The sequence below is a fragment of the Martinezella sp. CNPSo 3732 genome, from assembly GCF_057784515.1.
On sequence record NZ_JBXSOO010000027.1, the window covers coordinates 1 to 56,037 of the forward strand.

Below are 56,037 nucleotides of genomic sequence, written 5' to 3' on the forward strand. Positions count from 1 at the left end.
GCCTATTTTGAAAAAAATCAAAAAACACATAACTGATTGATTCTTATGTGAGTTTTATGAATACCCCTGTGAGCTTCGTAAAAATACCCCAAAACACCGGTAGATATCCATCAGATCAAGTGAGGCGGGGCAGCAAAATGGCGGAGCCGGCCCAAGAGCTGCATCTCGACATCAGATCTCCGTCCCATGACGCTTGGCATTTATGGGAAACAGCGCACGGAATGGCTCAAAAAGCGGCTGGTTGATTTGACACTCCTGTCATAAATATGCACATCTTCGCCCCCAGCCTGCGGGCTCGCATGAAGGAAGCGGATCACGATCGGCATGATGACGGACAAGATGATGCTCCGATCGCTCGGCAACGAGCCGCCAATCCTGGCGGATGGCCGGCGGGCACCGGATCGGCGCGAGGTTTCTCTCCGTTGGCTTTCCGGCACCTTTCTGACCGGCGTCACGTCAAGCATCCTGATGGGGGTGGCATTGTTTGCCGCGCTCGACGGCCGGCAGCAACTCGCCATCCCTGCGGAAGCCTATGCGACGGTCGATAGTCATAATGCTGCCGATGATCAGGTCACACGCGGTGGCCGGCTGATTTCCACGGCAATCGCCTCAAAACCTTCCGACCGCAATATTCTGGAAGTGTCGACCGTTGTGCGCGATGGCGACAAGGAGGTGGTGCGCCGCCAGCCTTTCGCCCATGTGAAGATTGCCCTCGCCACCAACCGCATCGCCAGCGAGAGCTACCCGCCCTTCGATCCTTTGGCAATCTTTTCGACGGACGACAACATACCGCAGCCGGCCAACAAGACCGGAGCCATCTACGGATCGGACGTCGAATCCGAAGTCAGCCTGAAAACGATTGCCTTTCCCACCAAGGATATTCCCTTCCAGCTCGCCGGCTCCATGTCGCTCGATGAGGTCGAGGAGAATGTCCGTTCCAACGGCTCGGTGCTGGCCGACGGGAACACCCAGCTTTCCGCGCTCTATTATGTCGACCCGCGCCGTTTCGCCAATGATGATTCCGATGTCGACCTGACGGCGGGCCTTGCTGCCCGCATCGTGGAAGAGAACATGTCCGTTTCCGCCCCAGAAGCCGTGACCGCGCAGACGGAAGAATTTGCCGACGACATCATTCCCGTCCGCGAAAACATGTCGATTGCCACAGCGCTGACCGGATCCGGTTACCTCAAGGCCGACGCGGACGATGTCGCAGCCAAGATCCAGCCGCTCTTCGGTTCGGCCGACGTCTCCGCCGGCGACGTGCTGCGCATCGGCATTCTGCAGAAGGGCGAGCAGGCAAAAATCATCCGCGCCAGCATCTATCGCGGCACGAAACACCTGCTGACAGTCGCGCAGAACGACCGAGGCGACTTCGTTGCCGGCAACGCACCGCCGATGCTCGATGCCATCTCGACGGCTTTCGACAACGACACGCCCGCCCTGGCGGCCGGCCGCGACCTGCCGAGTGTCTATGACGGCATCTATCGCGCCGCCCTTTCCTACGGCATGACCAAGGAGATGGTGGCGCAGATCGTCAAGCTGCTTGCGAGCAACGTCGATTTCCAGGCACAATTGAAGCCGACGGATTCACTGGAAGCCTTCTTCTCGGTCACAGACGACAAGGGACAGGCGACGGCCGATTCCGAACTGCTCTACGTCAACGCCCGGTTCGGCGATAACGTGACCCGCTTCTACCGCTTCGAGGATCCGACGGATCACTCGATCGATTACTTCGACGAAAACGGCAAGAGCATCCGGCAGTTCCTGCTGCGCAATCCCGTTCCCACCGGTGTCTTCAAATCCGGCTTCGGCATGCGCCGCCACCCCATCCTCGGCTTTGCCCGCATGCATACCGGTGTAGACTGGTCCGCACCGCGCGGTACGCCGATCATCGCTGCCGGCAACGGCATTGTCGAAAAGGCCGGCTGGGATTCCGGCGGCTTTGGCAATCAGACCTTGATCCGGCATGCGAACGGCTACGTCTCCTCCTACAATCACCAGAGTGCCATCGCCAAGGGCGTGGTCCCCGGCGCAAAGGTGGTGCAGGGACAGGTGATCGGCTTCATCGGCTCGACTGGTCTCGCGACGGGCCCCCACCTGCACTATGAGCTGATCGTCAACGGTACGAAGGTCGACCCGTTGCGCATCCGCCTTCCCGGCGGCAAATCGCTTGAAGGCGATCCGCTTGCCAAATTCCAGGAAGAGCGTAAGCGCATCGATACACTGCTGACCGACGAGAAGACGAAGCAGATCGCCAGCAAATAGCTGCAGCCGCTCGGCCACTTCATGCTGGGGCTGCGCTGCGGCCGATAGCAAAATGGCGGCCCGAGGACCGCCATCCGCATTTATTCAATCGCCGCAGCTTAGGCCGCTTCGTTTACCGCCTGGCGCGCACGGAACAACAGCCGGTCCGAACCGCTGGTGACCTTGACGAGCGAACCATCCGGAATTTGACCCGAAAGGATCTGTTCGGCGAGCGGATCCTGGACGTATTTCTGGATCACCCGCTTCAGCGGCCGTGCACCATAGACCGGATCGTAACCCTTGTTGGCGAGCCAGTTGCGGGCATCGTCATCGAGTTCGAGCGTGATCTTGCGCTCCGACAGCAGCTTCAGCAGTCGTTCCAGCTGGATATCGACGATCGCGCCCATCTCATCACGCTTCAGGCGGTGGAACAGGATGATCTCGTCGATACGGTTCAGGAATTCCGGCCGGAAATGCGACCGGACAACGTCCATCACCTGCTCGCGCACCAGATCGCTGTCATCGCCATCCTTCAGCTGGGTCAGATATTCGGCACCCAGATTGGAGGTCATGATGATCATCGTGTTGCGGAAGTCGACCGTGCGGCCCTGTCCGTCCGTCAAACGCCCGTCATCCAGAACCTGGAGCAGGATATTGAAGACATCTGGATGCGCCTTCTCGATCTCGTCGAACAGCACGACCTGATAGGGTCGGCGACGGACGGCTTCGGTGAGTGCCCCGCCTTCCTCATAGCCGACATAGCCCGGAGGAGCACCGATCAACCGAGCCACGGAATGCTTTTCCATGTACTCGGACATGTCGATACGCACCATCGCGGTGTCATCGTCGAAGAGGAAGCGGGCAAGCGCCTTCGTCAACTCCGTCTTGCCGACGCCGGTCGGGCCAAGGAAGATGAACGAGCCGATCGGCCGGTTCGGATCCTGCAGGCCGGCCCGCGAGCGGCGGACGGCACGGGAAACGGCCTGAACGGCGTCGCCCTGGCCGACGACCCACTTCGCCAGTTCGTCTTCCATCCGAAGCAGCTTGTCGCGCTCACCTTCCAGCATCTTGTCCACGGGAATCCCGGTCCAGCGGGAAACCACCTGGGCGATGTTGTCGGCAGTGACGACTTCCTGCACCATGGAATCGCGGGCACTATCCTGCTCTTCCGCGGTGTGAAGTTCCTTCTCAAGATTGGGGATCACGCCATAGGCGAGCTCGCCGGCACGCTGGAATTCCCCCTTGCGCTGGGCGATGGCGAGTTCGTTGCGGGCGTCGTCGAGCTGCTTCTTCAGATCGGCGGCAAGACCGAGCTTCTGCTTTTCGGCCTGCCAGCGCGCGGTCAGCGCATCGGCTTCCTCTTCCAGCGAAGCAAGATCCGTTTCCAGCCTCTTCAGCCGGTCGGCGGAAGACTGGTCGGTTTCCTTCTTCAGCGCCTCGCGCTCGATCTTCAGCTGGATGATGCGACGATCGAGTTCGTCGAGCTCTTCCGGCTTCGAATCCACCTGCATACGCAGACGCGCTGCAGCTTCGTCCATCAGGTCAATGGCCTTGTCCGGCAGAAAGCGGTCGGTGATGTAGCGGTTCGACAGGGTGGCAGCAGCCACCAGCGCGGCATCGGCGATGCGCACCTTGTGATGCTGTTCGTATTTTTCCTTCAAGCCGCGCAGGATCGAGATCGTGTCTTCGACCGTCGGTTCCTCGACCATGACGGGCTGGAAGCGGCGGGCAAGGGCCGGATCCTTCTCGACATGCTTGCGATATTCATCGAGCGTGGTCGCGCCGACGCAGTGAAGTTCGCCACGCGCAAGGGCGGGTTTCAGGAGGTTGGACGCATCCATCGCGCCATCCGCCTTGCCGGCACCGACCAGCGTGTGCATCTCGTCGATGAACAGGATGATCTCACCGTTTTCCGACTGCACTTCGTTGAGCACAGCCTTCAGCCGCTCTTCAAATTCACCGCGGAACTTCGCACCGGCTATCAGCGCGCCCATGTCGAGCGCCATAAGCTTCTTGTCCTTCAAGGATTCCGGCACGTCGCCATTGACAATACGCAACGCCAGGCCTTCAACGATCGCCGTCTTGCCGACGCCGGGCTCGCCGATCAGCACGGGATTGTTCTTCGTGCGGCGGGAAAGGACCTGGATCGTGCGGCGAATTTCGTCGTCACGGCCGATAACCGGGTCGAGCTTGGCTTCGCGGGCCTCGGCGGTGAGGTCGCGTGCATATTTCTTCAGGGAATCGAAGCCCTGCTCCGCATTGGCGGAGTCAGCCGTGCGCCCCTTACGGATATCGTTGATGACCTGATTGAGGGCAACAGGCGTTACGCCTGCATTTTTCAGCGTCGCCGAGGTTGAAGCCGTAGGTTCGATCGCCAGTGCCTGCAAAAGACGCTCAACGGTGACGAAACTGTCACCCGACTTCTTCGCGGCATCTTCGGCAGTGGCGAAGACCTTGGCGAGCGGCTGTGAGAGATAGACCTGGCCGTCGCCACCGGAAACCTTCGGCAGCTTGGCAAGCGCGGCATCATTGGCAATGCGGGCAGCCTTGGCATCACCGCCGGCCCGTTCGATCAACGAGGCAGCCATGCCCTGGTCGTCGTCCAAGAGAACCTTGAGAACGTGCTCGGGCGTGAACTGCTGATTACCCTGTGCAAGCGCATTAGTTTGGGCGGATTGCAGGAAACCGCGTACCCGCTCGGAGTATTTTTCAATATTCATATGAGACCTCCATGAATCGCTCTGCCCGGATCCGGCACAGACCGATGATTGAGATTGAGCCCCCTCTAGAGGCAGGCCCCGCCTTTCCGCCATTGAGATTTGCGGCAAGACAACTGGAGAGAATATGGGAGGGTATTTGAAGAGTTTAAAGGGTGCAAAACGCGAAAAAGGCGCGTGGCTTATTAGCCAGTTCACCCAGCTGAACCTTGGCTTCGACAGTTCGACGATAGCGACTCGTTCCCTCTCGCTACCTGATGATCACTTCGTCCTTTTCATACGCCCATAGCAAAACGGCAACGGCAGCGCATCTCGCGCTGCCGTTGCCGTTTCAATTTCTACCGTCCGCGCCCGAAAGCGCACGGGCCTTATTCCGAGGCAACATCCGCCAGAGCAGGAGTGTCGCCCGAGGCGGCTTCGCCCTGATCTTCGCCTTCGCCCGATGCAGCGCTGCGGCGCGGCTGGCGGCGCGGGCGATTGCCGCCTGCACTACGGCGACGCGGCTGACGCTCGGTTGCGGCCACTGCCGGGGTTTCCTCTTCGATCGCCACTTCGGCCGGGATGCCTTCGATTACCGGTTGCGGACCCGTACCGTTGATGGTTTCGGGCTCGCGAGCAGGCGCCGCAACAGCGGCTGGAGCAGCCTGCTGCTGGCGAACGTGAGGCTGAGCCATCTGCGGTTGATCGTCGATCTCCTGCGCATCCATATCGTCGATGTCGCGCTCGGCATTATCGCGGTCATTGTAGTTGTGATGATCGTCGCGCTGGTAGCGCTCCTGCATCTGCGCCTGCGCGCTGGCAATGATCCGATTGTAGTGCTCGGCATGCTGCAGGTAGTTTTCCGCCATAACGCGGTCGCCGGAGCTTTGAGCATCGCGAGCCAAGGCCGCGTACTTCTCGGCGATGTGCTGTGCGGTTCCGCGGATTTTCACATCGGGACCGGAGCTGTCGTAAGTCCTGGTCAGCGGGTTCGAGCCCTTGCGGTTGAAATTGTTGTTGTTATTTCCGCCGCCGCCGCCGTTGTTGTTATTACCACGCCCCCGACCGCGCTTGTTCTGCTGTCCTGGCCTCATAGATCCTTCACCTGAATTCTCTTCGTTGGGATAAAAATCATACACGACACCTGCTGCCGCGGTTCGGACATTCCCGAACCAGGGCCTGCGTGCCGCAAGCAAACTGCGCTTTAGCGCCGGTCTGCCGCTCGACTACGTCAGATTAAACTGATCACGCATTGGGTTATCTTCAACCTTTGACACTCTTACCAAAGAGCGGATCCCCGAGGCTGTCCAAGATAAGCGAATCGTCTCGCTCATTCCCAGCCGCCCAACGCGTGAGCGCAACCTATATTGCTTCCTCAGGAAATCCAAGCTTTTTCTTTGCGATAACAACAGGGTCCCACAAATCCGCTGCAAAACGTCGCGTTAATGTTGAAATTCAAACACAAGAACCCGGTCGTTCTGGCCGTAGTCACGAGCCGCCTCGACAAGGGAAAATCCTGCTCCTTCAAAAATCGAAGTCACCGTTTCACGCTGATCGTAGCCGATCTCCACACCAATCATACCATTCTGATATAGAAATCGAGCCGCATCCTTTGCGATCGCCCTGTATGCATCCAGCCCGTCAAAGCCCCCATCAAGGGCTGTGGGAGGATCGAAATCCTTTACTTCTGGAGCGAGAGTGGAAATGACACTAGACGCAATATAGGGCGGATTTGAGACAATCACATGAAAACGTTCGTGGATGGCTTCAAACCAGCTTCCCTGCGCAGTTCTGAACCGCGCCGCCAAGCCATTTCGCTCCGCGTTCCCGCGAGCGGTTTCCAGCGCTTCGCTGGAAATGTCGGAACCCACACCCGTCGCTTTGGGGCATTCATGAAGCAGAGCCAGACAAATGGCCCCAGTACCCGTTCCGATGTCAAGTATATGGATATTGCCGATCTGGGATTCAAGACGCCTGACATGCGGCAGCATCGTATCGACGAGAATTTCCGTATCGGGCCGCGGTTCGAGCGTCGCAGCCGAAAGCCGCAGCGACAGGCCATAGAATTCCCGCTCGCCGAGAATGCGATAGACCGGCTCGTGCTTGAGCCGGCGAGCGATCGCCGCGCGTACCATCACCGTATCATCCTCAGACACGGACTCGGAACCGTGCGTCACGAGCCCAGTCGCGGAAAGATGCAGAAGACCGCCGACAAGAATGCGTGCTTCCGTGGCGGGATCATCGAGATCGGCCTCGGCAAAACGCACGCGCACCTCCTGCAGGAGCCCGGATATGGTTGGCCCCTGCCCGCCGCTCATGCCTGTTCGCCGAGCTGGGCGAGCTGGCTCGCCTGGTAATCCGCCAGCAGTGCGTCGACCACCTCGTCGATCTCGCCCACCATCATCCGATCGAGCTTGTAGAGTGTCAGGTTAATGCGGTGATCGGTGACGCGCCCCTGCGGGAAATTATAGGTGCGGATGCGTTCGGAGCGGTCGCCGGAGCCGACCTGGCTCTTGCGGTCGGCGGAACGCTCGCTATCGGCGCGCTGACGCTCCATGTCAAAGAGGCGCGAACGCAGCACCTGCATGGCCTTGGCGCGGTTCTGATGCTGCGACTTTTCCGAGCTCGTGACGACGATGCCGGAGGGAAGATGCGTGATACGCACCGCAGAGTCGGTCGTATTGACGTGCTGGCCGCCGGCACCCGAAGAGCGCATGGTGTCGATGCGGATATCCTCGGGTCGAATCTCGATATCGATTTCTTCGGCTTCCGGCAACACGGCGACGGTCGCCGCCGAGGTGTGGATACGGCCACTGGCTTCGGTTTCCGGCACGCGCTGTACGCGATGGACGCCGGATTCGAACTTCAACCGGGAAAACACGCCCTTGCCGCTGATGGTGGCAATGATTTCCTTAAAGCCGCCCGCTTCGCCGTCGCTGGCGGAGAGAACCTCCACCTTCCAGCCATTGGCGGCCGCGAAACGTTCATACATACGGAAGAGATCGCCAGCGAAAAGGGCTGCCTCGGAACCGCCGGTGCCGGCGCGGATTTCCAGGATCGCGCTCTTCTCGTCGGCGGCATCCTTCGGCAGAAGCTCGATCTGGATGTCCTTTTCCAGCGTCTCGATGCGCTCCTTGACCTCAGGCAGTTCCATCTCGGCAAGATCGCGCATCTCGCGATCGACCGACTTGTCGGAGAGCATAGTTTCGAGATCGGCAGCCTCGGCAAGGGCGCGCTCATAGTCGCGGATCTTGATGACGACCGGCTGCAGTTCGGAATATTCGGAAGCAAGCTTCACATAGACATCCGCGGCCGGACCGGCGGACATGCGCGCCTCGATCTCGCCGAAGCGGCGTTCCAATTCGCGCATTTTTTCAACAGGGAGCTTCGCCACCCTCTACTCCAATTCTTCTTATTATCTCTGCTTTGATGTCGTGATGCGCATGATACTGCCTGCAAACCGCTTCGTGTTTTTCAGGATCACGCGCTAAAGCGGAATATTGTGGCTCTCGGCAAAGCGTACAAGGATATCCCGCATGGAACTCGTCGGCTGCTTGTCATCAAGTGCGGCCTCCATGACCTCGGACAGAGCTTTGAGATCAAGTCCAAGCAGCATTGCCTTGACCGGCCCGATCGAGGCCGGCGACATCGAAACCGAGCGGAAACCGATGCCGAGCAGGGCCATGGCCGAAATCGTCTTGCCCGCCAGTTCGCCGCAAAGCGTCACCGGCGTCTTGTTGCGTTCGCCAGCGCGCACAATATCGCGCAGGATGCGCAGGAACGGCCGCTCGAGCGGATCGAAGCGATCCGAAACGCGGGCATTGCCGCGATCGACAGCCATCGAGAACTGGAACAGGTCGTTGGAGCCCACGGAGACGAAATCGACTTCCGCCATCAGCTCATCCAGCTGCCACAAGAGCGCTGGCACCTCAAGCATGGCGCCGAACTGCAGCTTGCGCGGCAGGCCATGCCCGAAGCGCGAGAGGTGCTGCACTTCCTTCTGCAGGAGTTCGCGCACCGCTCTGATCTCGGAGACTTCCGTAACCATCGGCACCATCATCTTCAATTCGTTGTCGGCTGCAGCTTTCAGCATGGCCCTCAGCTGTGTGCGCAACAGGCCGGGACGATCGAGCGAGAGGCGGATGGCGCGCCAGCCGAGCGCGGGATTTTCTTCCTCATGCGCGCGGAAATAAGGAACGACCTTGTCGCCGCCGATGTCGAGCGTGCGGAAGGTGACGACGCGCCCGCCGGCCTGCTTCATGACATTGCGATAGAAGGCTTCCTGCTCATCCGCCTTCGGCATGGTCGAAGCGATCATGAACTGCAGCTCGGTGCGGAACAGGCCGATACCCTCCGCGCCTGATTCGGAAAGCTGCGGCAGGTCGACCAAGAGACCGGCATTCATCAGCAGAGAAATGCGCTGCCCGTCCTTGGTCACCGGCTCGACGGAACGCAGCGCACGGAACTGCTCCTGCCGACGGGCGCGGAACCGCACCTTTTCCTCATAGGAGCGTTGATGATCGGCCATCGGCCGCAGATGCACATGACCGCCATCGCCATCGATGATGACCGGATCGCCGTTTTCCGCCAGCGCGACAACGCCTACCGCCTGTCCAACGACCGGAATGCCCATGGCACGCGCCACGATGACGACATGACTCGTGACCGCGCCCTCTTCCAGCACAAGACCGCGGATATTGGCGCGCGGATAATCGAGAAGCTCTGCCGCACCCATGGCGCGTGCGAAGATGACCGCATCGTTGGGGAAGCCTTCGGCGCTGGTGCGGCCCGAATGGCCGATGAGCTGCCGAAGCAGCCGGTTCGCCAGATCTTCGAAATCGTGCATGCGTTCGCGCAGATAGGGATCGGTCAGGCGCATCATGCGCGCCTTTGTGTCACTCTGCACCTTTTCGACGGCAGCTTCGGCGGTCAGGCCGTTGCGGACAGCTTCCTCCAGCTTGCGTACCCAGCCCTGGTCGTGCGCGAACATGCGATAGGTCTCAAGCACCTCGCGATGCTCACCTTCCATGGACACGTCGCGGCGCGACAGCATGTCGTCGATCGAAATACGCAGCGAACCGAGTGCCTCGGCGAGACGGCCGATTTCCTTGTCGGCATCCTCGTTCAGCAGGTTGGTGACGACGATGCGCGGCTCGTGCAGCACGACATAGCCGAGGCCGATGCCTTCATTGTAGCTGTCGCCATCGATGGTGACGGAGCGGGTAAGATCGAGTTCCAGGCCGGGCTTGGTGATCTTCTTCAGCTCGCCGGTCGCGATCATCTCGGCCAGCACCATGGCCGTCGTTTCGAGCGCCTCCAGCTCTTCCTCGCGATAATTGCGGCTCGCCTTGTTCTGAACGACGAGAACGCCGAGCGACCGCCCGGTGCGCAGGATCGGCACGCCCAGGAAGGAATGATAAATCTCTTCGCCGGTTTCCGGCAGGTAGCGATAGGCGGGATGCGATTGCGCGTCCGAAAGATTGAGAGGCTGAGCGGAAGCCGCAATCGTACCGACGAGGCCTTGCCCCATCTTCAATTGCGAAAGGTGGACGGCCTCTTTATTCAGGCCCTCGGTGGCATAAAGTTCAAGGACACCGTCGGCGCGCAGCACATAGACCGAGCAAACCTCGGCAACCATGTTGCTGGCAATCTGGCGGACGATCCGGTCAAGGCGCTCCTGCGGCTCCAGCGGCTCCGCCATCAATTCGCGTAGCCGCTTGAGCAGAACGCGTGGACCGCCGGATAGGTCTCTCATTGCGCCACTAGCTCCCGAATCAAGATGTCATGCCCGTCTTGCCCACGTCAGGGCCGGCCGAAACTCGCCTCCGTCACGGTCCGTCGTCAGCAGTCGTGACTCAACTCTTATCCAGACCGTAGCAGGAATGCAAAGTCCTGACTGCGAGTTCTGCATAAGGACCGTCGATCAGGATGGAAATCTTGATTTCTGACGTCGTAATAGCCTTGATGTTGATGCCTTTTTCGGCAAGTGCCCTGAAAGCGGTCGCAGCCACGCCCGCATGCGAGCGCATGCCGATACCGATGACCGAAACCTTGACCAGACCTGATTCGCTCTGGACAACGTCGTAGCCGATCTTTTCCTTGTTTTCGCCGAGAACGCGCAGCGCCTTCTCGACGTCCCCCGAGGGGACCGTGAAGGTCATATCGGTCTTGGAGCCGTCTTCGGAAATGTTCTGGACGATCATGTCGACGTTGATGTGGTTTTCGGCCAGCGGCCCGAAGATCGCGGCGGAAACACCCGGCCGGTCGGCAAGACGACGCAGCGAGATCTGAGCCTCATCCTTGGCATAGGCAATGCCGGTGACTACTTCCTGTTCCACGATTTCTTCCTCGTCACAAATCAGCGTTCCGGGCGGATTAAGCAGATCGCCCATGCCCGGAGCATCGGGATCCTCGAAAGAAGAGCGCACGAAAGTGCGGACCTTGAACACCATGGCAAGCTCGACCGAGCGCACCTGCAGCACCTTCGCGCCGAGAGACGCCATTTCGAGCATTTCCTCGAAGGCGATCTTCTTGAGGCGGCGCGCCTTCGGCTCAATGCGCGGATCGGTCGTGTAAACGCCATCGACATCAGTATAGATATCACAGCGGTCGGCCTTGACGGCGGCGGCGATCGCAACGGCTGACGTGTCGGAGCCGCCGCGGCCGAGCGTCGAGAGGCGGTTGTCGGGGCCGAGCCCCTGGAAGCCGGCGACGACAGCAACCTGGCCCTCACCCATGCGGCGGATGATGTCCTCGCCCTCGATCTCGAGAATACGGGCGGCCCCATGGGCGTTGTCGGTGCGGATCGGGATCTGCCAGCCCTGCCAGGAGCGGGCGTTGATGCCCATCGCCTGCAGCGCAATCGCCAGAAGGCCAGACGTGACCTGCTCGCCCGAAGCCACGACGGCATCATATTCACGCGCATCATAGATCGAATGATTGGCGCCGGCGACCTTGGGCATGTTCTGGACCCATCCAACAAGCTCGTTGGTCTTGCCGGACATGGCGGAAACGACGACTGCCACTTCGTGACCGGCATCGACCTCGCGTTTCACATGGCGTGCGACGTTCTTGATACGGTCCAGATCCGCGACGGAGGTCCCGCCGAATTTCATCACGATGCGTGCCATGTGCCTCTACCAGTACCCTGCGCCGGGCGGCCGAATGCGGAAAGCCCGACATGCAAAATCGCCCTCCCGGTTCGGTAGCCGGAAAAGCGTGATCTCAATGGGGCCGTCTCTTAGCGAGTTTGTCGGGCAGGCGCAATAGCATCGGACGCCAGAGGCGATGAAAAGCTTACCCTAAAAATCCACTTTTAAGGTCGACCAGAGCTTGTCGAGAATGCCCCCTTCCTTGGGGATATTTTCTTTGTTGAGGAAGGTGGCGACAAGCACGCCGCCTTCCGGCCGGCCGGTCGCGACGATCTCATACTCCATGACGTCGTCGTCCGTGGTCGTCTCGGCCTTTACGCCCTTCAGCACGGTGCCGCTCGGCAATGTGCGCTGGGTCGCTCGCTTGCTGATTTTCGCGCCGCCATTGATGCTCTCCTGCACCATCTGCTGGAGTACGACATCGGTATAGCTGGAAGGGTTGAGACCTTTATAGACCTGCACGATGATGCCTGTGCCGATCGGCGTCATCAGCGCATATTGCTGCACGCCGTCGCCGAGATCCGTCTTTGCGACCGTGAACTTGCCGTCATGATCGAAGGAGAATTTGCCGCCGGTGAAGGTCACCGTCTCGCTGCGCTGCAGCTCCACCGGGACCTTGCGGCCATCCTTCATGGTGACTTCAAGCGTATCGCCGGGATTGATGCCGACGCTGACTCCATCGATCGTCAGGCGGAACCCCTTGCCGTCCCCGGCATTTGCATGGCTAGCCGCAAGCCAGCCCATGGCGACGATCGTCGCGAGACGGAATGGTCTCATGAGGAGCTCCTCTACAGGCCAGTCGATCGCAATCGATCCCGGTTCCGAAAGTCATTTCACAGCCCGGCGATTGATCGGCCATAAGATACCTCCATGTCAACCTCCGCATCGCAATTCGCATCTTGCGATCGAGATGCCCCACAGCCGATCGGTGGCCACAGGCCCTTGACATCGTGCATCGATCGTCCGACTTCACCCTTCGGGTAGAATTATTGCTTGCAGTCGTCCGAACCGCGGAACGACCCAAATGATGGAGTGAGCCATGAGCGAAACGGCAAAGAGCACGATCGACCAGAGCGAAGTGGACCGTTTCTCCGCCATGGCGGCCGAGTGGTGGAGCCCGACCGGCAAGTTCAAACCGCTTCACAAGTTCAATCCGGTGCGCCTCGCCTATATCCGCGACCGCGCCTGCGAGAATTTCGACCGCGATCCGAAGAGCAGCCGACCGCTTGAGGGCTTGCGCGTGCTCGACATCGGCTGCGGCGGCGGCCTGCTGTCCGAGCCGGTAGCGCGCATGGGCGCCACCGTCATCGGCGCCGACCCTTCCGAAAAGAACATCGGCATCGCCTCGACGCACGCGAAAGCCTCCGGCGTTCCGGTCGATTATCGCGCCGTCACCGCCGAACAATTAGCCGAGGCCGGCGAAACCTTCGATATCGTGCTGAACATGGAAGTGGTCGAGCATGTCGCCGACGTCGAATTCTTCCTGTCGACCTGCGCAAAAATGGTGCGACCCGGCGGCTTGATGTTCGTTGCGACCATCAACCGCACCATGAAGGCAGCGGCCCTTGCCATCTTCGCCGCCGAAAACGTGCTGCGCTGGTTGCCGCGCGGCACCCATCAATATGAAAAGCTCGTGCGTCCGGAGGAGATCGAAAAGCCGCTTGCCGCAAGTGGCCTCGAGATCACCGCCCGCACCGGCGTCTTCTATTCACCGCTGCAGGACCGCTGGAATCTCTCGAAGGACATGGATGTCAACTATATGCTGTTGGCCAAGCGGGCGAACCTGAGCTGATCGGGCGTCTGCCTCAGATCTTCAGTGTCAGCACATGTGCCAATAACTCGCCCTGCGTGGCAGCGTTGAGCGTAACGATCTCCTTGATACGAGAACGATCGATCTCAAGTGGCTGACCATCGGATCGATAGGGCTGCTTGAATGAGAACGCCCTCGGGCTTGCGCCATGATCATGAAGGTGTTCAAGGCGCTCGACCCCATCCTGCCACCGTGGAACGGCTCCAGCTTCCACCCACCAAAGGACAAGCGGCGGCCAGCTCTGCCTGACATTCCAGTGCCGCCCATGTTTCAGGGCGTCGGCATGCACGCCGCTATAGGTGAATGCCATCAGCGATTCGATATCGGCCCACAGCGATAGCGACGATGGCGCCGTCTGAAAGCCGCTGCACTCTATGAAACGCGGAAAGACCTGCTCGCCCCAACAGGCAGTGCCAGGCTCGCCGGCATAGCCGGAGCGGCCAATGAAACCTTGAGCACGCGCGGCCGCCTCGAAATTTGCCGCTTCTCGCAGCCGAAATCCCTCGACTGCGGGGCTTTCATAGGCTGCGACATGCAGCCCGAAATTATACATGGCGAGATGCTTGCCCGCGCCCGCCGGCATCAGTTGATATCGTCCGGCAGCACAGGAATGGCGGCGATCTCGATGCCTTCCTCGACGAGTGCCTGTGCCTCGTCCGGCGTCGCCTTGCCGATGATCCCGCGCGCATCTGCTTCGCCGTAGTGAATCTTGCGGGCTTCCTCGGGGAATTTCGTGCCGACATCCTCGGCAGTCGCCTTGATGGCGTCGACCGCTTCCTTGAGTTTCACCAAGGCCTGCTTGCGCGCTGCGTCCATCGCGAGCGTCTGCAACTCATCCTTCTTGCGCGCCGTCGAAACCGAAGGCGCCATCAGGAGCTTGGAGATCGCACCCGAATTACAGACCGGACAGGTGAGGAAACCGCTTGCGACCTGGCGATCAAAATCGGCGCTTTCGGAAAACCAGCCCTCGAACTCATGGGCATTGTCACAGGTAAGCGAATAACGGATCAAGCAGCGACGCCTCCAGCCGCCGGCGTCGCGATCTTCTCCAGCGAAAATTCACGCGCATTCTTCAGGTTCGGTATCTTGTCATGAGCTGACTTGACGGCAGCAATGTCGATCTCGGCGATAACGACGGCCTCGCCCGTACCGCCGGCGGATGCCAGCACCTTGCCCCAGGGATCGATAATCATCGAATGGCCGAAGGTCTCGCGGCCGTCCTCATGCTTGCCGGCCTGCGCGGCGGCGATGACGAACATGCCGTTTTCGATGGCGCGGGCGCGCAGCAGGATTTCCCAATGCGCCTCGCCGGTCTGCTTTGTGAAGGCGGCAGGCACCGTCATCACCTCGGCGCCGGCAACGGCCTGGGCGCGGAAGAGCTGCGGAAAGCGCACGTCGTAGCAGATGGAAAAGCCGAGTTGAGCAAACGGCAGCGACGCGATGCGCGCTTCCGATCCCGGCCGGTAGACGGCGCTTTCGCGCCAGCTTTCGCCATTGTCGAGATCGACATCGAACATATGGATCTTGTCGTAGCGATTGATGAGCTTACCGTCAGGACCGAAGAGGAAGCCGCGATTGGCGATCTTGCCATCATCGAGCGCAATGGCCGTCGAGCCGATGTGAAGATGGATGCCAAGCTCCTTCGCCAGGTCGGAGGCCGTCTTGACGATGATATCGTTCGGCTCGTCGCGCAGCACGGCACGCATGGCCGGCCTATCCTTCTGCACGGCACCGGTCATCTCCGGCGTCTGCACGTAGATCGCACCCTTGGAGGCGGCATCGCGCACCAAACGGGCCATATCAGCGGCGTTCTTCACCGGATCGACGCCGGAACACATCTGGATGGCAGCGGCCTTGAAGCTCATCGGTTTCTCCCTCGTCAATATGGATCAGGCAGCCAGCATCGGATCGAGCTTGCCGGCCCGGTCGAGCGCGTGGATGTCGTCGCAGCCCCCGACATGCTGACCATTGATGAAGATCTGCGGGAAGGTCGAAGCGCCATTCGCCTTGGCGATCATCTCCTGGCGCATCTCGGGCGAATAGGTAGCGTTGTGCTCTACATAATCGACGCCTTTGGATTCGAGCAGGGATTTTGCACGGGCGCAATAGCCGCAGAATTCACGCGTATAGATAACGACGGATGCCATGATCCACTCCGGAAAAGCCTATATTGACTGTCATATAAGATGGCCGACGACCCTTGCAAAGGTCAAAACAGTGACATCGGCAGCACCTGCTTTCTTCAGCGCGCGCGTGGCCGCGGCAACCGTGGCGCCGGTCGTATAAACGTCGTCGACGAGAACGATGCGCCGCCCGAATATATCGGCGGCCCGATGCTCGGAAACGGCGAAAGCGCCGCGCACATTGTCCTGCCGCGCCTTGGCTCCCAAACCCACCTGCTGGCTCGTGCGTTTGACGCGCAGGAGCGTTGCCGCCAGCAGCGGCTTGCCCGAAAGGCGGGCGATATGCCGAGCAAGCTCGGCCGCCTGATTGTACTTGCGCGCAAACAGCCGCGCCCGGTGCAGCGGCACCGGAATGATCGCATCGCAATCCGCAATCGTGCCATCGCTGGCGCGCAGCATCCAGCCGGCCATCATCGGCGCGAGATCGGTACGATCGCGATATTTCAGGCTGAGAACGAGATCCCGCACGATGCCGTCATGAACGGCAGCAGAACGCAGGCGGTCAAAGACTGGCGGATCGGCGATCGCCTCGGCGCTCAGAATTCCCACGCCGAGATCATGGGAAAACGGGCTGCCGAGCACTTCGCAATAAGGCCGCTCGATGAAGCGGATGGCGGACCAGCATGCGGGGCAAAGACCGCGATGCGCGCCGACGGAAACTCCGCAGCCTGGGCACGCCGGCGGATAGACGAGATCGGCAAGCGCCACCCACGGCCTTTTCAGCCCGGCGCCCAGCATAGACAAGGTGATTTCGCGTCCCATCATCCCCATATGATTGAGACTAGCAATTCCAGGAAAAGTGTATAGCGATTTTCCGCCCGGAATTGCGCGACAGAAACGCGTGTGCCCGACGTGCCCAGCTGAATTGATGATATCGCAGGAAACCACCATGGAAATCGTGTTCGACCAATCGCTGCTTGCAGCCCGCAAGCGCCGGGCCTTGAGACAAGGCGACCCGAAAGCGGCCTTTCTGCTTGACATTGCCGCCGGCGAACTGGCGGAACGGCTTGCTGTCACCGAACGCCATTTTGACGAAGCGGTCGAGCTGCACGGCGCGACCGGCATTGCCGCGCGCCTGGCCCTGGAGACGGGCAAGATCGGTCACCTGAAACGGATCGAAAGCGAGAAGGGCTTTGCGGCAACCGGCGAGACTATCATTGAGGCGCCGCCGGAGGAGCTGCCGCTCGCGCCGGAATCGGTCAACCTTGTGCTCTCCCCGCTCAGCCTGCATGTCACCAACGACACGCCCGGCGTCTTCATTCAGATCCGCCGAGCGCTGAAGGCGGATGGCCTTTTCCTGGCGGCGATCCCCGGCTCGGGAACCCTGCAGGAATTGCGCGATGTGCTGCTCGCAACCGAAATCGAGCTGACGGGTGGCGCAAGCCCGCGCGTCATCCCCTTTGCCGATGTCCGCGATGTCGGCGGTCTTCTTCAGCGTGCCGGCTTTACACTGCCCGTCATAGACGCCGAAACCTATACGGTACGCTACGATAATCTCTTTGCCTTGATGCGCGACCTGCGCGCCATGGGCATGACCAATCCGCTCGTCGACCGCAGCCGCAAACCGCTGACGCGCGCCTTCTTCTTGCGCGCAGCCGAACTTTATGCCGAACGCTATTCCGATCCGGACGGGCGGATCAGGGCAACATTCTCGATCATTTATGTCTCAGGCTGGACGCCGCATGAGAGCCAGCAGAAGCCGCTGCGGCCGGGTTCGGCCAAGGCGCGTTTGGCCGATGCGCTCAAGGTTGAAGAGCACAAGCTCAAACAGTAGCCAAAGATTTACCGGCCGTATCAGTTCTGGGACGCCGCCGAATTCTGTATCGTATTGGACAGAAGGTTGAATGTACTTGATAGGCTGCCGCCGAAAGCGCCGACACCGCTGATGATTGCAGCCGACATCAGGGCTGCAATGAGGCCGTATTCAATGACCGTGGCACCGGTCTTATCGGTGAAAATACGCCGAACGGAACGCATAAGCTCGAAGCTCCCAGCATTGGACAACTGATGAATCCGATGCTCGTCATGGCATCCGGCAGGCTATGCTCATGCACTATAGCATTTCCGCTTTTCTTCGATGCGCGAAAACGCTCTATTTTTTCCTTACGCATTCCGGACGGAAAACCGCTGCGCACTTTTCCTGGAAATGCGCTATTGGCAGCCGTTATCGGCACCATAACCCTGGACGATGCAGACCGAGCCCGGTTCCTGCTGCAGAACGCTGCGGCGGATCGTATATCGCTTGCCGTTTTCGGTCTGCGGGATCGAACCCGTGGCAATATTGTCGATATCCGGCGCGCTTGCAAGCACGCGCGACTTGGATTTGTCTGATAGCATCGGGGTCAGAATAAGCGAAAGCGCTACCGCCGCCGTACCGAACAGCAAAGCGATATTCAACGCGCCCGTCCTGCGCGACGTGGAATAGGACTGCTCTTTTTCCTGAACAGCTTTCCAGAAATCGTCGTCCATTATGTCAAGCCTTCTTTAACGCACCCAACAACCCGCTTGATTGAGAGAATTGAATGCCAGAAGGTCATAAACGATCCCTTAATATCCACATGCAAATTAATGAGACGTAAAATTCCGGGACAGTGCCTGATTCGGGCTATAGGCCTGATATTAAATGGCTAATTCTCGTTAACCATAAATGTGATGTACTGCCTTAACGCATTTCACATCGTCACTGCATAAACTCGAAAATGGTGCGGCCCACTACGGGACATCAAACTCGCCTCGTAGACGCACGCGTCGCCAGAAAATTTCCTCGATACACCAAATAATAGAGACCGACGCTTGCGCGCCATGATATACCGCCATGATATCTTTTATTATCTTGGGTTGTGGGAATTTATACATGCCAGGTTTGCTCAAGGCGGTTGGCGGACGGATGCGTCCCCCAGAGAGCCCGGCGTCTCCCACCTCGATCAGCTCGCAAAATCAACTTTCAAATTCAAGGATATCTAGATACGGCGCGACACCGCCCCATGGCGGCGCTCCCTCAGCCCTACCATAAAAAGCTAAAGCAGATCCTGCAGGAATGGGATCAACGGCTCGTCGGCCGGAGGCATGGGGTAATCACGCAAAGCTTGCGGCCGCACCCATTTGATCGCCTGCCCTTCCCGGCCATGCGGGATTCCTTCGTAACGCCGGCAGATGTATAGCGGCATCAGCAGATGGAAGGTTTCGTAGGTGTGGCTGGCAAAGGTCAGGGGCGCAAGGCAGGCGATCTTCGTCTGGATGCCCAGCTCTTCCTGAAGCTCGCGCACCAGGGTCTCCTCCGGCGTTTCACCGGCTTCCACCTTGCCGCCGGGAAATTCCCAGAGCCCAGCGAGCGATTTTCCCTCGGGACGCTGCGCCAGCAGGATGCGGCCATCCGTGTCGATAAGCGCGCAGGCGGCGACGAGAACGATCTTGCGGCCAGCCTCGTTCATGCAGCCCCCGGCGGTTGCCAATAGCAATAGCGATAGGCTTCGCGGAAGCCGAAACGGACGTAGAGCGCCAGAGCCGGAGCATTGTCGGCGCTGACCTGAAGCCAGGCAGTCTTGGCGCTGCGCATGCGTGCCCAGCGAAGCGCCGATGTCAGAATCTCGGCTCCTAGACCCTTGCGCCGATGCTGTACGGAAACGGCGACAGACATGATGCCAGCAAGATCATTATCCTGCACGCACAGCGTGGTCGCCACCGGGCCGGCATCGTCATTTTCGATGACGAAGAGTCCCGACGGCGGCTTGATGCTGCTCACCACCTCCGCCAGCGCGGGCTTCAAGGTGGGATCAGCCCCATCAACCAGCAGGCTGGCATCAACATAGCGGCCGACATCGTGGCTCGGCAGATGATCCAGCATGTCAGGCAGTTCGAGATCGACCAGATTGGCGGTCATGACGATCGTTTCGTCGAAACATGTCCACCCGCGCTCCCGCAGGAGATCGATGAGCTTAGGCGAGGCGAGTGGTGTCTCGCGCACGACCATCGGCCTGCCATAGGCCTCGAACTTGCGTTGCGCTTTTGCCAGCCGGATTTCGAGATCGCGATGATCGGAGGGATCGAGCGGCACGACAGAATTCAGCCGCTTCGACGGATGACCCGCCGTTAGCCGAATCTGCCAGCTGCCATCATATTGCACCGACGAGGCGGGCCAGGCCCGGAAGCCGACGGCTTCCAGCCTGCGCACCAGGGGCAGCTTGTTTATCGTGGACTGCGCATGCATCAGCGAGATATCAGCTCCGGTAGTCGCCATTGATGGCAACATATTCCTTGGTGAGGTCGCAGGTCCAGACCGTTGCGCGGCCATTGCCGAGGCCGAGATCGACCTTCACGGGAATATCCTGCTGCTTCATGACATTCGAGGCGGCTTCTTCCGAATAGGAAGCGTCACGCTCGCCATTGACGGCGACGCGGACATCACCGAACCAGATGGCAAGCTTGTCGCGATCCGCCATTTCACCGGCCTTGCCGACAGCCATGACGACGCGGCCCCAATTGGCGTCTTCGCCGGCGGCGGCGGTCTTGACCAGCGGCGAATTGGCAATCGAAAGGGCTATGCGTTTGGCAGCCGCATCGCTTTCGGCACCGGTCACGGTGATTTCGAGCATCTTGGTGGCACCTTCGCCGTCGCGCACGACCTGGATGGCGAGATCCTTGAGCAACTCGTTGAGAGCGGCGCGGAAGGCGGCAAGCTTCGGATCGTCGGCACGCTCGATATGAGCCTGCCCGTCAGCCGCAGCGGCGCCCGTGGCAAAGAGCATCAGCGTATCGGAGGTCGAGGTATCGCTGTCGACGGTCATGGAGTTGAAGCTCGGGCCGACGCCTTCAGACAGCAGCGTCTGCAACGCGGTCGAGGAAATATCGGCATCGGTGACCACGAAGGAGAGCATCGTCGCCATGTCTGGGGCGATCATGCCGGCACCCTTGGCGATGCCATTGATGGTCACCTTGACGCCGCCGATCTCGGCTGCGCGGGTCGCGACCTTCGGATAGGTATCCGTGGTCATGATCGCCTTGGCGGCCTCGAACCAGAAGTCGCTGACGGCGTCCTTGGCCATCGTGTCGAGCACGCCGGCAAACTTGGTGGCGTCGAGCGGCTCGCCGATGACGCCGGTGGAGGCAAGATAAACTTCGTTTTCATCGCAACCGACGGCAGCCGCCGCGGACGTGGCGGTCAGTTCCGTCGCCTGACGGCCCTTCAGACCGGTGAAGGCATTGGCATTGCCGGAATTGACGACGACGGCACGCGCGCTGCCGTGGGCCAGGTTCTTCCGGCAAAAATCGACCGGAGCCGAAGGGCACTTCGAACGGGTGAAGACGCCGGCAACGGCGGCCGGCTTGTCGAAGACCATCAATAGGACATCGGTCCGGTTCTTGTACTTGATGCCGGCGGATGCCGTGGTCATGCGCACGCCGCGAAGGGAGGGCATGGCAGCAAAGGTTTTAGGAGCGAGCGGAGAGACGGAACCGGACATGAGAGCCACCTAATAGTGAAGGGCCCGGAAAAAACCGGGCCCTGTTGATTCTGCTTGCGACGACTTACTGCTGCGGCTGCGCGTCGGGCGCTGCCGCACCATCGGCGGGCGCAACGGCGTCATCAGCCGGTGCCGCGTCCTGCTGCTTCTGCGCATCGTCGTAGGCCTTGCTGAGCGCCGGGTCGTTGATGACGACCTTGGTATCCTGCTTGGCCTTGTTCAGAAGCTCAAGATACTTGTCGCGCATGACGAGCTGACGAACCTGGTCCTTGACCTGGTCGAACGGCGGAGGAGGAGCATTGCGCTTGTCCTCGACCTTGATGATGTGCCAGCCGAAATCGGTCTTGACCGGCGTCTTGGTATAAGTGCCGACCGGCAGCGCGAAAGCCGCGTCTTCGAATTCCTTGACCATACGGCCATGACCGAAATAGCCGAGATCGCCGCCGTCAGCCTTGTTCGGATCCGTGGACTTTTCCTTGGCAAGTGCGGCAAAATCCTTGCCGGCATCGAGTTCCTTGATGATCGCCTTGGCTTCATCCTCGGTCTTTACCAGAATGTGGCGGGCATGAACTTCTTCCTGCTTCGGCAGGGCTGCGACTTCCTTGTCGTAGCGAGCCTTGACTTCGTCATCCTTGATGGAGTCGGCAACGTGAGCCTTGAAATAAGCATTGTGCAGCTCGCGGTCGCGCAGATAGGCCATGTGAGCCTGGAAGTCCGGCGTCTGGTCGAGCTTCTCAGCGGCAGCCTTCTGCGACAGCAGCTTCACGTCGACCGAGGCTGAAAGCGCTGCGACCTTCTTCTGGTCATCTGGAAGCTGGCCGAGCTGCGGATCGAGATTGGCGATTGCCAGATCGAGTTCGGATTGATGGATTTCGACATCGCCGACCTTGGCGACAACGGGATCCTTGGCGTCGGCCGCGAAGACCGGAGCCTGGAAGGTAACGATTGTTGCGAAAGCAACCGCAGCAAGTTTGTTATACTTCAACATAAAATAACCTTTCGGTGATCTCGACCGGCTCGACAGATGTGAATCCGGCGTGAAAAAAGCCTTCAGCAGGAGAATGTGGCCTTTCTGTATCGGCCAAATCCCGTTGACATCAATCGACCCCCCTCTTATCTGTCACGCAACCTCGCGTCCAGAACAGTTTCCGGCCGTTTTGTGCTATACTCCCGTTTTTTTCGGGAAGGGATAAAGCAGGAAACGGCAGGATGAAATCTCAGAAAGGACCAGTCACATGGTCAGCCTAGGTGGAATTGCCCGCAAGTTGTTCGGCTCGTCCAACGACCGCCGGGTCAAATCGTTCCAGCCGCAAGTAGCCGCAATCAATGCGCTCGAACCGGAGATGCGTGCGCTGTCCGATGAAGCTCTGGCCGCCAAGACGGTTGAGTTCCGCCAGCAACTCGCGGAAGGCAAGACGCTGGACGATATCCTCGTGCCGGCCTTCGCAGTCGCTCGTGAAGCCTCGCGCCGCGTTCTCGGCATGCGACCTTTTGATGTGCAGCTGATCGGCGGCATGATCCTTCATTCCAATGCCATCGCCGAAATGAAGACCGGTGAAGGTAAAACCCTGGTCGCAACCCTGCCGGTTTATCTGAACGCGCTGGCCGGCAAGGGCGTGCATGTCGTTACCGTCAACGATTACCTGGCGCAGCGCGACAGCGGCACCATGGGCCGCCTGTACAGCTTCCTCGGCCTGACAACAGGCGTCATCGTCCATGGCCTGTCGGATGAACAGCGCCATGACGCCTATGCCTGCGACATCACCTACGCCACCAACAACGAGCTTGGCTTCGACTATCTGCGCGACAACATGAAATATGAGCGCGCCCAGATGGTTCAGCGCGGCCATAGCTTCGCGATCGTCGACGAAGTGGACTCGATCCTCGTCGACGAAGCGCGCACGCCGCTCATCATCTCCGGTCCGCTCGACGACCGCTCCGATCTCTATATCACCATCGACGCCTTCATTCCCCGCCTGGCGAAAGAAGACTATGAAATCGATGAAAAGCAGCGCTCGGCGAACTTCTCCGAAGAAGGCACCGAGAAGCTGGAGACCATGCTGCGCGAAGCCGGCCTCTTGAAGGGTGAATCGCTCTACGACGTCGAGAACGTCGCGATCGTTCACCACATCAACAATGCGCTCAAGGCGCACAAGCTCTTCCAGCGCGACAAGGACTATATCGTCCGCAACGGCGAGGTCGTCATTATCGACGAATTCACCGGCCGCATGATGCCAGGCCGCCGCTATTCGGACGGTCAGCACCAGGCGCTGGAAGCCAAGGAACATGTGCAGATCCAGCCGGAAAACCAGACGCTGGCACAGATCACCTTCCAGAACTATTTCCGCATGTACGAAAAGCTCGCCGGCATGACCGGTACGGCATCGACGGAAGCGGAGGAATTCGGCAACATCTACGGCCTCGACGTGATCGAGGTGCCGACCAACCTGCCGATCCAGCGTATCGATGAGGACGACGAGGTCTATCGTACGCATGCCGAGAAGTACAACGCGATCATCAACGAGATCCTCGATGCGCACAAGCGCGGCCAGCCGGTGCTGGTCGGCACGACGTCGATTGAGAAATCCGAACTTCTCGCCGACCTCATGCGCAAGCGCGGCTTCTCCAACTTCCAGGTTCTCAACGCACGCTACCACGAGCAGGAAGCCTACATCGTCGCCCAGGCGGGCGTTCCTGGCGCGGTGACGATCGCCACCAACATGGCCGGCCGCGGCACCGACATCCAGCTCGGCGGCAATCTGGAAATGCGGGTCGAGCGCGACCTCCATGAGATGGAGCCGGGTCCGGAACGCGACGCGGCCATTGCCCGCATTGCCGAAGAGATCAAGGAACTCAAGCAGAAATCGATCGCTGCCGGCGGCCTCTACGTCATCGCCTCCGAGCGCCATGAAAGCCGCCGTATCGATAACCAGCTGCGTGGCCGTTCCGGCCGCCAGGGCGACCCGGGCCGCTCGAAATTCTACCTGTCGCTCCAGGACGACCTGATGCGCATCTTCGGCTCCGACCGCATGGACGGCATGCTGCAGAAGCTCGGCCTCAAGGAAGGCGAAGCGATCGTCCACCCCTGGATCAACAAGGCGGTTGAGCGCGCCCAGAAGAAGGTCGAGGCCCGTAACTTCGACATCCGCAAGAACGTTCTGAAATACGACGACGTGCTGAACGATCAGCGCAAGGTCATCTTCGACCAGCGCGTCGAGCTGATGGAATCGAAGGATCTCTCCGAATTCGTCGGCGACATGCGCCACGACGTCATCGAGGATCTCGTCGCCAGACATATTCCCGAGCGCGCCTATGCCGAACAGTGGGATGCTGACGGCCTGAAGACGGCTGTCGCCAACTTCTTCGATCTCGACCTGCCCATTCATGACTGGGTCAAGGAAGAAGGCATCGCTGAAGACGATATCCGCGCCCGCCTGACGGAAGCCGCCGAAAAGGCGGCGACGGAAAAGGCCGAACGCTTCGGCCCCGAGATCATGACCTATGTCGAGCGCTCCATCGTGCTGCAGACGCTGGACAATCTCTGGCGCGAGCACATCGTCAACCTCGATCATCTGCGCTCGGTCATCGGCTTCCGCGGCTACGCGCAGCGCGATCCGCTGCAGGAATACAAGGCGGAAGCCTTCGACCTGTTCCAGGCGCTGTTGAACAATCTCCGCCAGGCCGTGACCGCGCAGCTTTCGCGCGTCGAACTGGTGCAGCAGCCGGCCGAACCGGAAACGCCGCCGATGCAGGCCCGTCATATCGACGCGACGACCGGTGAGGACGAATTCTCACCGTTCACGCTTGCAAATGAGAGCGCTGTGGCACCGGAAAATCGTGATCCGCGCAATCCGGCCACCTGGGGCCGCGTCGGCCGCAACGAGGCTTGCCCCTGCGGCTCCGGCAAAAAGTACAAGCACTGCCACGGCGCCTTCGAAAGCAGCGAAGTGGTCTGAGCCGCGCAATCGATAGCAATGAACAAAAATGCCGCCTTCGGGCGGCATTTTTGTTTGCAACGATCAGAGATCACAACAATTCGCCGACAGGCGCCGCCGGCAAATGTCTCAGGCACGCCCACCGCGTTCAGACAGCGGAATGCGGATCCTCACTGTAGAGATGGACCGGGTAGCCTGGTCCGATGACATCAAGCACACGATCGAGCCAAGCTGTGAACGCGGGATAATCGGCAAGATCAAAACCGCAATCCGCCGCTCTGTGGGCGTAGGCATAAACCGCAATATCCGCGATCGAGAACTCCTCACCGACGAGAAAAGGCGTGTTCTTCAACCCGCGCTCGAGCGCTGCAAGCGTTCGAAGGCTGCCCGCGCGCTTGGCCTCCCCCAAAACGGCGTTGGATTCGAGCCGACCCGTCAGCGTCCAGAAGCGCAGCGTGCCGATGACCGGTTCGACATGATATTGTTCGAAGAATAGCCACTGCATGACCTTGGCGTGCAGATAGCGATCCGCCGGAAGAAACCGCGTGCCCTCGGCAACATAGGTGAGAATAGCATTCGATTCCGCAATCGTTCGCCCATCCTCCAGTTCGAGAACGGGGATGCCTCCTGCCGGATTGATCTCGAGAAAGGCATCCGTGCGCCCCTCACCTTCGAAGATGGATACCAGGCGGGTCTGATAGGGAATATCGAGCAATCCGAACAGAACCCTGGCCTTCCAGCCATTCTGCGACGGCAAATAATCGTGAAGTATGAGCATGAAATCCTCCTCCGATAGACCCTGGATTCTACATACCGACCAAACCTCCGCCACCCGTTTCCTGCGCCAGCAGCATGACGCGGCAATCTGAGGGCCAATTGCGTCTCATGGTTGCTTTCCCGCACGCTTGATAAGCAACCCTCCACTTCGGCAAAGCCACTTTTACGTGTCGCAAGAACCGATTCTTAACTCTCCTCTGCCAAGACTAACGCGAGTTTGGGATCATACTTAAAGTATTGCGTATCGATCATGGCGGTCTTTCAAACAGCGGAAAGAATGTTGCCGTCCGCATTGCGGGCCGCGCTATCGCCGTATCTGCGTAAAGTCGCCGCTATGCTCACCGGCCGGGACGAAAAGGCAGTCTCGCAGCGCATGGCGCTGATCGCCTTCACGATCCGCGTTGCAGGTGCTGCCCTTGCCTTTCTCTCGCAGATCATTCTGGCCCGCCTGATGGGACGGTTCGAATACGGCATCTTCGTCTTTGTCTGGGTCCTGATGATCCTGTTCGGCAATCTCGCCTGCCTCGGCTTCCCCACGGCCATCATCCGCTTCCTGCCGCAGTATGACGCCAGCGGCAATCATAATGCCATTCGCGGCCTGAACGCCTCGGCACGCCTGTTCGTGGTCGCCGTCTCGGGCACGCTGGCACTGATCGGCGCGCTGCTGCTCTTCGCCTTCCGCGGCGTGGTCGAGCACTATTATGTCATGCCGATCTTCCTCGGCCTGATTGCCGTGCCGATGATTTCGCTCGGAGACGTGCTGGATGGTACGGCCCGCGCCAAGCACTGGCCGATCATGGCGCTCAGCCCAACCTTCCTGATCCGCCCGACCCTGATCTTGCTCTTCATGGTGGCTGCGATCCTCGCCGGCGCGCCACGCGATGCCGTCACAGCCATGGCCGCGGCGCTCGCCGGCGCCTTCACCAGTGTCCTGCTGCAATATCTTGCGATGACGTTCCGTCTGCGCCGCCATTACCCACGCGGCCCGAAAGCCACCGAATTCAACGCCTGGACGGCGGTGGCCCTACCGATTTTCCTGGTCGAGGGCGTGGGCTACCTGCTCACCAATTCGGACGTCATCGTCGTCGGCATCTTCCTCGATCCGGATGAAGTCGCCGTCTACTTCGCCGCCGCCAAAACAATGGCCCTGGTGCTCTTCGTCTCTTTCGCCGTCAGGGCAGCCATCGGACCGCGCTTTGCCGCCATCCTGGCCGAAGGCGATCGAAGCAAGCTCGCAGCCTTCGCAACCGAAGCGACACGCTGGTCCTTCTTTCCAGCTCTCGCCGTCGGCCTCGTGGTGCTGGCGGCAGGGCAACTCCTGCTGTCGCTGTTCGGCGCCGCCTTCATCGACGGACAGATCGTGATGGCGATCCTGCTTGCCGGAATTCTTGCGAGAGCGCTCGTCGGCCCTGCCGAAGTGCTCCTGACCATGGCGGACAAGCAGATGCTCTGCGTCTATCTCTATGCTGTAGCGCTCGTTGCCAACGTCGGCCTCAACGTCGCGCTCATTCCTCATCTCGGTATCGAAGGCGCGGCAATTGCCGGCGCCACCGCCATGGCGATCGAAGCGCTGCTCCTGCACATCGCCGTCCGCCGTGCGCTCGGCATCACCCTATTCGCCCTCCTCCGACGCTCGTCGGCCTCATCGGCAACGAGGGTTTTCTGATTATGGCACGTCCCCCCTACACCGAAACCACCGACAGCCAAGTGAACGCCCTGACCCATACGCTCGCAGCGCTGCATTTCGAAACACCGAAAGCCGAAGCCCGCGTCGAGGTCGGCCGTGCCGGCCGCGAACTCTGCCTCTATCCCGGCAAGCTCGGCTACGAGCTGCAGGACGAGCTGGACTTCCTGTCCAATCGCGCCATGGAGCCGAACGTCTTCTTCTCCGGGCGCTTTCTCGCACCCGCCATGCCGCGCCTTGAGGATCGGCAGGTGCGTCTGGCGCTCATGCGCGACAACAGCAGCACGCGCAGCCGCATCCGGCTGCTGATGCCCTTCACGGTCGACAAGCCTGGCTTTGCGATCGGCCCGTCCATTATCCGGGTCTGGTCGAACTCCTTCGGCCCGCTCGGCACGCCCTTGCTCGACGCCGAGGATGCCGGCGAAACGCTCGACAACCTCCTCGAAGCACTCTCCCGGCCGGGACTGCATCTGCCAAGCACGCTCGTATTGCCGGATGTCCGTCTCAACGGTCACTTCGTCCAGATGGCCAAGGTCATCGCCATCGGCCGGAACCTGCCGATCGCCGTCGCCAACCCATTCCAACGCCCGATGCTCCAGAGCAATGACGACGCGCTTACCTACCTCAGGCGGACGATTTCCAACGCGCACTTGCGGGAAATGCGCCGCCAATGGCGGCTGCTGGAAAGCCATGGCGAAGTCACCTACAGCGTCGCGCGTCAGCCTCGCGATATTCATAGGCGCATGGAAGAATTCCTGGCGCTGGAAGCAAGCGGCTGGAAGGGCAAGAAGCGCTCGGCGCTCGTCACCGACCGCCACCATGCCGCCTTCGCCCGTGAGGCAATTTCTAATCTTGCAGCCATCGACGCGGTGCGCATCCACACCATCGATCTCAATGGTAAGGCTGTCGCCTCGATGATCGTGCTGATCATGGGCGGCGAAGCCTATACGTGGAAGACGGCATTCGACGAGGCCTATGCCCGCTATTCGCCGGGCAAGCTCTTGATGGGCGAGCTGACGGAATGGCATCTCGACGACGCCAACGTTGTCCGCTCCGATTCCTGCGCGGTGCCGGATCATCCGATCATGAGCCGTTTCTGGCACGAACGCGAGGACATGGGCACGCTGATCATCGGCCTGACGCCGAACGGTGACCGCGACGTGCGTCAGGTGACCACGCAGCTGCACATGTATCGCAGCACCCGCAACATGGCGAAGCTGCTGCGCGAAAAGATCCTGTCGCTTACGAAGCGCTGACCTCAGCGATCGCCCGCTCGCGCAGGAGGCGACGGATCACCTTGCCTGATGTCGTCAGCGGCAGCGCATCGACGAATTCGATCTCGCGCGGATATTCGTGCATGGAAAGCCGGGTCTTCACCCATTCGCGGATTTCGATCGCCAGTTTGTCACTCGGCTCGCGACCGGGCACGAGGACGACATAGGCCTTGACGATTTCCGTTCGGACCGCGTCCGGCTTTCCCACCGCCGCGGCAAGCTGCACGGCGGGATGGCCGCCGAGGCAATCCTCGATCTCGCTAGGCCCGATGCGATAGCCCGACGAGGTGATGACATCGTCGTCGCGGCCGACGAAGGAAATATAGCCATCCGCATCCTGGCGGCCGATATCGCCCGTCAGCAGCCAGTCATGGGCGAATTTCGCCTCCGTCGCTGCCTCGTTCTGCCAGTAGCCGAGGAACATCACCGGATCAGGCCGCTTGATCGCGATTTGTCCCGTCTCGCCCACGGGAACCTCGATACCATGGGCATCGACGATTGCGACTCGATGGCCGGGTACTGGTTTGCCCGTCGCGCCAGCACGGCTGGCGCCGAAGGCTTCGCTGGAAGAGAGCACGAAATTGCATTCCGTCTGACCGAAGAATTCGTTGACGCTCACGCCAAGCGCGGACCGCGCCCATTCGAAGGTTTCGCGGCCAAGCGCTTCGCCGGCCGAACCGATGGTACGCAGCTTGAGATCGTAATGCGCCCGCGGATTGTCGACCGACTTCAGCAGGCGCAGTGCCGTCGGCGGAATGAAGGCATTGCGCACCTCCATCTCGGCCATGATGCGGAAAGCCATATGGGGATCGAATTTTTGTGCCGGCGAGGAAATGACGGGAACCCCAAGCATCAGGCTCGGTAGCAGCGCATTCAGGAGACCGCCGGCCCAGGCCCAGTCCGACGGCGTCCAGAGGCGGTCGCCAGCCTGCGGAAAGCCCTCATGGGCGAATTGCATGCCCGGAATATGCCCCGGTAGCACACGATGGCCATGCAGCGCACCCTTGGGCGGGCCGGTCGTGCCCGAGGTGAAGATCATCAAGGCCGGATCGTCCGGGCCGGTATCGGCGACCTCGAACAAGGGCGGATGCGCGGCGACCAGATCGGCAAAGCCGGAAACGCCCTCTTCGGCGCCATCAATGCTGATCACCTGCGCGAGTTCCGGCAATCGGTCCCGGATCGGACGCAGCCGCCCGAGGCCGAACCGGTTGGTGACGATGGCCGACGCCCCGGCTGCCTGCAGCCGGTATTCCAGTGCCTCGGCGCCGAACAGCAAGGCCAGCGGCAGGGCGATGGCGCCCATCTTGTAGATCGCTACATGCGCCACGACGGTCTCGAAACCCTGCGGCAGCAGCAGCGCCACCCGATCTCCCGCCCTCACGCCGAGCGAAACAAGCGCATTGGCAAAGGAGGCGGAACGATCGCGCAACTCCCCATAGGTCATGGAAAAGTGATTGCCGTCCGGATTGAAATGCTGAAGGCAGACCCGACCCGGCTCACTTTCGGCCCAGGCATCGCAAACAGCATGTCCTATGTTGAATTTCGCCGGAATCTCCCAACGAAAGTCGCGATAGAGGGCTTCATAAGTATCACGCGGGGGCAATTTCATGCGCAGTTCCAGAAAATGGTGCGGCGCAGCTAACACCTGTCGCCCTTGGGGTTCAAGGAAACATTTGGGATGCCATCTTCTCTGCCGGACGAATCGCCTTATTTATTGAAGAATACTTCGAAGCTCTTCACGAACTGATGCGTCGCCCGGCGGCGATCTTGCCCGCCGATTTGCTTTCGCGACGCACCCATCCCATCGCCCTTCCGACGATGGGCCTCCTCGTAGCGAATGATCGAATGGACGGAGAATAGCGATGGAATACGTAAAGCTCGGCAGGACCGGTCTTGAGGTCTCACGCATCTGCCTGGGTTGCATGACCTATGGCGATCCCAATAAGGGCACACATGCCTGGTCGTTGAAAGAGGACGAGAGCCGGCCACTGCTGCGCCAGGCGATCGAGGCCGGCATCAACTTCCTCGATACGGCCAACACCTACTCCAACGGCTCGTCAGAAGAAATCGTCGGGCGCGCCATCAAGGATTTCGCCCGCCGCGACGATATCGTGCTCGCCACCAAGGTCTTCAACCGCATGCGCCCCGGCCCGAACGGCGCCGGTCTGTCACGCAAGGCGATCTTCGACGAAATCGACAACAGCCTTCGCCGCCTCGGCACCGATTACGTCGATCTCTACCAGATCCACCGCTGGGACTATACGACGCCGATCGAGGAAACGCTGGAAGCGCTGCACGATGTCGTCAAGGCCGGTAAGGCCCGCTATATCGGCGCCTCCTCCATGTATGCCTGGCAATTCGCCAAGGCGATCTACACCTCGCGCCTCAACGGCTGGACGGAATTCGTCAGCATGCAGGACCACCTGAACCTGCTCTACCGCGAGGAAGAGCGCGAGATGCTGCCCTTCTGCGAGGACCAGAAGATCGCCGTCATCCCGTGGAGCCCACTCGCGCGCGGTCGCCTCACCCGCGATTGGGACGAAGCGACGGCCCGCACAGAGTCCGACGAATTCGGCAAGACGCTATATACCCAGGCGCTTGAGGCCGACCGCAAGATCGTCGATGCCGTCGGCACCGTTGCCAAGGCACGCGGCATCCCGCGCGCGCAGGTCGCAACCGCATGGATCCTGCAGAAGAGCGCTGTCACCGCCCCGATCATCGGCGCCTCCAAGCCCGGCCACATCACGGACGCCATCGCCTCGCTGGAGGTCAAATTGACGCCGGAGGAAATCGCGGCGCTGGAAAGCCCTTATGTCCCGCATGGGGTTGCTGGGTTCAAATAAGGAGGTTTTGAAGCTGGCTAGGTTGGGCTGGTGATATTGCGGTTAGCTGTCTGCCTGGTCCCTCAACTCTCTTCCGGCAGAGCAATCCGCATATGAAATGAAGTGGTTGCCGCGCAACTCCTTCTCCCCAGCGGGGAGAAGGTGGCCCGAAGGGTCGGATGAGGGGGACAGGCTGGCCGACCTGAATTCATGGGCTTTCCTGCTCTCGGCAGGCCCCCTCATCCGCCTGGCGGCACCTTCTCCCCGAGGGGAGAAGGAGGTGAGGGGGCACTCACACCCTCTGAAGTCGATTGACCATACGGCAAATCGCGCAAAAGTGACTTCACGAGCAGGTCACAGTTGGGGCTTAACAGGTGGTGTTTCCTTTCCCCCGAGGATGATATCCCATGATCACAGTTCCCTTCGAGGCGCGGCGCTTTCAATCGACCGCGGCCTATTATCTGCGCTATCGCATTCCCTATCCTGACAGGCTGATTACCCGCGTCGCCGAGCGCAGCGGGCTGAAGCCCGGCGATCATGTGGTCGATCTCGGCTGCGGTCCCGGCCAGCTCGGCATCGCCTTTGCGCGGCTGCAAGGGGCCACCGTCACTGCCATGGATCCGGAACCGGAAATGCTCGCCGAAGCCTCGCTTGGCGCGAAGGCAGCCGGCGTCGATATTGATATCAGGCAAGGCTCTTCCTACGATCTCGGCCCCGATATCGGCAGGCTGCACCTCTGCGTCATGGGCCGTTCTTTCCACTGGATGGACAGACTTGCAACACTCCAAGCGCTCGACAAGCTGATCGAGCCCGGCGGCGCCGTCGTGCTCTTTCATGACAAAGGCATTCTGGCGGAACCGAACTGGCGGGGCATCCTTGAACCACTGATGGAAACCTATTCGCCCGAGCGCAGCGCGGAGCGGCAGATGCGCCGGAGCAAGGAATGGGCACCGCACGAAGCCATGCTGCTCGCCTCGCCCTTCCGCAATCTGGAACGGATCGGCATCGTCTCGGAATATGAGCGGGATATCGAAGAGATCGTCGGCCGCATCTTCTCGATGTCGTCGACCTCGCCGCAGGCGCTGGGGGACAAGGCGGCCGATTTCGAGGCAGCACTGCGCGCGGAACTGCTGGCGGCCGCACCCGACGGCAAGTTCAGGGAGGTCGTCGAGGCGAACGGGCTGCTCGCCTTCCGCGATTAGGCAAGCTTAGCCGTTGCTTTCACCAGGCGGCGGCGACAGCTCCTGCCGGGTCGCCGACAGGAATTCCTGCGACAATTCGGAATTGTCCATCGCTCGCGCCAGGATGACGGCGCCAACCATGGCCGAAAGGCTGGCAAACGCCCTGCGCCGGCGATCCTCCGGCGTTTCGCCGGGAACGATTTCTTCCAGCACCTCGACCAGCCCCATCAGGCCGCCGGTGAAGGTGGATTGCATTTTGGGGCCATGGCGGCTGACCTCCTGCGTCAGCGCCGCAAAGACGCAACCGGTCGCATGTTCCACAACATTGCGATGCGAGAGATAATGGGCAAGCAGCGCTTCCAGCGGCTGGTCGGGCGAGCTTGCCGCCACTTCCTTCCAGCGCTCCAGCGAGCGCGCCACCAGCGCCTTGCTCGCCTCGCAGGCAAGCTCGTCCTTTGAATCGAAATGGCCGTAAAAGCCGCCATGCGTCAGCCCGGCCGCCTTCATGATGTCGGCGACGCCGATGCCGTCGAAACCCTTCTCGCGAAAGAGCTCGCCTGCCACGGCAAGGATCTTCTCGCGATTCTCGGCGAATTTCTCCCGGCTCACTCTCATCAATAAACTCCATCAGAGCATCAATAAATCTGTATTGACAATTTATATGATGACCATCATCAATACGCAACAAATATGATAGCAATCATGTAAATGCCTTTGCACAAACGTTCAAGCCTGGAGAACGGCAGGGCGCTAGACGTGGTACGGTACCCCCGACTGTCCGCGATCCGGTGTTTTCGCAAGTCCGGCCTAACGACACGATACCCAACCTGATTGGAACGCAGCTCATGGTTTCCACTGTCCTTGCCTCGACGCTCGCCCGGCGCAACATCCATTACGGATGGGTCGTCGTCGCCGCCACCTTCCTCACCATGCTGGTCACGGCCGGCGCCATGGGCGCGCCCGGTGTGCTCATCAAGCCGCTGGAGGACGAATTCGGCTGGAGCACCTCCTCCATCTCGTCGGCGCTTGCCGTCCGCTTGGTGCTGTTCGGCCTCATGGGTCCTTTCGCCGCCGCCTTCATGAACCATTTCGGCGTGCGCAAGGTCATCGTCTTCGCGCTGGGCACCATATGCGTCGGCTTCATCGGCTCGCTCTATATGACGCAGGTCTGGCAGCTGCTTTTGTGCTGGGGCATCATCATCGGCTTCGGCACCGGCCTCACCGCCATGGTGCTGGCGGCAACCGTATCGACGCGCTGGTTCACCAAGCATCGCGGCCTCGTCATCGGCATGCTCTCGGCCAGTTCGGCGACGGGACAGCTGGTCTTCCTGCCTCTGATGGCAGAGCTGACGACGCGCTATGGCTGGCGCACCACGGTGCTTTTCGTCTGCGGCATGATCGTCGTCGCCGCCTTCATCGTGCTGCTTCTGATGCGCGACCGTCCCTCGGACGTCAATCTGCCGCTGGTCGGCGAGGTCCACATCACGCCCCCGCCGGCGGCCACCAGGAACCTGAAGGCAGCACTCGCCTCGCCGATCGCGATCCTGCGGGAAGTCTCCACCACCTCGACCTTCTGGATTCTCTTTGCCACTTTCTTCATCTGCGGCCTGTCGACCAATGGCCTGATCCAGACGCATTTCGTCACCCTCTGCGGCGATTTCGGCATCGTGCCGGTCGCCGCCGCCAGCGTGCTCGCCGTCATGGGCATCTTCGATTTCTTCGGCACGATCGGCTCCGGCTGGCTCTCCGACCGCTTCGACAATCGCTGGCTGCTCTTCTGGTATTACGGCCTGCGCGGCCTGTCGCTGGTCTACCTGCCCTTCAGCGACTTCACCTTCTACGGCCTGTCGATCTTCGCCGTCTTCTATGGCCTCGACTGGATCGCCACCGTGCCGCCGACCGTCAAGATCGCCGCCGACCGCTTCGGCCGCGAAAAGGCCGGCCTCGTCTTCGGCTGGGTCTTCGCCGGCCACCAGCTAGGTGCCGCCACCGCCGCCTATGGCGCCGGCCTGACCCGCACGGAGCTGAACACCTACCTCCCCGCTTTCTTCGTGGCCGGCGCCTTCTGCCTGCTCGCCGCGATCCTGGCGATCACGCTGCAAAAGTCCGGCTCCATCACCAAAGGCCCGGCCATGGCTCACTGAGCCTCAAACGGCAAAAAGCCCATGGTGTCCACCCGCGCCATGGGCCAAACCGCAACCCTGCGGAAACACTCGCAAAATCTGCCGACCCGGCTTGCGCGCCCCGCCGCTCACATGCTAGACAGCCGCCTCGTCAGTACCCCGTTGCCCCATTGGCGGAATTGGTAGACGCGCTCGACTCAAAATCGAGTTTCGAAAGAAGTGCTGGTTCGACTCCGGCATGGGGCACCAAAATCTCTAGGCAAGTCAATTACTCGCTGTGATTTCAATAGTTGAGCTTCCATCTGCTACAGCGAGGCATGGAAGACGTGACCATTTAATCCTTGGTTGACCCTTAGAAACCGTTCTTCTAACACCGAAAACCCCCTCTATGCCGTGCACTCCTTGCGCCACAACATGGCTGATAGATGTGACCTAGCCGGCGTCCAGCCGACCGACATGGCGGCAATCCTTGGCTACCTCAATACAGGTGCCAGTGAGAAGCACTACGGTTCCGAGGTGATAAAACGTACACGTCGAAAGCAGGCGATGGGCCTGGCTTTCGGGGTGGCCACAGAAGTGACAGCCCAGCCCGACAAACGAGGGGCCGGGTGTCTAACTGGCTCGCTTAGCGACTACCCGTTGCCGATGATCTTTCCTGCCTGATGCTCAACAACGCCACTCTCAGGCTCCTTCACAGCGCCTTTGTCATCCGCTGACTGCTCCTCAGCGAGACGCTTGCGTTCTGCCTCTTGGTCCAATGCCTTGCGTGGATCATGGTGCTCTGTGTTCGGCATAGCGATGCCCTCCTCTTCCAAGCGGCGGATTTTCTCACTAGGTGTTGAAGCTGTCTATTCAGTTTTCTTGATTGATAGGGCGCTTAGAAGGACCCTTCATATGAACCGGAGCGTTTCCCTCAACACCGCCTCCGCGCTCACCATGTCCAGCCATGAGATCGCTGAGCTAATCGGCAAGGCTCACCGAAATGTCCTGCGTGATGCGACCAACATGCTGACCGAGCCTTTATGACGTTCGAGATGCGCTCAAATTTGAGCATATCTATCTCGACAACATGAACCGTAGGCAGACTGAACTTCTTCTTCCCAAACGCGAAACCCTCACCTTCCGCATTCGACTCTCTTATCGCTGCACTGAGAGGAAGAAAAGCGTAGCCCAACTGACCTCAACAAGGCTGTTTTGGGCGCTTAGTAGGATGATGATGAATTGGGGACGAGATAGACAAGCAAGAAGCTAAGCAATACGAAATTGCATCGCAATAAAAGCTCCAATTCCAAACACTCAGCAATTGCCACTAGGCACTTGCGTTACAAGAAAAACGCTTTCTCAGCAATTTTCAGCGCCGATGCGCAAGCACCGAAATTGTTCGGTTGACTTAAGACGCACCACGATCAACTCTACCGCGAAAGAGTTTGAGGATCATTTGACATGTTTAAAATTGTTGTCGCGGTAGGCCTCTGCCTGCTCGCTGCGGGCTGCGCGCGTTCCAGTGCGATGCGAGTTTCGCAAAACGAGGCAATCATAAGCACGAGCGCCGCGCCAGTTTGCGGAGATGAGGGCGCAATGAAGGTCGCCGAAAAACAAGCGGCGATCGAAACAATCAAGGCAGGCTACGATCGCTATATAATAGTCGGTCAGCAAGGGCAGGATACCACCCATCTGGTTCAGATGCCGGGATCGTACTCAACGACTGGCACTGCGACCTTCTCAGGCAATACCGGTTTCTATCAAGCCAACACCGTCTATCAGCCTGGACCTATGTTCGTCGCCGGCCGTCATAATCAGAAGCTGGCGGTGCATATGTTTAAGAACGGTGAGTCTGGGGGTCAAAATGCGCTTTCTGCGAAGGAAACACTTGGAACTAAATGGGCTGAGATTGTTAGAGACGGCGTGATGACCTGTACCAGTTAGAGCTTTAGCGCGTGATCACCGGGCGAAGTCCCAGCATCGAACGCTCCCACCATCACGAAAAATTTTGCCTTTCCGCCACTTCCGTCACTCCCCGACCATTTACAGCCATAATCCTGCCCCCTAAAGGTTTGCAACGCAGCAAAAAGGGGGCCCTATGCTTCGTAGACTGTACGACTGGACCATGTCGCTCGCCGGCCGCAAATCGGCGGAAATCTGGTTGGCCGTGATCGCCTTCGTCGAGAGCTCCATCTTTCTCGTTCCGGCGGATGTCCTGTTCCTGCCGATGTCGCTTGCCAAGCCTGAGCGCGCCTGGCGATATGCGCTGACGGCGACGGTTGCCTCCGTGCTCGGCGGCATTGCCGGCTGGGCGCTCGGCTATTACGCCTTCGAAACCATCGCCAAGCCGATCCTCGAATTCTACGGCAAGCTCGACGCCTTCAACCAGATGAGCGCCGGCATCACCTATGAATGGGTGCTCCTGCTGCTCGTCACATCGGGCCTGGCGCATCTGCCGCCGATCAAGGTGGTGACGATCCTCTCCGGCGTCGCCCATATCAATCTCGGCCTGTTCATCGTCTCGGCCATCGTCGCCCGCGGCGCCCGCTTTTTCCTCCTGGCCTTCCTGCTTCGCTGCTATGGTGAATCCATCCGCCATTTCATCGAAAAGCGCCTGGGCCAGATCGCGATGGCCGCCGCCGCCGTTCTCATCGCCCTCTATGCCGTCTTCCATTTTGCCCTGGCGAGCTGACCAAGGAGCCCCCAACGCATGTCCACGACTTCGCCTTCCTCCCGCGCCGGCCTCGGCTATGGCGTATTGCTGACGATCGGCATGATCGTCGTCATCGGCTCGGCGCTCGGCTTCCAATATATCGGCGGCTATATCCCCTGCGCGCTCTGCCTGGACCAGCGCCAACCCTATTATTACGGCATCCCTGTCGCCATCATCGCCGTGCTGACGGCAATCGCCGGTCTGCCCTCCTGGATCACCCGCGGCCTGCTGATCATCGCCGGCCTGATGATGGTGGTCGGCGGCGGCATCGGCGTCTATCACGCCGGCGTCGAATGGCACTTCTGGGAAGGCCCGACCACGTGCTCGACAACGGCCGCCAGCGTCACGCAGAATGCCGGCGACCTGCTCGGCCAGCTGAACACCATCAAGGGTCCCTCTTGCACGGAAGCGGCGCTGCGCATCCTCGGCCTGTCGATGGCCGGCTGGAATGTAATCGCCAGCGTGATCTTGGCTGCTATTGCCTTTGTGGGGGCGAAGAAGGCGGGTTGACCCCTTCTCTCCCGCGGAGAGAAGGTGGGCGCGAGCAGGCGAGCAAAGCGAAACTGCGAGCGGACGGATGAGGGGGACGAGAAGCGGAGCGACGAGGGCCTTGAGCGGCAAGCGAAACGCAAATTTGCGTGCCGCCGCTCCCCCTCATCCGTCCCTTCGGGCCACCTTCTCCCCAAGGGGAGAAGGAAATTTACGGCTGCAGTTCCGAATCCCAGTAGAGATAGTCGAGCCAGCTATCGTGCAGGTAGTTCGGCGGGAACAGCCGGCCGTTATTGTGCAGGTCCTGCACGGTCGGCTGGTATGGCTTCTGCGCCGGGAACATGCCGGCCTGCTTCGGCAGCTTGCTGCCCTTGCGCAGATTGCACGGCGAACAGGCGGCCACGACGTTCTCCCAGGTGGTCTCGCCGCCATGGGCGCGCGGGATGACGTGGTCGAAGGTCAGGTCGTCGTGGGAGCCGCAATACTGGCATTCGAACTTGTCGCGTAGGAAGACGTTGAAGCGGGTGAAGGCGGGATTGCGGGACGGCTGCACATATGTCTTCAGGCATACGACGCTCGGCAGCCGCATCGAGAAGCTCGGTGAGGACACACACTGATCGTATTCTGCGATGATGTTCACACGGTCAAGAAAAACCGCCTTGATCGCGTCCTGCCAGGACCAGAGCGACAAGGGATAGTAACTCAGCGGTCTGTAGTCAGCGTTCAGCACGAGCGCCGGCAAGGACTGCGGGGAGACTGCAATCGTCAAGGAACCCTCCTGATCGATTCGGCATCTGCACCTGTATATTAGGCCGGTTGTTACAGGATTGTGAAGTCCAATAAATTCAGTGCATAAAGGCGATTTCAGGGAGGCGGCCGATTAAACTATAGGCAGCGCATCCCGGCGTGTTTTCACGGCATAATAAGCCCAGAAGAGCCGGGCCGCGACCGAGCGCCAAGGCGCCCAAACCGCTGCTTCCCGGGCAATGGCCTTGGCCAAGGGCCTGACTTCATGGCCGAAAGCCATGCCGACGGCCGCCTGCAGCGCCACGTCGCCGGCCGGAAACACATCTGCGTGACCGCCGCAAAACATCAGGTAGACCTCGGCCGTCCAGGGACCGATTCCCTTGATCGACGTCAATTCGGCAAGCGCCTTTTCAGGTGATTCGGTGCTGAGCGCATGGAGATCGAGGCTGCCGCCGGCAACGGCTTCGGCCACGCGCGCCAACGTCTCGTGCTTGATTCGCGACAGGCCGAAGGTCCGCCATGCCGCCGGCTCCAGCCCGACATAGCCTTTTGCAGTCACCTGACCCATCCCGGCGATCATCTTCCCCCAGATCGCATCGGCGCTGGCGCGGGAGACGACCTGCGAAACGATGATATGGGCGAGGCCCTCGAAGCCCGGTTCACGCAGGCGCAAAGGCAAAGTGCCCGCCTCAGCGGCAACGGGCCGCAGGCGCGGATCGAGTTCCAGCAAGGCAGCAAGCCCCCGTTCGATATCGCGCTCGTCGCGAATGATCTGCATGACGTCTCGTGGCCCCCGGTTCAAATTCGTGGCAGAAGAAAGCATGATCGAGATTCCCCGTCAAAAGCCGAAATTCCGTTTTGCCCCGAGCCCCAATGGCCCACTGCATCTCGGCCATGCACTATCGGCCATCCTCAATCACGACATGGCGCAGAAAGCCGGCGGCGATTTCCTGCTGCGCATCGAAGACATAGATCAGGCGCGCTGCACACCCGATTTCGAAGAGGGCATCTATACCGATCTCTCCTGGCTCGGCCTCAGCTGGCAGGAGCCGGTGCGTCGGCAATCGGAACATTTCCCGGCCTATCAGCAGGCCCTGCAGACGCTTATCGCACGTGGCCTCGTTTATCCCGCCTTCCTGACCCGCGGCGAGGTCAAATCGCTCGTCGCCGCTTTCGAGGCGGATGGCAAATCATGGCCGCGCGACCCGGATGGCACGCCGCTCTATCCACCCGACGATCGCGAGCGCAGCGATGCCGAGCGGCAGCGCCTGCTGGCATCGGGCATGAAGCATGCCTGGCGTCTCGATATGGAAAAGGCGCTAGCGACAGTGGACGAACCATTGCACTGGCAAGAAAGCGGCGACGGCGAGACGGGCATTATTCCAGCCGATCCGGCCGCCTGGGGCGATGTCGTGCTGTCGCGCTCGGATGCACCCTCGAGCTATCATCTTTCCGTTGTCGTCGACGACGCCGTGCAGGGCATCACCCATATCGTGCGCGGGCTGGACCTCTTCCACGCCACCTCGATCCATCGCCTGCTGCAGACACTCCTCGGCCTGCCGGAACCGCTCTATCATCACCATCGTCTGGTCCTCGGAGAGGATGGCAAAAAGCTGTCCAAGAGCATGGGCGACACCGGCATTGCCGAATGGCGCCGGCAGGGTCTCTCACCGGCGGAGCTTCGCCGCCGCATCGGCCTCTGATTTGGCTCCTGGTTCGGCCCTTGGTTCTGAGGGCATCTTTTCCGAAGCTACCTCGGCGGCCGCGCGGCTCGCCACCTTGCCGAACAGCAGGCGGCGCACGCGGAATTTCATCAGCGCCGCATTGATCTCCGCTCCCATGATAAAGATCACTGCGAGCATATAGAGAAAAATCAGCACGATCATCACGGACGCCAGACCGGCATAGGTGGCGGTATAGTTGGCGAAGGTCGAGAGATAATAGGCAAAGAGCACAGCGCCGATCGACCAGAAGACCAGCGTCAATATCACGCCGGGGATCACGTCGAACACCCGCCTGCGCCCGGCCGCCAGCCACAGATGCAGGATCATCAGGCCCGCCAGCAGCAGAAAAATCGTGCCGTAGATCCGCCAGCTGAAGACGATCTCGAGGATATCGGCGAGCTTCGGCAGCCATTGCCTTGTGTAATTGAGCGCGAGCGGCACGGCGACGAGCAGGATACTGAGGATAGCGAAGATCAGCACGGCAATGAGCACATAGCCAAGGCTGGCGAGACGGTTGAAATACCACGGCCGGGTCTCGGGCACGCGATAGGCGCGGTTCAGCGATATGCGCAACGCCTCGACACCGTTCGAGGCGAAATAGGCGGCAGCAAGCACGGAAATCGTCAAAAGCCCGCCGCGCGGGATGGTCAGCACCTGCACGACCTGATCGGCGAGAGGCTTGGCGATCGCCTCCGGCCAGGTATCGAAAATCAGATGTACGGCCGTCGACGAAAACTGACTGGCGCCGAGAAAGCTTGCGAGCGCCGTGCCAAAGATCAGGAAGGGAAAAACCGCCAGCAGTGTCGACAGCGCCACATGGCTTGCCATGGCGAACCCGTCATCCTCGACGAAATGGAACACTGCGTCGTAGATCACCTTGTAAGTCGTCCGCAGGGCTGTCGGCATTCCATCTCCGCTCGGCGTCGGCATGTATCCGGCTGATACCGCCGGTTGTCGATTGTATCGGGTTCCTGAATATGGGAAACGAGTCCCGGTTTGTACAGGAATCATCTTTCCATGACGGAACAACGCACGATCCTCGTCACTGGTTGCTCCTCCGGCATCGGTGCTTATTGCGCACGGGCGCTGAAAGCCGACGGATGGCGCGTATTCGCAACTGTGCGCAAGCACGAAGATCTCGCTCCGCTCGAGGCTGACGGCATCGAAGCGCTGCTCCTCGACTACACAAAGTCCGAAACCATTTCCGCCACCGTGGCAGCGCTACGCGAACGCACGGACGACCGCATAGATGCCCTCTTCAACAATGGCGCCTACGGGCAGCCGGGCGCCGTCGAGGACCTGACGACCGATGTACTGCGCGAACAGTTCGAAACCAACTTCTTCGGCTGGCACGAGCTGACGCGCCAGATCCTGCCGCTGATGCGCAAACAGGGCCATGGCCGTATCGTCAATTGCTCCTCCATTCTGGGGCTGGTTCCCTATCGCTTCCGCGGCGCCTATACCGCGTCGAAGTTCGCGCTCGAAGGGCTGACGATCACGCTCAGAATGGAACTGCAGGCCAGCGGCATCCATGTCAGCCTGATCGAACCCGGCCCGATCGCGACGAAGTTTACCGCCAATGCACTCGCCAAGATCAACGAGCATATCGACCTCGAAGGTTCTCTCCATGCGGTGGAATACCGCAGGCAGCTCAGGCGGCTTGATGGATCAGGCCCGATCAGTAAACATAAATTAGGCCCGGAAGCGGTCTATGATGTGCTAAAATCGGCTTTGAACGTTAGAAATCCGCGCCCGCACTATCTGGTAACGACACCGGCCAAGCAGGGCGTGCTCTTGAAAAGGCTATTGCCGGCTAACCTTTTCTATCGTCTGATGCGCCGGCTGGATTAGAGCAATCCTACGAAAGGGCAAAGCGCCTTTTCCGCTTGAGATTGCTTAAAAGAAGACAAGGATGGAGGAGCCATGTCTACCGTTACTTATGTTGCCGCCATCATTGTCATGGGACTTGTCGCGATCGTTCTCATTCGCGGCCTGCTGAACATGATGAAAGGCGACAACCCGAACCTTTCGAACCGGCTGATGCAGCTGCGTGTGCTGCTGCAGGCAGTCGCGGTGATCCTGATCATGCTGACGCTCTGGCTGACGGGCGGCGGCCGCCCGGCCTAGAGGCAGTTTTCCGTCCGGAATTGCTTAAAATAAAGGGTTAGAGCATTTCGCGATCCGAAGAAAAGCGAAAGGCTCTAACCACAGGAACACGATGGTCAAGCTCAACAAGATCTATACCAAGACCGGCGATGACGGCACGACGGGCCTTGCCGCGGGTCCCAGGCGGCTCAAGTACGATCTGCGCGTCGAAAGCTATGGCACTGTCGACGAGACCAATTCCGCCATCGGCGTTGCCCGGCTGCACATGTCAGACATGCCCGAGATCGAGGCCATGCTGATGCGCATCCAGAACGATCTCTTCGATCTGGGCGCCGATCTTTCGACGCCCGAAACGGACGAGCCCCTACCCTATGAACCCTTGCGCATCACCGACCATCAGGTCGAACGCCTGGAACATGATATCGATTTGCTCAATGCCGATCTCGAGCCGCTGAAATCCTTCGTTCTGCCGGCCGGAAGCGCCGCATCTGCCCATCTGCACCTCGCCCGCACCATTGCCAGACGTGCCGAGCGACTGATGGTGGCGCTGTCGCGTGAGCAAGGCGAACGCGTCAGCCTGGTGGCGCTGAAATACATCAACCGGCTTTCCGATTTGCTTTTCGTTGCGGCGCGCTACGCGAACGATAAGGGCCGAGGCGATGTGCTCTGGGTTCCCGGCAAGAGTCGATAGCGGCACATGCCAATCGCCAAGGCACACATATTGACGTTAACGTAAACGTTATCTATGCCTTTCAAGCAATTCGTCTCTCGGCGGCCTGGAAGCGTTGTAATTGGGAAAAAAACGCGTATCCATGTCGCCATTCGACAAATGGAATGGCGCTAAACAGCGCATGTTCTCGGGCGGTCATGTTGAAGGAAGGATTCCATGAAGATTCTCGTCCCCGTCAAGCGGGTTGTTGACTACAACGTCAAGATTCGCGTGAAGCCGGATGGTTCCGGCGTTGAGCTTTCGAACGTGAAGATGTCGATGAACCCGTTCGACGAGATCTCGGTCGAAGAGGCGCTGCGTCTGAAGGAAGCCGGCAAGGCCGAGGAAGTGGTGGTCGTATCGATCGGACCTGCCAAGGCCGAGGAAACGCTGCGCACGGCGCTCGCCATGGGCGCGGATCGCGCCATCCTGGTCGAGACCGACGATGCCGTCGAGCCGCTCGCCGTCGCCAAGATCCTGAAAGGCGTCGCCGAGGCCGAACAGCCGGGCCTCATCATCGTCGGCAAGCAGGCGATCGATGACGACTCGAACCAGACTGGCCAGATGCTTGCGGCCCTCCTCGGCACAGCCCAGGCTACCTTCGCCTCGAAGATCGAGATCGGTGAGGGAAGCGCCAAGGTCACCCGCGAAGTCGATGGCGGCCTGCAGACGATCGAAGTCAAGCTGCCGGCGGTCGTCACGTCAGACCTGCGCCTGAACGAGCCACGCTACGCTTCGCTGCCGAACATCATGAAGGCCAAGAAGAAGCCGCTCGACAAGAAGAGCCCGGCCGATTTCGGCGTCTCAACCGAGCCGCGGCTGAAGGTGCTGAAGACCGAAGAGCCCGGCGGCCGTAAGGCAGGCGTCAAGGTGGCCTCGGTTGCCGAGCTGGTCGAGAAGCTTAAAGTCGAAGCCGGCGTGCTTTAACCCAGTCCGAACGAGGAGTTAGACATCATGGCCATTCTTCTTCTGGCTGATCACGACAATGCCCACCTCTCCGATCAGACCGCCAAGGCGCTGACGGCGGCCGCAAAGATCGGCGGCGACGTTCACGTACTGGTCGCCGGCGCCGGCGCCCAGGCTGCGGCCGAGCAGGCGGCCAAGCTTGCCGGTGTCTCGAAGGTATTGGTTGCCGAGGACGCAAGCCTTGCCAACAATCTCGCCGAACCGCTGGCGGCGCTGATCGTTTCGCTTGCCGGCTCCTATGACGTGATCATCGGGGCTGCGACCTCGGTCGGTAAGAACGTGCTGCCGCGCGTTGCCGCCCTGCTCGACGTCGCCCAGGTCTCCGAGATCATCGAAGTCGTTTCCGCCGATACGTTCAAGCGGCCGATCTATGCCGGCAATGCCATCCAGACGGTGCAGTCGACCGACGCCAAGAAGGTCATCACCGTGCGCACGGCCTCGTTCGCGTCGGCCTCCGAAGGCGGCTCGGCTGCGATCGAGACCGTCTCTGCGGCTGCCGATCCGGCGCTCTCTACCTTCGTTGGCGATGCGCTGTCGAGCTCGGATCGTCCGGAGCTGACCTCTGCCAAGATCATCATCTCGGGCGGCCGTGCACTCGGCTCTGCCGAGAAGTTCCGCGAAGTCATCCTTCCGGTTGCCGACAAGCTCGGCGCTGCTGTCGGCGCCTCGCGCGCTGCCGTCGATGCCGGCTATGCGCCGAACGACTGGCAGGTCGGTCAGACCGGCAAGGTGGTGGCACCGCAGCTCTATATCGCCTGCGGCATTTCCGGCGCCATCCAGCATCTGGCCGGCATGAAGGATTCGAAGGTCATCGTCGCCATCAACAAGGACGAGGAAGCCCCGATCTTCCAGATCGCCGACTACGGCCTCGTCGCCGACCTCTTCGAGGCACTGCCGGAACTTCAGAAGGCGCTTTGATCGCGCCCACCGGCCTTCTCGCAGTTGCGAGAGACTGGAAAATCGTCTCTTATAGGTCTATCAATCTTTGCCGGGCTAGAGATGGCCCGGCAAATTTGAGTTAAAAGCATAGCGCATCGCCAGGAGCGCGCCGGGGAGTTGGCAATGAGTTCGCTGAAGACGATCGGTATTATCGGCGCAGGCCAGATGGGCTGCGGCATTGCTCATGTGTCCGCCATGGCCGGCTACAAGGTTCATATCTACGATCTCGCGCAGGACCGCATCGAAAGCGGGCTAGCCACCATCAACGGCAACCTCGCCCGCCAGGTCGCGTCCGGAAAGACGACCGACGAAGAGCGCAAGGCAGCCCTTGCCCGCATCACCGGCTCTGCCGATCTCAACGATCTCGCTCAGGTCGATCTGGCCATCGAGGCTGCGACGGAAGACGAAAGCGTCAAGCGCAAGATCTATGCGCAGGTGTGTCCGGTGCTGAAGCCCGAAGCGCTGCTCGCAACGAATACCTCGTCGCTGTCGATCACCCGCCTTGCCTCTGCCACCGACCGTCCCGAGCGCTTCATGGGCATCCACTTCATGAATCCGGTTCCGGTCATGAAGCTGGTGGAACTGGTGCGCGGCATCGCTACGGACGAATCGACCTTCTCCACCGCCAAGGACTATGTTTCCTCGCTGGAAAAGACGATCACCGTCGCCGAGGATTTCCCCGCCTTCATCGTCAATCGCATCCTGCTGCCGATGATCAACGAGGCGATCTACACGCTCTATGAAGGCGTCGGCACCGTTGATGCCATCGACACCGCCATGCGGCTGGGCGCCAACCATCCGATGGGCCCGCTGCAGCTTGCCGATTTCATCGGCCTCGACACCTGCCTTTCGATCATGCAGGTGCTGCATGACGGGCTCGCCGATTCCAAATATCGCCCCTGCCCGCTGCTGGTAAAATATGTCGAAGCCGGCTGGCTCGGCCGCAAATCCGGCCGTGGCTTCTACGACTACCGCGGCGAAACGCCGGTTCCGACACGGTAAACACCCTCGCCCCACCGGGGAGAGGGTCGCGCGACAGCGCGGGGTGAGAGGGTGCCGCCGGCAAGACGGTGCTGCTTTACCCAGCGACGCGTTTGCCATGACACACTCCCCCTCATCCGCCCTATCGGGCACCTTCTCCCCGAGGGGAGAAGGAGGAAAATCAAATCCCCGCAGCAGCCCTCACCAAGTTCTTCGCATCCTCGCTGTCCCAGGCCGCCGGACCGTTCATGGCCGATAGCAGGCAGCCCTTGTCGTCGATGAGCAGCGTCACAGGCAGGCCGAAGGCCAGACCCTGTTTCTTCAGCGCATTGAACACGCCCATGGTGTTGTCGCGGTAGTAGCCAAGCTTGTCGATCGCATATTCCGTGCGGAAGGCCTTGGTCTTTTCATCGTCGCCGGTATCGATGTTGACGGCGACCACTTCGAACTTGTCGCTGCCAACGCTCTTTTCGAGCGCGTTCAGCGCCGGCATTTCCTCGCGGCACGGCACGCACCATGTCGCCCAGACATTCAAGAGCACGGTCTTGCCGGCGAAATTACTCATCGACAGCGACTGCCCATCAGCCCCCTTGAAGGAAACACCCTGAAGCGAGATCGGCGCCGGCGGCACGCTCATGGCGGCGACCTGCCCCTTGGTGAAAGGCGTCAGGGCAGCGGCGCGATCCCTGGCGGTCCCGCATTGATCGGCCGAGGCCGTTTCACCAATGCCATTGCCATACCCCGCCTCCTTCACGTATACCGCTGCCGCACCGGCAATAACCCCGGCGACGGCGGCAAGCATAACAAGTTTCATGGACGGCAGACCGAACGGCTTCTTTGCTGTCATTACATTCTCCAGGTGGGCATCTCATGACTGACGGCACGGACACCAAATCCTCCAACCAGATGTGGGGCGGGCGTTTCGCTTCCGGCCCCGCGGCAATCATGGAGGAGATAAATGCCTCGATCGATTTCGACAAGAAGCTGTTTGCCCAGGATATCCGCGGCTCAATCGCGCATGCGAGCATGCTCGCCAATCAAGGCATCATTTCAACCGAGGATAAAGACAAGATCGTTCACGGGTTGAACACGATCCTGTCAGAGATCGAAAGCGGCAATTTCGAGTTTTCGCGGCGCCTCGAAGACATCCACATGAACGTCGAGGCGCGGCTTGCAACCCTGATCGGCCCAGCCGCCGGCCGCCTGCACACCGCCCGCTCGCGCAACGACCAGGTGGCGCTCGATTTCCGCCTCTGGGTGAAGGAAGAGCTGCAGAAGTGCGAGCAGGCGCTGACCGAGCTCATCTCTGCCTTCCTCGACCGCGCCGAGGAACATGCCGAAACCGTCATGCCGGGCTTCACCCACCTGCAGACGGCGCAGCCCGTCACCTTCGGCCATCACTGCATGGCCTATGTCGAAATGTTCGGCCGCGACCGTTCGCGCGTGCACCACGCCATCGAGCACATGGACGAATCCCCGATCGGCGCCGCTGCCCTTGCCGGCACCGGCTTCCCGATCGACCGCCATATGACGGCCAAGGCGCTCGGCTTCCGCGAGCCGACCCGCAACTCGATCGACACCGTCTCCGACCGCGATTTTGCTCTGGAATTCCTGTCGATTGCAGCGATCGCCGGCATGCATCTGTCGCGGCTTGCCGAAGAGATCGTCATCTGGTCGACGCCGCAATTCGGCTTCGTGCGTCTCTCCGACGCCTTCTCCACCGGCTCCTCCATCATGCCGCAGAAGAAGAACCCGGACGCCGCCGAACTCGTGCGTGCCAAGACCGGCCGCATCAACGGCTCGCTGGTGGCGCTGCTGACGATCATGAAGGGCTTGCCGCTCGCCTATTCCAAGGACATGCAGGAAGACAAAGAACAGGTGTTCGACGCTGCCGAGAGCCTGGAGCTGGCCATTGCCGCCATGACCGGCATGATGCGCGACATGACGATCAACACCGCCCGCATGAAAGCCGCCGCCGGCTCCGGCTATTCCACCGCCACCGATCTCGCCGATTGGCTGGTGCGCGAAGCCGGCCTGCCGTTCCGCGATGCCCATCACGTGACGGGGCGGGCCGTGGCGCTTGCCGAAAGCAAATCCTGCGAGCTGGCGGAGCTCTCGCTTGCGGACCTGCAGGCGATCCACCCCGATATCACCGACAAGATCTTCGATGTCCTGACGGTCGAGGCCTCGGTCGCCAGCCGCAAGAGCTTCGGCGGCACGGCGCCCTCGGAAGTGCGCAAGCAGATCGCCTTCTGGCGCGCTCGCAACTGAGAAAATCGCCGAAAGTCACAACCAACAATCAGGGTGCACAAGGCTCGGAAACTTCGCTATGAAGGACTGCTTCCGCGTTTGCCGCCCAAGAGGATTTCGATGCAGATCAACATGCCGCACATCATCCGCCTGACCGTCGTGCTTTCGGTCGTCGGCCTTGCCGTCGTCGGATGTGGCCGCAAAGGCCCTCTTGATCCGCCGAGTGCTCATGCGACCAAAGGCGGCGACGTCTCCAAGCCGACGAAGGAGCCGGGCACGGAGGACAAGAAGTTCTTCCTCGACCCGCTTCTCTGATTAGGCGACGACCGTGAACCATTTTGAATATCGCGACGGCATCCTCCACGCCGAGGATGTACCGGTTCCGGAGATCGCCAAGGCGGTCGGCACCCCCTTCTATGTCTATTCGACGGCAACGCTGGAGCGCCACTACCGCGTCTTCGCGGAAGCCTTCGGCGATGTCGACGCCATGGTCTGCTATGCCATGAAGGCCAATTCCAACCAGGCGGTGCTGAAGACGCTCGGCCGCCTCGGCGCCGGCGTCGATGTCGTCTCTGTCGGTGAGCTTCGCCGCGCACTGGCTGCGGGCATTCCGGCCAACCGCATCATGTTCTCCGGCGTCGGCAAGACGGCGCAGGAAATGGACGCAGCGCTCGAAGCCGGCATCTACTGTTTCAACGTCGAATCCGAACCGGAACTGGAAGTGCTGAACCAGCGCGCCGTCCGCGCCGGCAAGGTCGCTCCCGTTTCCTTCCGCATCAACCCGGATGTCGATGCGCGCACGCATGCGAAAATCTCGACGGGCAAGAAGGAAAACAAGTTCGGCATTTCATGGCAGCGCGCTCGCGCTGTCTATGAACGTGCTGCCAGCCTGCATGGGATCAAGGTCACCGGCATCGATATGCATATCGGCAGCCAGATTACCGAGCTGCAGCCCTTCGACGATGCCTTCAAGCTGCTGCGCGACCTCGTGGAAACGCTGCGCGGCGATGGCCATGACATCCATCACGTCGATATCGGCGGCGGCCTCGGCATTCCCTATCGAGACGACAACAATCCGCCACCCCTGCCCGACGCCTATGCCGAGATCGTCAAGAACCAGCTCCGCGGCCTCAATTGCCGGATCGTCACCGAGCCCGGCCGCCTGATTGTCGGCAATGCCGGCATTCTGGTGACCGAGGTCATCTATGTGAAGGATGGCGGCGACAAGAGCTTCGTCATCGTCGACGGCGCCATGAACGACCTCATTCGTCCGACGCTCTACGAAGCCTATCACGAGATCAGGCCGGTAGCTGTTGGCGATATGAGCACGCCGCGCATCAAGGCCGATGTCGTCGGTCCCGTCTGCGAGACCGGCGATTATCTGGCGCTCGACCGCGAGATGGCAATGCCGAAGCCCGGTGATCTGTTGGCCGTCGGCTCGGCCGGTGCCTATGGCGCCGTGCAGGCCGGTACCTACAACAGCCGGCTTCTGGTTCCCGAAGTGCTGGTCAAGGGCAATGAATTCCACGTCATCCGCCCACGCGCAACGTACGAAGAGCTGATCGGCCTGGATTCGATCCCGGCCTGGCTTGAGGGATAATCGGCTTCAATCCATGATTTCGGGGGGACGGTGGAATAGCCGCCCTACCCGATCACGTTTCGGCGAAGTCCGGTGAAAAAACAGCCTTTCATGCCCGTTGCCCTCGTCTTCGCCACAAAGAATGTTATCTTTGATTGAATGGTGTCTCGCCGGGCGCCGCGTGCGTGAGCGTGTGGGACGTCGCGCCGGCTTCTAGCCATCAACGTCAGATCGGGAGAAGACCGGACCGATGACCAGCCCCAGCAACCCTAAGAAGGGCGCTTTCGCCACCCGTCCGGCGCTGGCGCGCATGGTTGCGGTCAAGCGTCTCTTTGCGCGGCTGGTGCTCGTCAGCGAACAGCTTCTGCCACGATTGCTGTTGCCGGCATCCATTCTGGCCCTTTTCCTGTCCGCTGCATGGTTCGGCATTTTCCGCGCTACGCCGGATATTCTGCGCTTTCTGCTGCTTGCCGTCTTCGCGATCGGCTTCGCCATCTCCCTCTATCCGCTGCGCCGCCTGCGCTGGCCGAACGCCCTCGAGGCGGACCGGCTGCTGGAAGAACGCAACGGTCTCGCCCACCAGCCCGTTACGGTGCAGGAAGACGAACCGGCGCTCGACACCCAGTTTGCGCGCGCGCTCTGGCGCGAGCACCAGACGCGCATGGCCGAGCGCATCGCCGCCCTGGATGCCGGCCTGCCGAGGCCGGATATTACGCGCTACGACCGCTTCGCATTGCGCGCCGTCCCAGCCCTGTTGCTGGTAACGGCCTTCAGCTTTTCCATGTCCAACAGCGGCGGCTCGCTCAGTGATGCCTTCACGGCATCGACCTCGACATCGAGCAATCCGGATGTCCGTGTCGATGCTTGGGTCACTCCGCCCTATTATACCGGCGAAGCGCCGGTCTATTTGACGGGCAATGTCACCAATGCCGGCAATAGCTTGAACGTGCCGCAATTCTCCGAGCTCACCGTACGTGTTTCGGGTGCTGCGACGGATGAGAAAGTGCTGTTCCAGGCAACTGGCGCGGAAAAAGGCGTCGAAATCCCCGAGCAGGCCGCTGATGCCGACAAGCAGGGCCCGGCTGGCGCAAAACCTGCAACGCCTCCCGCCGTGCCGCCCGCAGCAAACGGCACCGGCAATATCCCGGCTGCAGACGGGATGGTCGCCCGTACCCATGTTCTCAAACTGGAAAAGGGTGGCGAACTCACCGTCAACGGCAAGTCTTGGTCCTTCAACGTAGTCGTCGATAAACCGCCGGAGATCACCTTCGACGGCATTCCGCATGCGACGGCGAGCGGCGCGCTGGAACTCGGCTTCAAGGTCAAGGATGATTACGGCGTCGAGGAAGCCTATGCCGAGATCGTGCCGGTCGAATCCGATCCGGCTGCCAAACCCCTATACGGCCTGCCCGAATACAAGCTGGAGCTTCCCCGCCGCGACCGCCGCAACGGCAAGGGTCTGGCAAGCCATGATCTGACGCAGGACCCGCTCGCCGGCAAGCGCGTCCGCATCACCCTCGTCGCCAAGGACGGTGCCGGCCAGACGGGCCGCAGCTCACCCTATGAGATGGTATTGCCATCACGCAATTTCAGCCAGCCGCTCGCCGCCGCCGTGGCGGAAGAACGCCAGGTTTTCGCGCTCGACACGCGGAAGATGCCGGAAGCGATCGAGCTCAACAAATCGCTGACCATACGGCCCGAAGAGACTATTCCCGATCTCGGCAATTATCTCGCGCTCAAGTCCGCGCTGACGCGCATGAAACTCGCGAGCAACGAGACCTCGCTGAAGGATACGGCCGATTATCTCTGGCAGATCGCGCTCGGCATGGAGGATGCACAGTTGACCGATGCGGAAAAGGCCCTCCGCGACGCCCAGCAGAAGCTCTCCGACGCCCTCCAGCGCAACGCTTCCGATGCCGAGATCAAGAAGCTGACCGACGAGCTGCGCAAGGCGATGGACGCCTATATGAAGGAGCTGGCCGAGCGCATGCGCAACATGCCGGCTCAGCCGAACCAGCGCTCAGCCAATATCCTGCGCCAGCAGGATCTGCAGCGTATGATGGATCAGATCGAAAATCTCGCGCGCTCCGGCAATCGGCAGGCCGCACAGCAGATGCTCTCTGAACTGCAGCAGCTGATGAACAGCCTGCAGGCGGGCAAGCCGCAGCCTGGGCAGCAGCAGAACCAGGCCAACGACAAGATGCGCGAACAGATGGACAAGCTCGGCCGCATCATGCGCGATCAGCAGAAGCTGATGGATCAGACCTTCAAGCTCGATCAGGCCATGCGCGATCGCATGCAGCGCGGCGATTCCAACGAGGACGGCGACGGCCTGATGGATCAGCCCATGCCCGGCCTCAACGACCCGATGCGCCCGGATATGGGCCAGCGCAGCCAAGGCCAGCAGGATCAGCAGCAAGGCCAGAACCAGCAGGGCGAGAAGGGCAAGGATCCCACCGATAACATGACGGCCGATCAGCTGCGCGACGCGCTGAAGCAACTGCGCCAGCAGCAGGAGGACCTCGGCAAGCAACTCGGCGAACTGCAGAAAAACCTCGACTCGCTCGGCATGAAGCCGAACCAGAATTACGGCAAGGCACAACAGGAGATGAAAGGCGCTTCAGGCCAGCTTGCCGAGGGCAATGGCGAAGGCGCCGTGCAAGGCCAGGGACGCGCGCTGGATGCCCTGCGCAAGGGCACGCGCGAAATGATGAACCAGCTTATGGCCCAGATGCAGCAGGGACAAGGCCAGGGGCAGGGGCAGGGACAGATGCCGGGGCAGATGGGCCAAGGCGGTCAAAACGGCCGCGATCCACTCGGCCGGTCGCGCAACGATGGCGGCTTCTCGGACAATCCTGATGACAACATGGTGCCGAAGGTCATTGAAGCGCAACGCGCGCGCCAAATTCTCGACGCCATTCGCGAACGGCTGAGCAACAATCCCACGCTCAGCGAAGAACGGCGTTATCTGGAACGTCTGCTGAACCTGGGTCAGTAGGGCAGCTTCGAACTACCGTCCATCACGAGAATGGAGTCAGCACGAGTACACTCGTGCTGACCAGAAATCAATTTCAGGCAGCCAAAGCCCGGGCAACGGCCTTGCGGATGTCTGGCAGCGCGAAGGGCTTGGCGACGACGTCGACGATCTTTTCCATAAGGTCGTCAGCGCGCTCGCGCTGCTCCGCATAGCCGGTCATCAGCAGGATTTTCATCCCCGGGCACGTCGAATGTGCCTGATGCGCAAGCTCGATGCCGTCCATCACGGGCATGCGGATATCCGACAGCAAAAGGTCGTAGCCGCCCTGCTTCAGTTTCTCCAAGCCTTCCGCGCCGTCGGCTGCCTCTTCGGTCTCATGACCGTCCAAGCGCAGCGCGCGGGCGACGAAGGTGCGAAGCGAATCTTCGTCTTCCGTGATCAGAATTTTTGCCATGGTCCGTGCTCCTGGTCCGTCATGTTCCGCGACCGAAATCACCAGAATTCCGTTTGCGATAGGTAAACGTCGGGGAGGCGATCGGGCTCCGTGGTTAACGGTTCGTCATCGCTGGAGCAGAATGGGACAGACGGACATGCCGCCTGCATTAACTTAAGATCAGGCCTCGGCGTCGCCCGTGACGACACCGACGAACGGCAATTCGCGGAAGGCGTAGGCGACATCCATGCCGTAGCCGACAACGAAATAATCGGGGCATTCGAAGCCGACATAATCGGCCTCGAGCTCTTCCTGGCGCTTGACACTCTTGTCGAGCAGGACGGCCAGCGTGACATTGCGGGCGCCGCGCTCATAGAGCAGTTCCTTGGCAAAACGCAGCGTACGGCCCGATTCCAGAATGTCGTCGATCAGCAGCACGTCGCGATCCCGAACGTCGCTGTCGATGTCCTTGACGATGCGCACGCCTTGGGACGTCGTGCCGGCGCCATAGCTCGAGAGCGTGATGAATTCGACCTCAGGGGCAAGCCCGGTCTCATGCAGGGCGCGCAGCAAATCGGCTGCGAAGATGAACGAGCCTTTGAGGATGGCGATGACGAGGAGATCCTTCGTCGGCCCGCTGGCGATTTCCTTCGCCAAGGCATGATTGCGCTCGGCAATCTGCTCGGCAGTGAAAAGCGGCTCGATATTCTTCCCGCGTACGACAGGCATTGATTGGCATGCTCCATGGCTAAGCGGCCCATGGCCGCCGATCAAGCTCTACAGCGCCGCGCGTTGTATAAGACGCGCAAAGGTCGCTGTAGCACTCTAAAGCAGTAGCCCGTAGCACAATCGGCAAGTCCAACACACCCCCTAAGGCATGAAGGAAAGTCGAACTTCTGGCGTTTTTCCACCGGGATGCTGCAATCGCGTCGAGAATCCGCGGCTTTCATGTGGCCCAAGGCGATCGACGGGCGTATCCACCACGATGCTCCTGACCAGTTGGCCACCGGCGAAAAGATCGGCACGCACCTGCGGGACTGAAAGGGTGGCACCACTGACATTTTCGATGATGCCGTTCAATCTCAAGACGGGCAGCCCGTTCTCATCCCTAGGCGTCAGCGTGACATGCGAGAACTGCAGCGGATCGGACGTCGCCTCGGCTGGGGCGTTGGAAAGACCGGAAAAACCGCCCGAAAGACCGAAGATCAAGATTGCGAGGCAAACGATGAGCGCGACGAAACTGCGCCGCGATGCCTGCTGCAAGACCTCTTCGGTCGCCCGCAGAACGGACAGGATGCGCGAGAAGGCAGTCTTGCGCGTCGCCGGCTGCGGTTTCGATCGGGCATGCCCTCCGTAGCGCATGTTCACGGCCGAAGCCGCCCGCCCGCGTGCGGCGAAAACGGTCACGAATTCGGCATCCACGATATCGGGTTTCGGCATGACGTAATGCGCCTGAGGGGATCCCGCTCCGCGTTCGGGCGGAATGAGGTCATAAATCAGCCCCGTCTGTTGTTGACGGTGGCGAAAAGCGCCCATGATGGCCTCCCTTTGCGGTGATCCACATGGTTTCGACGCCCATTGCCAAGCTGGGCATTGAAACGAATCCTGCCCAGTCGTAAATTTTATTGGTTAATGCTTCGCAAAGATCGCCATGAATAGGGCGCCTTTCCAGAAAAATTTACCGGCTGTTAATGCCATTGGTTAACAAGTCGCCTGATTGAACCCTGCGGAAGACTGGACTGCCCGTTGATTCACTTTGAGAACGTCGGTTTGCGCTACGGCATGGGTCCGGAAATCCTCCGCGACCTGAGCTTCGACATACCGAGGAAGTCGTTCCAGTTCCTGACTGGCCCCTCCGGCGCCGGCAAGACGACGCTGCTGCGGCTGCTCTTCATGTCGCTGCAGCCGACGCGTGGGCTGATCCGCATGTTCGACCGTGAGATTTCCTCGATCCCGCGCAATGAGTTGCCGCTGCTGCGCCGCCGTGTTGGCATCGTCTTCCAGGATTTCCGGCTGCTCGAGCATCTGACGACCTATGAAAACGTTGCGCTGCCGCTCCGCGTGCGCGGCAAGGATGAAAGCTCCTATCGCACCGACGTCCTC

Annotated in this window: 54 protein-coding genes and 1 tRNA gene (1 of these 55 only partly in view); 26 read left to right on the plus strand and 29 right to left on the minus strand. The window is 60.5% G+C overall.

Annotation, left to right across the window (positions count from 1 at the left end; translation table 11 throughout):
- Positions 1–324: 324 nt before the first annotated feature.
- Positions 325–2,265 (plus strand): M23 family metallopeptidase, encoded by a 1,941-nt coding sequence (locus tag AC13RM_RS29055; RefSeq protein ID WP_285174905.1) that lies wholly within the window; start codon positions 325–327, stop codon positions 2,263–2,265.
- Between the two features lie 98 nt (positions 2,266–2,363).
- On the opposite strand, the gene clpB is transcribed toward AC13RM_RS29055, so the two are convergent.
- The 7 genes from clpB to AC13RM_RS29090 all read right to left on the minus strand — a co-directional run bounded on the left by clpB (position 2,364) and on the right by AC13RM_RS29090 (position 12,868).
- A complete protein-coding gene (clpB, locus tag AC13RM_RS29060; protein WP_488555988.1) occupies positions 2,364–4,964 on the minus strand; it encodes an ATP-dependent chaperone ClpB in 2,601 nt (866 codons plus the stop codon).
- Positions 4,965–5,329: 365 nt separating this feature from the next.
- Complete coding sequence (locus AC13RM_RS29065; protein ID WP_285174899.1) at positions 5,330–6,034, minus strand: DUF4167 domain-containing protein; 705 nt, start codon at positions 6,032–6,034, stop codon at positions 5,330–5,332.
- A 348-nt stretch (positions 6,035–6,382) separates the two neighbouring features.
- A complete protein-coding gene (gene prmC, locus AC13RM_RS29070) occupies positions 6,383–7,258 on the minus strand; it encodes a peptide chain release factor N(5)-glutamine methyltransferase (RefSeq protein WP_285174897.1) in 876 nt (291 codons plus the stop codon).
- Positions 7,255–8,334, minus strand: coding sequence for a peptide chain release factor 1 (gene prfA / locus AC13RM_RS29075; RefSeq protein WP_285174895.1), 1,080 nt, complete (start codon positions 8,332–8,334; stop codon positions 7,255–7,257). The genes prmC and prfA overlap by 4 nt, the downstream gene beginning before the upstream one ends.
- 93 nt (positions 8,335–8,427) lie before the next feature.
- Positions 8,428–10,695: a phosphoenolpyruvate--protein phosphotransferase gene (gene ptsP, locus AC13RM_RS29080; RefSeq protein WP_113231638.1), complete on the minus strand. Its 2,268-nt coding sequence runs from the start codon at positions 10,693–10,695 to the stop codon at positions 8,428–8,430.
- Positions 10,696–10,795: 100 nt separating this feature from the next.
- Complete coding sequence (locus AC13RM_RS29085; protein WP_113231637.1) at positions 10,796–12,070, minus strand: aspartate kinase; 1,275 nt, start codon at positions 12,068–12,070, stop codon at positions 10,796–10,798.
- A 171-nt stretch (positions 12,071–12,241) separates the two neighbouring features.
- Positions 12,242–12,868, minus strand: coding sequence for a hypothetical protein (locus AC13RM_RS29090; protein ID WP_440478549.1), 627 nt, complete (start codon positions 12,866–12,868; stop codon positions 12,242–12,244).
- A gap of 262 nt (positions 12,869–13,130) precedes the next feature.
- Here AC13RM_RS29090 and ubiG point away from each other — a divergent pair, with 262 nt between their 5' ends.
- The gene (ubiG, locus tag AC13RM_RS29095; protein ID WP_113231635.1) at positions 13,131–13,883 is read left to right on the plus strand and encodes a bifunctional 2-polyprenyl-6-hydroxyphenol methylase/3-demethylubiquinol 3-O-methyltransferase UbiG; all 753 of its coding nucleotides are present in this window, start codon (positions 13,131–13,133) and stop codon (positions 13,881–13,883) included.
- 13 nt (positions 13,884–13,896) lie between these two features.
- On the opposite strand, the gene AC13RM_RS29100 is transcribed toward ubiG, so the two are convergent.
- The 5 genes from AC13RM_RS29100 to AC13RM_RS29120 are packed head-to-tail and all read right to left on the minus strand — an operon-like array spanning position 13,897 to position 16,855.
- Complete coding sequence (locus AC13RM_RS29100) at positions 13,897–14,484, minus strand: DUF3291 domain-containing protein (RefSeq protein ID WP_374822744.1); 588 nt, start codon at positions 14,482–14,484, stop codon at positions 13,897–13,899.
- Positions 14,484–14,912, minus strand: a complete 429-nt coding sequence (locus AC13RM_RS29105; RefSeq protein WP_374822741.1) for a DUF1178 family protein — start codon at positions 14,910–14,912, stop codon at positions 14,484–14,486. The genes AC13RM_RS29100 and AC13RM_RS29105 overlap by 1 nt, the downstream gene beginning before the upstream one ends.
- Positions 14,909–15,766: a carbon-nitrogen hydrolase family protein gene (locus tag AC13RM_RS29110; RefSeq protein WP_374822738.1), complete on the minus strand. Its 858-nt coding sequence runs from the start codon at positions 15,764–15,766 to the stop codon at positions 14,909–14,911. Before AC13RM_RS29110 ends, AC13RM_RS29105 begins: the two co-directional genes overlap by 4 nt.
- 24 nt (positions 15,767–15,790) lie before the next feature.
- The gene (gene grxC, locus AC13RM_RS29115; RefSeq protein ID WP_112607655.1) at positions 15,791–16,048 is read right to left on the minus strand and encodes a glutaredoxin 3; all 258 of its coding nucleotides are present in this window, start codon (positions 16,046–16,048) and stop codon (positions 15,791–15,793) included.
- 30 nt (positions 16,049–16,078) lie between these two features.
- Complete coding sequence (locus tag AC13RM_RS29120; protein WP_113231631.1) at positions 16,079–16,855, minus strand: ComF family protein; 777 nt, start codon at positions 16,853–16,855, stop codon at positions 16,079–16,081.
- Positions 16,856–16,973: 118 nt separating this feature from the next.
- Between AC13RM_RS29120 and AC13RM_RS29125 the strand changes: the two genes are divergently transcribed.
- The gene (locus AC13RM_RS29125; RefSeq protein WP_113231630.1) at positions 16,974–17,858 is read left to right on the plus strand and encodes a methyltransferase domain-containing protein; all 885 of its coding nucleotides are present in this window, start codon (positions 16,974–16,976) and stop codon (positions 17,856–17,858) included.
- A gap of 20 nt (positions 17,859–17,878) precedes the next feature.
- On the opposite strand, the gene AC13RM_RS29130 is transcribed toward AC13RM_RS29125, so the two are convergent.
- The 6 genes from AC13RM_RS29130 to AC13RM_RS29155 form a co-directional block, all read right to left on the minus strand.
- Positions 17,879–18,061, minus strand: coding sequence for a Flp family type IVb pilin (locus AC13RM_RS29130; protein WP_069612954.1), 183 nt, complete (start codon positions 18,059–18,061; stop codon positions 17,879–17,881).
- 174 nt (positions 18,062–18,235) lie between these two features.
- Positions 18,236–18,553: a hypothetical protein gene (locus AC13RM_RS29135; protein ID WP_113231629.1), complete on the minus strand. Its 318-nt coding sequence runs from the start codon at positions 18,551–18,553 to the stop codon at positions 18,236–18,238.
- Positions 18,554–19,101: 548 nt separating this feature from the next.
- Entirely contained in the window at positions 19,102–19,515 is a 414-nt protein-coding gene (gene mutT / locus AC13RM_RS29140) for an 8-oxo-dGTP diphosphatase MutT (protein ID WP_113231628.1), read from the minus strand.
- Entirely contained in the window at positions 19,512–20,321 is an 810-nt protein-coding gene (locus AC13RM_RS29145) for a GNAT family N-acetyltransferase (RefSeq protein WP_374822730.1), read from the minus strand. The genes mutT and AC13RM_RS29145 overlap by 4 nt, the downstream gene beginning before the upstream one ends.
- Positions 20,302–21,543, minus strand: a complete 1,242-nt coding sequence (gene argJ / locus AC13RM_RS29150) for a bifunctional glutamate N-acetyltransferase/amino-acid acetyltransferase ArgJ (protein ID WP_374822727.1) — start codon at positions 21,541–21,543, stop codon at positions 20,302–20,304. Before argJ ends, AC13RM_RS29145 begins: the two co-directional genes overlap by 20 nt.
- A gap of 64 nt (positions 21,544–21,607) precedes the next feature.
- Positions 21,608–22,531: a peptidylprolyl isomerase gene (locus AC13RM_RS29155; RefSeq protein ID WP_374822724.1), complete on the minus strand. Its 924-nt coding sequence runs from the start codon at positions 22,529–22,531 to the stop codon at positions 21,608–21,610.
- A 247-nt stretch (positions 22,532–22,778) separates the two neighbouring features.
- On the opposite strand from AC13RM_RS29155, the gene secA reads away from it, so the two are divergent.
- Complete coding sequence (gene secA, locus AC13RM_RS29160) at positions 22,779–25,499, plus strand: preprotein translocase subunit SecA (protein WP_374822721.1); 2,721 nt, start codon at positions 22,779–22,781, stop codon at positions 25,497–25,499.
- Between the two features lie 127 nt (positions 25,500–25,626).
- On the opposite strand, the gene AC13RM_RS29165 is transcribed toward secA, so the two are convergent.
- Positions 25,627–26,256 carry a glutathione S-transferase family protein gene (locus AC13RM_RS29165; protein WP_374822718.1) on the minus strand — a complete coding sequence of 210 codons (630 nt, stop codon included), beginning with the start codon at positions 26,254–26,256 and terminating at the stop codon, positions 25,627–25,629.
- Between the two features lie 249 nt (positions 26,257–26,505).
- Between AC13RM_RS29165 and AC13RM_RS29170 the strand changes: the two genes are divergently transcribed.
- Together AC13RM_RS29170 and AC13RM_RS29175 are read left to right on the plus strand one after the other, a co-directional pair.
- On the plus strand, positions 26,506–27,921 hold the full coding sequence (locus AC13RM_RS29170; protein ID WP_374822715.1) for a lipopolysaccharide biosynthesis protein: 1,416 nt from the start codon (positions 26,506–26,508) through the stop codon (positions 27,919–27,921).
- A 2-nt stretch (positions 27,922–27,923) separates the two neighbouring features.
- The gene (locus AC13RM_RS29175; RefSeq protein WP_374822713.1) at positions 27,924–29,195 is read left to right on the plus strand and encodes a GNAT family N-acetyltransferase; all 1,272 of its coding nucleotides are present in this window, start codon (positions 27,924–27,926) and stop codon (positions 29,193–29,195) included.
- Here the strand turns inward: AC13RM_RS29175 and AC13RM_RS29180 are convergent.
- Positions 29,182–30,822 (minus strand): AMP-binding protein, encoded by a 1,641-nt coding sequence (locus tag AC13RM_RS29180; RefSeq protein ID WP_374822710.1) that lies wholly within the window; start codon positions 30,820–30,822, stop codon positions 29,182–29,184. The two genes, AC13RM_RS29175 and AC13RM_RS29180, sit on opposite strands and share 14 nt — an antisense overlap.
- A 253-nt stretch (positions 30,823–31,075) precedes the next feature.
- On the opposite strand from AC13RM_RS29180, the gene AC13RM_RS29185 reads away from it, so the two are divergent.
- Together AC13RM_RS29185 and AC13RM_RS29190 are read left to right on the plus strand one after the other, a co-directional pair.
- Positions 31,076–32,056 carry an aldo/keto reductase gene (locus tag AC13RM_RS29185; protein WP_374822707.1) on the plus strand — a complete coding sequence of 327 codons (981 nt, stop codon included), beginning with the start codon at positions 31,076–31,078 and terminating at the stop codon, positions 32,054–32,056.
- A 386-nt stretch (positions 32,057–32,442) separates the two neighbouring features.
- Positions 32,443–33,237, plus strand: a complete 795-nt coding sequence (locus tag AC13RM_RS29190) for a class I SAM-dependent methyltransferase (protein ID WP_374822704.1) — start codon at positions 32,443–32,445, stop codon at positions 33,235–33,237.
- A gap of 6 nt (positions 33,238–33,243) precedes the next feature.
- Here AC13RM_RS29190 and AC13RM_RS29195 read toward each other — a convergent pair whose 3' ends face one another.
- On the minus strand, positions 33,244–33,831 hold the full coding sequence (locus tag AC13RM_RS29195; protein WP_285174860.1) for a TetR/AcrR family transcriptional regulator: 588 nt from the start codon (positions 33,829–33,831) through the stop codon (positions 33,244–33,246).
- A gap of 230 nt (positions 33,832–34,061) precedes the next feature.
- Between AC13RM_RS29195 and AC13RM_RS29200 the strand changes: the two genes are divergently transcribed.
- Both AC13RM_RS29200 and AC13RM_RS29205 read left to right on the plus strand, forming a co-directional pair.
- A complete protein-coding gene (locus tag AC13RM_RS29200) occupies positions 34,062–35,360 on the plus strand; it encodes an MFS transporter (RefSeq protein ID WP_488555989.1) in 1,299 nt (432 codons plus the stop codon).
- Between the two features lie 143 nt (positions 35,361–35,503).
- Positions 35,504–35,588: transfer RNA gene (locus AC13RM_RS29205), tRNA-Leu, on the plus strand.
- Between the two features lie 383 nt (positions 35,589–35,971).
- On the opposite strand, the gene AC13RM_RS29210 is transcribed toward AC13RM_RS29205, so the two are convergent.
- Complete coding sequence (locus AC13RM_RS29210; protein WP_488555990.1) at positions 35,972–36,133, minus strand: hypothetical protein; 162 nt, start codon at positions 36,131–36,133, stop codon at positions 35,972–35,974.
- Positions 36,134–36,233: 100 nt separating this feature from the next.
- On the opposite strand from AC13RM_RS29210, the gene AC13RM_RS29215 reads away from it, so the two are divergent.
- From AC13RM_RS29215 to AC13RM_RS29230, 4 genes are all read left to right on the plus strand, one after another.
- The gene (locus tag AC13RM_RS29215; RefSeq protein ID WP_374822697.1) at positions 36,234–36,365 is read left to right on the plus strand and encodes a hypothetical protein; all 132 of its coding nucleotides are present in this window, start codon (positions 36,234–36,236) and stop codon (positions 36,363–36,365) included.
- A 417-nt stretch (positions 36,366–36,782) separates the two neighbouring features.
- The gene (locus AC13RM_RS29220) at positions 36,783–37,265 is read left to right on the plus strand and encodes a hypothetical protein (protein WP_488555991.1); all 483 of its coding nucleotides are present in this window, start codon (positions 36,783–36,785) and stop codon (positions 37,263–37,265) included.
- A 154-nt stretch (positions 37,266–37,419) separates the two neighbouring features.
- Positions 37,420–38,013, plus strand: a complete 594-nt coding sequence (locus AC13RM_RS29225) for a YqaA family protein (RefSeq protein ID WP_440478725.1) — start codon at positions 37,420–37,422, stop codon at positions 38,011–38,013.
- A gap of 18 nt (positions 38,014–38,031) precedes the next feature.
- Complete coding sequence (locus AC13RM_RS29230) at positions 38,032–38,544, plus strand: disulfide bond formation protein B (RefSeq protein ID WP_488555992.1); 513 nt, start codon at positions 38,032–38,034, stop codon at positions 38,542–38,544.
- Positions 38,545–38,734: 190 nt separating this feature from the next.
- Here AC13RM_RS29230 and AC13RM_RS29235 read toward each other — a convergent pair whose 3' ends face one another.
- Together AC13RM_RS29235 and AC13RM_RS29240 are read right to left on the minus strand one after the other, a co-directional pair.
- The gene (locus AC13RM_RS29235) at positions 38,735–39,292 is read right to left on the minus strand and encodes an HNH endonuclease (protein WP_015341304.1); all 558 of its coding nucleotides are present in this window, start codon (positions 39,290–39,292) and stop codon (positions 38,735–38,737) included.
- A gap of 111 nt (positions 39,293–39,403) precedes the next feature.
- Entirely contained in the window at positions 39,404–40,048 is a 645-nt protein-coding gene (locus AC13RM_RS29240) for a DNA-3-methyladenine glycosylase family protein (protein WP_488555993.1), read from the minus strand.
- Between the two features lie 43 nt (positions 40,049–40,091).
- Between AC13RM_RS29240 and gluQRS the strand changes: the two genes are divergently transcribed.
- On the plus strand, positions 40,092–40,973 hold the full coding sequence (gene gluQRS, locus AC13RM_RS29245; RefSeq protein WP_488555994.1) for a tRNA glutamyl-Q(34) synthetase GluQRS: 882 nt from the start codon (positions 40,092–40,094) through the stop codon (positions 40,971–40,973).
- Here the strand turns inward: gluQRS and AC13RM_RS29250 are convergent.
- Complete coding sequence (locus tag AC13RM_RS29250; RefSeq protein ID WP_440478778.1) at positions 40,938–41,900, minus strand: YihY/virulence factor BrkB family protein; 963 nt, start codon at positions 41,898–41,900, stop codon at positions 40,938–40,940. The two genes, gluQRS and AC13RM_RS29250, sit on opposite strands and share 36 nt — an antisense overlap.
- A gap of 111 nt (positions 41,901–42,011) precedes the next feature.
- Here AC13RM_RS29250 and AC13RM_RS29255 point away from each other — a divergent pair, with 111 nt between their 5' ends.
- From AC13RM_RS29255 to AC13RM_RS29280, 6 genes are all read left to right on the plus strand, one after another.
- Entirely contained in the window at positions 42,012–42,845 is an 834-nt protein-coding gene (locus AC13RM_RS29255) for an SDR family oxidoreductase (protein WP_440478777.1), read from the plus strand.
- Between the two features lie 72 nt (positions 42,846–42,917).
- Positions 42,918–43,121, plus strand: coding sequence for a twin transmembrane helix small protein (locus AC13RM_RS29260; RefSeq protein WP_015341309.1), 204 nt, complete (start codon positions 42,918–42,920; stop codon positions 43,119–43,121).
- 91 nt (positions 43,122–43,212) lie between these two features.
- On the plus strand, positions 43,213–43,791 hold the full coding sequence (locus AC13RM_RS29265) for a cob(I)yrinic acid a,c-diamide adenosyltransferase (protein WP_374822672.1): 579 nt from the start codon (positions 43,213–43,215) through the stop codon (positions 43,789–43,791).
- Positions 43,792–43,986: 195 nt separating this feature from the next.
- Entirely contained in the window at positions 43,987–44,736 is a 750-nt protein-coding gene (locus tag AC13RM_RS29270) for an electron transfer flavoprotein subunit beta/FixA family protein (RefSeq protein ID WP_374822669.1), read from the plus strand.
- A gap of 27 nt (positions 44,737–44,763) precedes the next feature.
- Positions 44,764–45,693, plus strand: coding sequence for an electron transfer flavoprotein subunit alpha/FixB family protein (locus AC13RM_RS29275; protein ID WP_374822666.1), 930 nt, complete (start codon positions 44,764–44,766; stop codon positions 45,691–45,693).
- Positions 45,694–45,837: 144 nt separating this feature from the next.
- Positions 45,838–46,716 (plus strand): 3-hydroxybutyryl-CoA dehydrogenase, encoded by an 879-nt coding sequence (locus AC13RM_RS29280; RefSeq protein WP_015341313.1) that lies wholly within the window; start codon positions 45,838–45,840, stop codon positions 46,714–46,716.
- A 160-nt stretch (positions 46,717–46,876) separates the two neighbouring features.
- Here the strand turns inward: AC13RM_RS29280 and tlpA are convergent, their stop codons facing one another.
- Positions 46,877–47,542 carry a thiol:disulfide interchange protein TlpA gene (gene tlpA, locus AC13RM_RS29285; protein WP_374822663.1) on the minus strand — a complete coding sequence of 222 codons (666 nt, stop codon included), beginning with the start codon at positions 47,540–47,542 and terminating at the stop codon, positions 46,877–46,879.
- 23 nt (positions 47,543–47,565) lie between these two features.
- Between tlpA and argH the strand changes: the two genes are divergently transcribed.
- From argH to AC13RM_RS29305, 4 genes are all read left to right on the plus strand, one after another.
- A complete protein-coding gene (gene argH, locus AC13RM_RS29290; RefSeq protein WP_374822660.1) occupies positions 47,566–48,966 on the plus strand; it encodes an argininosuccinate lyase in 1,401 nt (466 codons plus the stop codon).
- A gap of 99 nt (positions 48,967–49,065) precedes the next feature.
- Complete coding sequence (gene lptM / locus AC13RM_RS29295) at positions 49,066–49,260, plus strand: LPS translocon maturation chaperone LptM (protein ID WP_015341316.1); 195 nt, start codon at positions 49,066–49,068, stop codon at positions 49,258–49,260.
- A gap of 13 nt (positions 49,261–49,273) precedes the next feature.
- Positions 49,274–50,545, plus strand: coding sequence for a diaminopimelate decarboxylase (lysA, locus tag AC13RM_RS29300; protein WP_374822657.1), 1,272 nt, complete (start codon positions 49,274–49,276; stop codon positions 50,543–50,545).
- A 229-nt stretch (positions 50,546–50,774) separates the two neighbouring features.
- Positions 50,775–53,522: a TIGR02302 family protein gene (locus tag AC13RM_RS29305; RefSeq protein ID WP_488555995.1), complete on the plus strand. Its 2,748-nt coding sequence runs from the start codon at positions 50,775–50,777 to the stop codon at positions 53,520–53,522.
- A gap of 73 nt (positions 53,523–53,595) precedes the next feature.
- Here the strand turns inward: AC13RM_RS29305 and AC13RM_RS29310 are convergent, their stop codons facing one another.
- The 3 genes from AC13RM_RS29310 to AC13RM_RS29320 form a co-directional block, all read right to left on the minus strand.
- The gene (locus AC13RM_RS29310) at positions 53,596–53,955 is read right to left on the minus strand and encodes a response regulator (protein ID WP_069612925.1); all 360 of its coding nucleotides are present in this window, start codon (positions 53,953–53,955) and stop codon (positions 53,596–53,598) included.
- Positions 53,956–54,114: 159 nt separating this feature from the next.
- Entirely contained in the window at positions 54,115–54,663 is a 549-nt protein-coding gene (hpt, locus tag AC13RM_RS29315; protein ID WP_095435999.1) for a hypoxanthine phosphoribosyltransferase, read from the minus strand.
- A gap of 141 nt (positions 54,664–54,804) precedes the next feature.
- Positions 54,805–55,470 carry a hypothetical protein gene (locus AC13RM_RS29320; RefSeq protein WP_374822650.1) on the minus strand — a complete coding sequence of 222 codons (666 nt, stop codon included), beginning with the start codon at positions 55,468–55,470 and terminating at the stop codon, positions 54,805–54,807.
- Positions 55,471–55,680: 210 nt separating this feature from the next.
- Here AC13RM_RS29320 and ftsE point away from each other — a divergent pair, with 210 nt between their 5' ends.
- Positions 55,681–56,037, plus strand: partial view of a cell division ATP-binding protein FtsE gene (ftsE, locus tag AC13RM_RS29325; protein ID WP_015341323.1) — the 5' portion only. 303 nt of this gene lie beyond the right edge of the window; the window shows 357 of its 660 coding nt (coding positions 1–357); its start codon is at positions 55,681–55,683; the stop codon falls past the right edge of the window.

Excerpts from the sequence above, each read along its gene's own strand:
- AC13RM_RS29055 (WP_285174905.1), top strand. The coding sequence starts at position 325 with ATGATGACGGACAAGATGATGCTCCGATCGCTCGGCAACGAGCCGCCA.
- clpB (WP_488555988.1), bottom strand. The coding sequence starts at position 4,964 with ATGAATATTGAAAAATACTCCGAGCGGGTACGCGGTTTCCTGCAATCC.
- AC13RM_RS29065 (WP_285174899.1), bottom strand. The coding sequence starts at position 6,034 with ATGAGGCCAGGACAGCAGAACAAGCGCGGTCGGGGGCGTGGTAATAAC.
- prmC (WP_285174897.1), bottom strand. The coding sequence starts at position 7,258 with ATGAGCGGCGGGCAGGGGCCAACCATATCCGGGCTCCTGCAGGAGGTG.
- ptsP (WP_113231638.1), bottom strand. The coding sequence starts at position 10,695 with ATGAGAGACCTATCCGGCGGTCCACGCGTTCTGCTCAAGCGGCTACGC.
- AC13RM_RS29085 (WP_113231637.1), bottom strand. The coding sequence starts at position 12,070 with ATGGCACGCATCGTGATGAAATTCGGCGGGACCTCCGTCGCGGATCTG.
- AC13RM_RS29090 (WP_440478549.1), bottom strand. The coding sequence starts at position 12,868 with ATGAGACCATTCCGTCTCGCGACGATCGTCGCCATGGGCTGGCTTGCG.
- ubiG (WP_113231635.1), top strand. The coding sequence starts at position 13,131 with ATGAGCGAAACGGCAAAGAGCACGATCGACCAGAGCGAAGTGGACCGT.
- AC13RM_RS29100 (WP_374822744.1), bottom strand. The coding sequence starts at position 14,484 with ATGCCGGCGGGCGCGGGCAAGCATCTCGCCATGTATAATTTCGGGCTG.
- AC13RM_RS29110 (WP_374822738.1), bottom strand. The coding sequence starts at position 15,766 with ATGAGCTTCAAGGCCGCTGCCATCCAGATGTGTTCCGGCGTCGATCCG.
- grxC (WP_112607655.1), bottom strand. The coding sequence starts at position 16,048 with ATGGCATCCGTCGTTATCTATACGCGTGAATTCTGCGGCTATTGCGCC.
- AC13RM_RS29120 (WP_113231631.1), bottom strand. The coding sequence starts at position 16,855 with ATGGGGATGATGGGACGCGAAATCACCTTGTCTATGCTGGGCGCCGGG.
- AC13RM_RS29125 (WP_113231630.1), top strand. The coding sequence starts at position 16,974 with ATGGAAATCGTGTTCGACCAATCGCTGCTTGCAGCCCGCAAGCGCCGG.
- AC13RM_RS29130 (WP_069612954.1), bottom strand. The coding sequence starts at position 18,061 with ATGCGTTCCGTTCGGCGTATTTTCACCGATAAGACCGGTGCCACGGTC.
- AC13RM_RS29135 (WP_113231629.1), bottom strand. The coding sequence starts at position 18,553 with ATGGACGACGATTTCTGGAAAGCTGTTCAGGAAAAAGAGCAGTCCTAT.
- mutT (WP_113231628.1), bottom strand. The coding sequence starts at position 19,515 with ATGAACGAGGCTGGCCGCAAGATCGTTCTCGTCGCCGCCTGCGCGCTT.
- AC13RM_RS29145 (WP_374822730.1), bottom strand. The coding sequence starts at position 20,321 with ATGGCGACTACCGGAGCTGATATCTCGCTGATGCATGCGCAGTCCACG.
- argJ (WP_374822727.1), bottom strand. The coding sequence starts at position 21,543 with ATGTCCGGTTCCGTCTCTCCGCTCGCTCCTAAAACCTTTGCTGCCATG.
- AC13RM_RS29155 (WP_374822724.1), bottom strand. The coding sequence starts at position 22,531 with ATGTTGAAGTATAACAAACTTGCTGCGGTTGCTTTCGCAACAATCGTT.
- secA (WP_374822721.1), top strand. The coding sequence starts at position 22,779 with ATGGTCAGCCTAGGTGGAATTGCCCGCAAGTTGTTCGGCTCGTCCAAC.
- AC13RM_RS29165 (WP_374822718.1), bottom strand. The coding sequence starts at position 26,256 with ATGCTCATACTTCACGATTATTTGCCGTCGCAGAATGGCTGGAAGGCC.
- AC13RM_RS29170 (WP_374822715.1), top strand. The coding sequence starts at position 26,506 with ATGGCGGTCTTTCAAACAGCGGAAAGAATGTTGCCGTCCGCATTGCGG.
- AC13RM_RS29175 (WP_374822713.1), top strand. The coding sequence starts at position 27,924 with ATGGCACGTCCCCCCTACACCGAAACCACCGACAGCCAAGTGAACGCC.
- AC13RM_RS29180 (WP_374822710.1), bottom strand. The coding sequence starts at position 30,822 with ATGAAATTGCCCCCGCGTGATACTTATGAAGCCCTCTATCGCGACTTT.
- AC13RM_RS29185 (WP_374822707.1), top strand. The coding sequence starts at position 31,076 with ATGGAATACGTAAAGCTCGGCAGGACCGGTCTTGAGGTCTCACGCATC.
- AC13RM_RS29190 (WP_374822704.1), top strand. The coding sequence starts at position 32,443 with ATGATCACAGTTCCCTTCGAGGCGCGGCGCTTTCAATCGACCGCGGCC.
- AC13RM_RS29195 (WP_285174860.1), bottom strand. The coding sequence starts at position 33,831 with ATGAGAGTGAGCCGGGAGAAATTCGCCGAGAATCGCGAGAAGATCCTT.
- AC13RM_RS29200 (WP_488555989.1), top strand. The coding sequence starts at position 34,062 with ATGGTTTCCACTGTCCTTGCCTCGACGCTCGCCCGGCGCAACATCCAT.
- AC13RM_RS29210 (WP_488555990.1), bottom strand. The coding sequence starts at position 36,133 with ATGCCGAACACAGAGCACCATGATCCACGCAAGGCATTGGACCAAGAG.
- AC13RM_RS29215 (WP_374822697.1), top strand. The coding sequence starts at position 36,234 with ATGAACCGGAGCGTTTCCCTCAACACCGCCTCCGCGCTCACCATGTCC.
- AC13RM_RS29220 (WP_488555991.1), top strand. The coding sequence starts at position 36,783 with ATGTTTAAAATTGTTGTCGCGGTAGGCCTCTGCCTGCTCGCTGCGGGC.
- AC13RM_RS29225 (WP_440478725.1), top strand. The coding sequence starts at position 37,420 with ATGCTTCGTAGACTGTACGACTGGACCATGTCGCTCGCCGGCCGCAAA.
- AC13RM_RS29230 (WP_488555992.1), top strand. The coding sequence starts at position 38,032 with ATGTCCACGACTTCGCCTTCCTCCCGCGCCGGCCTCGGCTATGGCGTA.
- AC13RM_RS29240 (WP_488555993.1), bottom strand. The coding sequence starts at position 40,048 with ATGCAGATCATTCGCGACGAGCGCGATATCGAACGGGGGCTTGCTGCC.
- gluQRS (WP_488555994.1), top strand. The coding sequence starts at position 40,092 with ATGATCGAGATTCCCCGTCAAAAGCCGAAATTCCGTTTTGCCCCGAGC.
- AC13RM_RS29250 (WP_440478778.1), bottom strand. The coding sequence starts at position 41,900 with ATGCCGACAGCCCTGCGGACGACTTACAAGGTGATCTACGACGCAGTG.
- AC13RM_RS29255 (WP_440478777.1), top strand. The coding sequence starts at position 42,012 with ATGACGGAACAACGCACGATCCTCGTCACTGGTTGCTCCTCCGGCATC.
- AC13RM_RS29260 (WP_015341309.1), top strand. The coding sequence starts at position 42,918 with ATGTCTACCGTTACTTATGTTGCCGCCATCATTGTCATGGGACTTGTC.
- AC13RM_RS29265 (WP_374822672.1), top strand. The coding sequence starts at position 43,213 with ATGGTCAAGCTCAACAAGATCTATACCAAGACCGGCGATGACGGCACG.
- AC13RM_RS29270 (WP_374822669.1), top strand. The coding sequence starts at position 43,987 with ATGAAGATTCTCGTCCCCGTCAAGCGGGTTGTTGACTACAACGTCAAG.
- AC13RM_RS29275 (WP_374822666.1), top strand. The coding sequence starts at position 44,764 with ATGGCCATTCTTCTTCTGGCTGATCACGACAATGCCCACCTCTCCGAT.
- AC13RM_RS29280 (WP_015341313.1), top strand. The coding sequence starts at position 45,838 with ATGAGTTCGCTGAAGACGATCGGTATTATCGGCGCAGGCCAGATGGGC.
- tlpA (WP_374822663.1), bottom strand. The coding sequence starts at position 47,542 with ATGACAGCAAAGAAGCCGTTCGGTCTGCCGTCCATGAAACTTGTTATG.
- argH (WP_374822660.1), top strand. The coding sequence starts at position 47,566 with ATGACTGACGGCACGGACACCAAATCCTCCAACCAGATGTGGGGCGGG.
- lptM (WP_015341316.1), top strand. The coding sequence starts at position 49,066 with ATGCAGATCAACATGCCGCACATCATCCGCCTGACCGTCGTGCTTTCG.
- AC13RM_RS29305 (WP_488555995.1), top strand. The coding sequence starts at position 50,775 with ATGACCAGCCCCAGCAACCCTAAGAAGGGCGCTTTCGCCACCCGTCCG.
- AC13RM_RS29310 (WP_069612925.1), bottom strand. The coding sequence starts at position 53,955 with ATGGCAAAAATTCTGATCACGGAAGACGAAGATTCGCTTCGCACCTTC.
- hpt (WP_095435999.1), bottom strand. The coding sequence starts at position 54,663 with ATGCCTGTCGTACGCGGGAAGAATATCGAGCCGCTTTTCACTGCCGAG.
- AC13RM_RS29320 (WP_374822650.1), bottom strand. The coding sequence starts at position 55,470 with ATGGGCGCTTTTCGCCACCGTCAACAACAGACGGGGCTGATTTATGAC.